This window comes from Colwellia sp. SU-HH01217 (assembly GCF_057543495.1).
Genome location: NZ_BAAJLX010000006.1, coordinates 1 through 57,671, shown reverse-complemented (window position 1 = coordinate 57,671; position 57,671 = coordinate 1). Strand labels below are relative to the sequence as shown.

The window sequence follows — 57,671 nt, the reverse complement described above, 5'->3', positions numbered from 1 at the left end:
AATGCTTGTTGAATAAGTAATTTTTTAGCGGGAGTAACGTTATTAATTATCGACATACCGATACCACGCAGTAGCTTAGGCGCCTCAAAACTTGGGCTAAATGCTTGTTTAATTGCTTCCATAGCAACAATCATTTCAGTTGCTTCGCTTTTACGCCATCTTGCGAATGCTTTAAGTGATTTCTCTTTATTATTTAAAGCACTAACATAATCGTCACCACCTTTATTAACTTTGCTCGTTAAAGTTTGCGCAAGTGCTGCTGCATCTAACAGTCCTAAATTAACACCTTGCCCAGCTAATGGATGAATGGTATGTGCTGCATCTCCTATTAAGACAACTTTATCTTTTACAAAATCATGAGCAAGTCGCATCATTAGCGGATAGGTAAAACGTTGACTAACTAAAGATACATTACCAAGTTTTCCATCGGCTGCAGCCGTTAACTCTTTAGCAAAATCATTGTCATTTAGCGCAGCTAATCGTTGTGCTTCATCAGGGGAGGTAGACCAAACAATTGAACATAAACTGTCGTCAAATAAAGGTAAAAAAGCCAAAGGGCCTGAAGGAAGAAATACTTGCCATGCGGTATTTTTATGTCCCCTTTCACACTTTACTGTTGCAACTAATGCATGATGGTCATAATCACGGAAAGTAAGCGGCATATTCATTTGTTTTCGCACCCATGAATTAGCACCATCTGCACCTACTACCAATTTAGCCGTAATCGGCATACCCGAATTAAAGCTTGCAAACACTTCTGAATCACCAATCCCAACATTATTTATTGCATGTTCTGTAAAGAAAGTAATACCGCTATCGGCTTGTGCTTTTTGCCAAAGCGCATGACGAATGACGTTATTTTCAATTATATGACCAAGGTGCCCTTCATTAGTATCGGTTTGATGACTTTGACGACCCAGATCAGAGCAATCGAAATCGAGTTTGCCGTAGCCATCTTTATCCCACACATGCATGTGTTGGTATGGCTGCAAACGCTGTGCTTGAATGAGTGGCCAAACCCCTAAATTAATAAAAATTTGTTCACTGGCTCCATTAATTGCGCTAACTCTTGCTTCAGGCTGCTCACTAAGTGGCATCAGTTCGCTTTGATCGGCAATAGCAACGTTTAATTGCCCTTGTTCGCGAAGCGCAAGAGCTAAAGTAAGTCCTACCATGCCCGCACCTACAATTAATACATCAAACTTTTGCATTGCATTCCTTTATTATTGTGATTCATTAACGTTTAACCGAATTCGTTAATAACCCATTGTTTTATTCACTAAGGCATTCTTTAGTGGTGTTAAATAGTTAACTACTTTCAAACCAACATTTCGACCAATAACAAGTGGCGGTAGTTGATTAGAAAATAATGTCACTAATGAGTCAGTTAAATTGATCACTTGTTTTTGATCTTTACTTCTGTTTTGTTGATATTGATTTAATAATGAGAAGTTACCGATATCCTGTGATTTTATCAACGCACTTTCAATTAAACCGGCTAATTGCTGCACATCTCTCACTCCTAAATTAAACCCTTGTCCTGCAATAGGATGAATTGTATGTGATGCATTACCAACCAGAGCCATTCGATGATAAATATGCGTATTCGCTTCTACTAAATTCAACGGGTAAACAGCACGCCTCCCCACTTGAGTAATCGCACCTAACCAGCTACCAAATGCTTGCTCTAGGGCAAGTTTAAAATCGGCATCGTTTAATGCTTGCATTTTTTCAGCAAGTTCAGGCGTAAGTGTCCACACTAAAGAGCAGCGATTATTCGACAGAGGCAACATAGCAATAGGGCCGTTTTCGGTAAATCGCTCATAAGCAACATTTTGGTGTTTATTAAGAGTAGCTACATTAGTGATTAGTGCACTTTGCCCGTAAGCCATCGTACGACTTTCTATATTGGCAAAGCTTCTACAAGGAGAATTAACGCCGTCGCAACCTAATAATAATGAGGTAACTACTGTCTCACCCGAGTTTAGCGCTAGGGTGGCTTGAGTTTGTTGCCATTGAATGTTTTCTATACTGTCGGGGGTAAACCAAGTAATGTTATTTTGTTGTGAAAGCTTTGAATGAAGTGCTTGCCCAATTAACGACATTTCAACGACATAACCTAGCGCTTCTACTTTGTGATTTTTAGCATCGAGCCTAGCTTTTCCATAATGTCCTCGATCTGAAATATGTATTTTTTCTATCGGCTGAGCATCTTTTTGCAACAATGACCAAACATTAAGCTGTTTTAAATAATTAGCTGTGCCATGAGATAAAGCGAGCACTCTATCATCAAAGCTCTTTGATTGACCTTGACTAATTTCATTTGCTTCAACAATAGCAATAGAGAGTTTTTCACCTTTAGCGTTACGTAAATGGCAAAGACTCAGTGCCATTAAACACCCCGATAAACCGCCGCCTGATATCACAATATCAAAGGTATTAGCTTGCTCGATGTTATTATCGGGTTTACTGTGCTCAATTGTCATGTGTATTTCTTATTGATTACCAATTGCATAGTTGGCTATAAAGTGTGACTTAAATCGTTAATTGCTCGCCATTAAGGCTTCAATATCAGCAACTGACTTTACTGCATTTACCGTTAAGTTTTCATGACCTTGATCAGTCACAGCAATATTATCTTCAATACGTACACCAATACCGCGCCATTTTTCATCAATACTGGTGTCAGTTAACGGAAAGTATAACCCTGGCTCAATGGTCATCACCATGCCGGTTTCAAAAGATCGTAATTGTTCGCGATTACTGTTCACTTGATAATCGCCAACATCATGCACATCAAGTCCTAACCAGTGCCCTAATCCATGAATAAAATACTTTTTACAAGCCCTTTCTTCAAGCAGGCGTGTTATATCTCCGGTAAGAATACCTAACTTATGTAATTCTTTTGTCAGAAAGTGACAAGTAAGGTCATTTAATTGCGCAAAATTAGCCTGCGGTTTTATCGCATTTATCGCTATATTTTGAGCCTCTAATACCAGCTGATAAATAATTTTTTGAGCATCGCTAAATTTACCATTTACAGGAAATGTACGCGTAATGTCGGCAGCATAGCCCGCAAGTTCACCACCTGCATCAATTAACACTAACTCGCCATTATTAAGTGCCTGATTATTATCGGTGTAATGTAATATATTAGCATTATCACCACTTGCCACTATAGTGCCGTAAGCAGGGTATCTTGCGCCATTGCTTGCAAATTCGTGTAAAATATCTGCTTCTAGTTGGTACTCAAATTTACCGCTAGTTGACGCTTTCATTGCTCGTTGATGTGCATGACCGCTTATAAGGTTAGCTTTACGCATAATTTCAAGCTCATTACTGCTTTTAATTAAGCGCATGTCATGTATCACCGAAGTGCAATCAACCAAATTTGTCGGTGCTTTGTTACCTTGTCTGCTGCCAGATTTAGTTATCGCTAACCATGAAAAAATGCGTTTATCAAACGCTGGTACATCACTATGACAAAACAATAACTTAGATTTATGATTAAGGTATTGTGGAATAAGTTCGTTTAGTTCACTAAGTGCAAAACATTGATCAAAACCATAATCAACGACCGCATTTTCAGGCCCTATACGTCGACCATGCCAGACTTCTTGTAAGGAATTTTTTTCGCGGCAAAATAGAATACTTTCAGCGCGACTATGCTGCTCGTCTTTTGTTGCTGGGTTAATTAACACCAGTACCGCATCAGGTTCATTAAAACCGGTAAGGTAGTAAAAATTTTTATTTTGGCAAAAAGGAAACTCAGTATCGTTGCTGCGTGTAACCTCGGTCGCGGCACTAAATAATGCGATACTATTTGGGGACATCGCATTAATAAAGCGCTCGCGCCTTTTTGTAAACTCGTCAACTGACAATAGCGTATGCTTCATTAGTGTAATGTTTCTTGTGATGGTTTAGTTTCTGGTGGTACACCTAGTTCAGTAAAACACAACAAGGATGAGATACGGACATATTCTGCAATTTCAAAATAGGCTTGCTCATTGTCTTCATCCTCATCCATGTCGTCTGATAAATTGGCGATTTCAGCAAAGTCGCTTAGGACTTCTTTAACATCTTCAGAGACAATTGCCGTGTCTTTTTGATGTAAACCAAAACCTAAATTAAAGCCTTGAACCCAAACACTGAGTGCATGCCCACGCTCTACGATAGAATCGTCATCATCAGGTAGCATTAATTGAAAGCTAAAAGAGTCGTCTAAAATATTGGCCCAAATATCGCTAAAAACCAATTTAACAATACTTTTAACTTTAGTAGGCAGTGTTTCACCGTTATTAAAAAGATCGGTAATCATCGCTATATAATCATGAGACTCGTATGGAAATCCGGCACAAATAAGCCCTGTTAAAACACCATGCAACTCTGAAGCGTGTACTGGTACGCTTTCAGTAGTAATAATGGCTTGAACAGAGGCGAAATCTAAGAGGTGTTCTTCAAGTGCTTTATCAGACATAAATTGATTCAAAAGTAAGACAAATATTGCTCGCTATCGTAACACTCACCTTAGTTTCATACTAGAGTGTGCGAAATAAAAACCTTGAAAAAACGAAGGATTTGAACATAGTTCCCTACGAAGGCTTGCATAGTAAAACTCGCACCGTTATAGTGTCTTTTCGCCGCTATTTTGCGGTAATTCATCAAATTATTACATCATTTAGTGTATTAGGAAGTAAAAGCACATGAGTCTGCAACATTTGGAAATTACTATTGCTGACAGAACGTTAAAAATTGCTTGTCCTGCTGGGCAAGAAAGTGCGTTACTTGCTGCCGCAGAAGAATTAAATGCTCGTATTCTAAAAGCAAACACGAGTACGATGATCACTAAACCCGAGCAGTCACTATTAATGACGGCATTAAATTTAAGTAACGATTTACTGACAACGCAAGAGCAATTAATGCGAGAACGTAAAGCCTACCAAAGTAAAATTAACTTGCTTAAATCGACTATTGAACGAGCCATGCTAGAAAACAAAGAAAAGCAAGCTTAACTCCCCTTCATTGTTTGATCATTTTTTAATTAAAAAGCTTAAATAAACAACGGTTAACCTTTGATTACAATAAAACACTTACATTCTCTGGCTAAGGTTAGCTATACTATAAATGTCTTCTGGGGTGTTTGTATGTTTTCTATGTCCCTGAGCCGATAAGTTTTATTTCAGGAAATCAACTACTGGCTATTGTGCAAGCTCGGCGCGTATCGAGAAGCCTACGGACAGAACGCGATTTCCGCCCTGAGCACACGGTGTTCAGGACTAAAGTTGACTGCGGCACCTTGGAAGCGTTCTATATTTTTCTAGTACAATCTCTAAGACAAGCGATTTCCGCGCATCACTATGAACCCACACGCTGTTCAGGACTAAAGTTGACTGCGGCACCTTGGAAGCGTTTTGTGTTTACTTACAATTAATCAACAGCTTGCGAAGTCAACAATTGTTAATCAATTTACACTTTAAATTGACTAATAATATGCTCTAGTTCAACCGTTTTACTATTAACTTTTTCAGCCGCTTTGGCATTATTTAACGCAATAACATTTAACTCTGAGGTTTGCTCTGAAATTTCCACCACTCTTTCACTAATTTCTGAACCAACAACACTTTGCTCTTCTGCTGCTGCCGCAATTTGAGTATTCACATCACTCATCGTGGTAATTAAATGTGCAATTTCAGTTAATGAGATAGAGGTATCTTTAATACTTGTTTCTACAATTTCACTGCGTTTTATATTTTCTGTCATTAATTGAACAGCCGATCGTGAACCACTTTGCAGCTTGTTGATCATCGCTTGAATTTCTTCCGTACTACCTTGTGTTTTACTCGCTAAATTACGCACTTCGTCAGCAACTACGGCGAACCCTCGACCTTGCTCTCCCGCTCGAGCAGCTTCAATAGCAGCATTTAAGGCAAGTAAATTGGTTTGTTCAGCTATGCTCTCAATAACCTGCAATACTGCACTAATGTTTTCAACATCTTCACCGACTTGAATAACCACACCACTTGCTGACTCTAGTTCGGTATTTAATAATGCCATTTCTTTACAGCTTTCTTCTACTTTAACTAACGCATCTTTACCATTATCGTTTGCTTGGTTTGCTGCCTGTGCTGCATCACCCGCATTATCAGAAACCTGTTGGGCGGTTTGCGACATTTCAGTTGTAGCCGTCGCAACTTGGCTTACTTCATTGTGCTGTTTGGCAACAACGCCTTCAATTTTATCTACCTCTTGGGTAAGTATTATACCTTCATCTTTCACACTTAATGAGACATCTTTAACGTTTAAAATTAAACCATGCAATGATTCTAAAAATGCATTTAAACTTGAAGATAAATGCCCCAACTCGTATTTATCTCTTACCGGTAAACGTTGAGTAAGATCGCCATTTCCTTTTGAAAGTTTTTCAATAGATTCTGTCACTTCGATTAACGGCGTTAATATTGATTTTACTAACACAACGCTAATAAACAGCAATCCAACGAAAATAAGTGCGGTTACAATAACCACAGACCAAAGTAATGATTGACCCGACTCAGTCGTTTGCTTTTCAAATACCGCAACTTGCTCTTCTATGCGATCGATGTATACGCCTGTCCCGATCATTAAATCCCATTTATCTAAATATATTGAGTAAGACAACTTGGGTAGTGCTTTTTCTCCACCTAGCCTGGGAAAGTGGTAAGCAACAAATTCATCGCCTTTACCTAAACCGTTAATTTTTCCTTTTTTAACTAAATCGTTTATTAGAAAGACACCATTTACGTCTTTAAATTGTTGATAACTTTTGCCTATGCTGGCATCAGACGATCCACTAAATACTCGCACAGAATTACCATCATAACCAAAAAGATAACCATCTTCGCCAAACTCCATCCGTTTAAGTAAATCAACAGCTTCTTCTGCATTTCCGTTTGATTCATAAATCGGTTTTATTGTGCCATAAGCAATTTCAACAATAGTTTTCAACTCTCGTTTACGCGTCTCTAACAACATATTTTCTGCCGTGGTGACTTCCTTTTCTACCAACGCACTGACTTTAATTTGTATCAGCGCAACCATCGCAAGAGTTAATAAAATCAGAGGCAGAAAAGACACCAAAAATAATCGGTTTTTAACTGAAATAGAATTGAACATAGTGAGCCTTTATCTCAAGGTGCATCCGTGATGGATACAGTAACTTCTTAATATTAGTAGGCAAATATTACTTTTTCAAGATTAGGGTTAGTTGATATAAAACGATGATAATTGTTACTGTAAATTACGATAAGTTAGGCTTATCACTACAATGATAAGGGCATAAAAAATAGGTAGCATCTTACTACTACCTATTAGGGCGTGTTTTAATTATCTCGTTAGTTAAACTGTACGATTGACTCTAGCTACTAACAATAATGCGCTAAAAAACAATAACCAAGTACTAGGCTCAGGGATTGATGCAGTAACAAGTGCTGTCGTTTGAGCTGAGCTATCAACAATTAAAGGAGCAAAGAAGTCAGAAAAACTCACATTGCTCAATGAAAAACTATCCTCTCCTTCTGCAGTTGCAGTTATCTCAAAGCTAGCTAATAAAAAATCAGCGGTCGAAAAAGCTGCAAAATCAAGAAACGAAATAGCTAAACCATTTGCATTTACGCTCGTTTCGAAAACTAAAGGTAAAACGGCTGTTACATCTGACGTTAGTGAACCTTCTTGATAGTTAAAAATATTGTTATTAAAGTTAAAATCTAAATCAAAGGCATCAAAGGCATTAAAATCGCTCGCCATTAAGTTAACTGTAATTGATTCTCCAACATTAACTTGGTTGTCGGATAACTCTATTGAAATCAAACCAGCGTTCGCATTAAAGCCAAATAGAAGGCTGATTATTAATATAAATTTGTTCATGTTAAATCCTATGTTTTTTAAAACTGATTAAAAATTTAAAATAGAGATCATGCAGCCTGCATGATCTCAAATCGTTATAAGCTAAGCGGCACAACGTGCTTTTGTACATATTGTCATCATAAAACGAACATCAAGAATATCGACAACACCATCGTTATTTAAATCAAAAGCGATATCAATAGGGAGTCGAGTTTGGACTGCCAGTGTCAACGCTCTTACATCATTGATATCAACATCGCCATCTAAATCCCAATCACCTTTAAGAGCTGATGCCATTAAATTAACTCTAATGACAACAGGATCATGATCAGAAGCGCGATAAGCATCGTTGTTATAAAGACTAATGACTTTCTCCTCGGTTTTATATTCTGTGTTGTAATCTAAAATAACTGGCTCATCAGAATTGATGTGCCATTGTGTTAAATCGATCACCTGTTCAGTTAAAGAGGTAGACGCTAGTGCATGATCTAACGTACCCGTTTCGCCTTGATAGCTATACGAGTAGGTAAAATCGCCATCAAATTTTGATGTTAAATTGGTATAACCTGCTCCTTTAATCGTAGTGATAGGATCTTCTTTGTTATAAGCATTTAAATCGCCGATGATTAAAATGTCTTCATCATCAATACCTGTAGGATATTGCGTTAACCAATCCACTGTCGCTTGGGCAGCTTGTACTCGACGCAAGTTATAACACCCTTGCCCATCTTGTTGATCTTCATTGTCAACACCACCACTTGCTGAACACCCTTTAGATCGAAAGTGATTAATGGCAACAGTGAGCTTTTCATCATTATCGATTAATGCAAACGACTGAGCCATTGGTGGACGGTTATGGTATTCAAATGGAAATTGAGTGAGGTATGCCGTCGTGCCAACTTCAGTTACTTTTTGATTATTGTAAATCATCGCGACTTTAATTTGATCACCGCCTAAAAGTTCTATACCCGAAACTTCATCAGCAGGAACATGAGGATTAACAAAGCTGTAATTAACTCCACTAGGCGCAACAGCATTTAAGCCGTCAACTAAATCTTGAATAGCGCTGTGTTCGCCAAAACCGTCATTTTCCATTTCTAGCAAGCCAATAATATCGGCATTCATAGAAGTAATAGCTGTAATAATTTTATCACGTTGACGTGCAAACTCTTCCGCGTTATTTGCACCTCTTGATGTTGGATAACCACCACCTAAACCATCGCCATTAAAGTAATTAAGTACATTAAAACTAGCAATAGTTAAATTACCTTCACTAGTCAAATCTGGAGTTGCTGTCCTACTGTTAATGAAGTTAAAAACAGGTGGTTCGCTAGGAATAATTCGGTACAAACTAAAGCTGAAATCGATCACACCATTTAAGCTAGTTACTGTATCGCCAGCTCTTAAAGTATTAAGCGCTGTTAATCCGCCTGTCGGATAAACAATGTTCTCAGGATTCTGACCATTAACGCCATCATCTAGCGTGATTTTATTTAACATATTTTGTGCGGTTAAATTAGTCACTTCACTAGAGCCAGGAGAGTAAAGGTTAGTAGGCACATATAAACGACCATTTGATAATGTTACCTCACCATATCGTCCTAAATTATAATTATCCGTTACGGTTAGCGCTTCATTAATACTGACATACATGCCTTCTAAAGACTCTTGCGCGTCTATTGAATTAAAAGGTAGCGTTAAATTAACCGCATCAAATGTCGTTGTCCCACATTGCAATAAATCCTCAGTTGCTTCTATTTGAGTTTTACCGTAATACTCAGAAACTAAACCTAACACACGGACAATATCACCTTGTTCAGGTAAAACAGTGTTAGCATTATTGAGAACAAATACTCCTTCAGACGTTCCAGAATCACCATCTTGATCCATCACTTCTTCTTGAATAAAAAAGCCTGTGGAGTTTGGTAATACAAAAGTTACAACCCCTTCAACAATGTGGTTCTCATTAAGTAATGGGGATATATCATCACTGCCTTGTACCTGATGAATAAATGTCGCGGGATCAGCACATACTCCAATATTTGCTACTGGATCAGTTACATCTCCTTCAACTTCATGACTGCCGATATAGTCGAAAGTATTTCTACTAAAACCTAGCCATTGTAATTCTGGTGTAAAGTCGTCATCGATAACGGTATCTCCACGCGTTATAGAGGCCTTCCTTATTAAAGTATTGTCTTTAGTGCTCGTTAAACCTGTGCCCCATTCAGATCCAGGGTCTTCCCCTACTCGACCAAATGAATCAATTACCTCACCGTCTTTATATAAAACATAAGCATCATCACCATTATGGCTAATATTACCTGATAATTGGTTAGCCACATTAAGAATTTCACTGGCTGCACCACTATTGGCAATAACAAAGGTACCTTTTGCAGGAATAATTCCCTCAATGGCAAATAAAGTAGGTTCTGTACTACCGTTAGTAAAACGACCTAATTGGTAGTTACTTGCGGTTAAATCAATATCACTGACACCGGGATTATACAACTCAATGGCTTTGTTATAGCTGCTGCCCTCAATATATTCAGAGATAAATATTTCTGGGTTGATAATAGTGTGCAACCCTAAATCTGCAATGTTATCTTTGCCAGATCCCGTCCATTGGTTGGCAGGATCAAAGGTATCATCTATGACAACATCACCTGAAATCACTGAACTGTTACGTTGTAAGCTATTATCTTTAGTCGAAAAGGTCCCCGTCCCCCAATAAGAGCCCGGGTCTTCGCCCACACGGCCGAATGAATCAATGACTTCATCACCTTTATACAGTACGTAAGCATCATCGCCATTATGACTGAGAGAGCCAGTTTCCATGTTCGCTAATGCCTTAATTGCATCAGAAGCACGTACATTAGCAATAACAAAGGTGCTTTGTGCACCTATTGAACCTTCAAGAGTAATATAAGTAGCTGTTGTGCCACCATTACTAAAGCGCCCTAACTTGTAGTTATCAGCAGATAAGTCAATCGAGTTAGCCGTAGGATTAAATAACTCTAAAGCTTTATTGTTGCTGCTACCTTCAATGTACTCTGAAATAAAAATATCAGTTGTATTGCTACCAGTATCTCCTCCAGTATCACCACCTCCTGTGTCGCCGCCACCAGTATCTCCTCCACCAGTATCACCTCCTCCTGTATCTCCATCGCCAGCACAACTCTGTGCTTGGTATAAAATATCAACCCATTCAGGATGATCTATAAACGGGTTGCGATTGCCTTGAAATTCATAAATTCTGTTATTACGTGTTTGCTCAATTGCATCAACAGGATCAGCATTATGCCATTCAATTAACCGGCATAATCGACCAAGTGCTGCTTCACCAGTAGATGTTAATCTGTCTACGACTTGTAAATCTGGTGTGCTATCAAAGCCTTCATAACGCGTGTCCATATAAAAAATCATACGGGCAACATCACCTTTAACTACATTTCTTGGTTCAAAAGAGTCATTGTCCACTCGATTTTGCGGAGATTCTGTTAACGCATTATCACTGTTGTCAAAATCTAAGTTTCCTCTTGATGAGTTAACTGAAATATCTGTCGGTCGTAAGTGATGAATATCGGTGTAAGCTTCAAGACTAGAACTTGGGAAACCGTGACTTTTTGCCCAAACATGTTCCCTGTTCCAATTATCAGGATTAGAACTTTGACTGCCACTACCATTCGACATTTTAGGAATTGAAATACCACGATACAGCAATAATACATTCGCGTTGTTATTAGGATCTTCATCAGTTTGTGTTAATGCAGTCCAAACTTCAGAATAGGTTAAATTTTTATGGTTTTGGCTAATCGCATTGCTAATAGCGGTTTTAATTTCACCTACTGTATAGTTATTATTTATCGCCGTTAGCGCATTTTCATAGTAATTCTCATCATTAAAGCTACTAGCATCAGCGATTTTATCTAACGGAGGGCAATTGAAACAGGCATTACTAACATCACTTGCTTGCGCAATAGATACGAGAAAGTAAGCGCAAAAAGCGGGATATTTAAGTCTCATCATTATTCCTTTATGGTTAACTAACATTAATTTTTATTATTACGACTCATTGTTACTTTTTTATTAAATAAAAGAGGTTTTATTTAAAATTCTCGCACATAAAATGCACAAACCTAACTAATTAGTCAACAACTGGTGCGCAATAAATAATCAAAAACATCTTAAAAGATTACGCTGAATGATCATTATTTAAGGTAATAACTTTATAAAACGCCATTAAACCCATCTAACAACATAAAAACCCAACCAAACAGTCAAATTAAAATAAAATCAAAAACAACAATAAAGGAAATATTTAAACGAGAAGGAAAACACCCTCCTAATCTTAGAAAAGAAGGGCATTCACAAAGTATTATTTCGAGTGGATTAATTGTTCAATTTTGCTTTTTGAAAACCATGGATAAAGCACCGGCAGCACAAAAAGTGTGAGTAACGTTGCTGTAACCAAGCCGCCAACAATAACGCTAGCAAGTGGCCGTTGAATTTCAGCGCCAACCCCGTCTGACATTAACATAGGAATTAAACCTAATGCTGAAGTTATCGCGGTCATTAATACGGGGCGTAGACGTGATATTGCGCCATCAAAAATTGCTGATGAAGTAGCAATACCTTCTTTAACCAACTGATTAATACTTTCCACCATCACCACGCCATTTAATACGGCAACACCAAACAGGGTAATAAAACCAACAGAGCTAGGCACAGATAAATATTGGCCAGAAAGATATAGTGAAATAATACCGCCAATAATAGCTAATGGCACATTAACTAAAATAAGCATGGCTTGGCCAATCGAGCCAAAAGCAAAGTAAAGTAACAGCGCAATTAAAGCGAGCGATAACGGCACCACAACTAACAAGCGTTGCTGCGCGCGTTGCTGATTTTCAAACTGTCCACCAATAACAACCGAATAACCAGGAGGTAAAATAACACTTTCAGCGATGTTTGCTCTAATATCATCTACAACACTCCCCATATCACGACCTTGCACGTTGGCTTGAATAACCACTCTGCGCTGTACATCATCGCGACGAACTTGCGGGGGGCCTGACTCAAACTCAACACTAGCAATATCACCCAAACGTACCCATGCACCTGTAGGCGATTGCAGTCTCAGGTCGGCTATTATTTGTTGGTTATTTCGATACTTATCTTCAAGACGCACATAAATATCATAACGTTCATTTCCATTGATAACTTGCCCTGCGGTTACCCCACCGATACCGTCACTAACTACTGACATTAGATCCGCAACTGATAAGCCATAACGTGAAAGCTGTTGCCTTTTCGGTTTGATCACTAATTGTGCTTCCCCTGTAATTTGCTCTAGCGCAACGTCTTTCGCGCCAGTCACGTTTTTTATCACGGCTTCAATCTCTTGACCTTTACCTGCGAGTACCTCCAAGTCTTGACCAAATAACTTAATTGCTAGCTGTGCTTTTACGCCAGACAATAACTCATCAACACGTGTGGCGATAGGCTGAGAAAAGTTGAGCAACAATCCAGGGAAGTGTTCGAGCTTTTCCTCCATTAATACTTGTAGTTGGTATCGATTACTAGCAGACGTCCATTGTTCGACTGGTTTTAAGCCAATATATATTTCAATATTATTAACAGGCTCAGGATCACCACCAATTTCAGCGCGTCCAATTCGGCTCAATGCATACTCAACTTCTGGAAACTCCATTAACTTGCTTTCCAAAATAGGCGCGACTGTTAGCGCGGTATCTAAACTTGATGAAGGGGCTAAAGTTACACGTAAATTAATAGTTCCTTCTTCTAATTCAGGTACAAATTCAGTGCCTATTTGCGGAATAAGTAAAACTGAGCTGAGCACTAAGAAAAGAGAAATGGCTATCACAGCCCTTGTATGTTTCATTGCTACTTTTAAGCCAAAACGGTAAGCTTTCTCGAGTGGCCTTAAAATAAAACTGTCTCTTTGCTTTACTCTTTTTGTAAAAATAAAGGTCGCCAGCGCAGGCACAACGATCAAGGCAACTGCTATGGCAGAAACAACCGCTAAAATAATACTAATAGCCATAGGTTGGAAAAGTTTTGCTTCTACCCCTTCAAAGCTAAATAATGGCATGAAAACGACCACGATAATGGTAGCAGCAAAAAATATCGGACGAGCTACTTCTTTTCCTGCCTTTTTCAAGATTAAGGAAGTGGTTTTATCTCCATTATTTCTAAGGTTCCCTGTGTCTTTATCAATTAACTCTTGAGTGCGATTCAAGTGCTTAAACATATTTTCAACCATGACCACCGAGCCATCAACGAGCATACCAATTGCTACAGCAATGCCTCCTAACGACATTAAATTAGCTGAAATCCCCATTAATGCCATCAGCATAAGCGAAATGCCAATAGCGATAGGTATCGAAATTAACACTAAGAGAGTCGCGCCTAAATTCATCAAAAATAACGCTAAAACCAACGCAATAAAAATAAAAGCTAAGGCTAACGCCTGCACCACTGTATCAACAGCTTTAGTAATTAAACTCGCCTGATCGTAAAAAGGCTCAAAGCTTACTCCTGGTGGTAATGCTTGATTAATTAACATCGCTCGCTCATTAATCCCATCAATCGTTGCTTTAGTATTAGCCCCTAAACGCTTTAATACGATACCTGTAACAACTTCATTAAGCTGTACCACTTTCCCTTGATCATTCTTGCGTGTCATAGTCACAGCACCTTGGCGAATTTCACTGCCTAGACTCACTTTAGCAACATCATCAATAGTAATTACCGTCCCTTCAATGGTTTTAATAGGTACTTGTTTAATATCGAGTAAACCTTGTTCCCCACTAGCGAACCAACCCGTTCCTCGAACCACTAATTGCTCTTGTCCTCGGTTCATGTACCAACCGCCTGCATTGGCATTATTATTATCAAGTGCGTTAACTACATCATCTTGACTAACTTGATAGGATAATAATTTACTCGGTTTAATATTTACCTGATATTGCCTAACATTACCGCCAAACGACAAAACATCAGTAACACCATCTACAGGCATCAACAACAATTTAACCACCCAGTCGTTTAAACTTCTTAATGCCATCGCATCATAATCTGAACTTTTATCAGCCATCAATAAGTACTGAAAAACTTGTCCTAAACCTGATGTATTTGGTCCCATTTCTGGTGTCCCTACGCCTTGCGGAATAAGCTCTTTCGCCGCTTGTAATCGCTCAAACACTAATTGACGGGCAAAGTAAATATCGGTTGATTCTTTAAATACCACCGTCACACCAGAAAGACCTGTTTTTGAAATAGAACGGACTTGTTCAACATCAGGAAGCGCGTACATTACGGCTTCAATTGGGTAGGTAATCAGTTGTTCTACTTCTTGTGCTGCTAAGCCTGGCGCTTCGGTATTTATAGTAACTTGCACATTCGTCACATCTGGAAATGCATCCAAATTCAATTGAGGAATAGTGACAAATGCTACAGATAGTGTTGCGAACAGCGCTATAAACACCATAAACCGATGATTGATAGCAGTTTCAATTATCTTATTAAACATACGACTTCCCTCTGTTAATGGTTATGTGGATCGAAACCAGTTTTAGCGATTTCTGAAGCTACAAAAAATGCCCCACTCATAACCACTCTTGTATTAGCCGCAACACCATGAATTTGCCTAAAACTCCCAAAGGCTTGACCAACTTTAACTTCAACGGCTTTAAACTCCCCTGAGTGCTCTTCAACAAAAACAGTCCAACCACCATCAGCACTTCTCATTAATGCGCTTTCGGGTACTGCCATCACTGGCTCATGACTTTCATTCTGAAAATGAACATCGACAAACATGCCTGAGTGTAATGTATCATCGCTATTCTCAACGGCTAATCGCACGATACGTGTGCGCGTTACAGGATCAATTGTGTGAGCTTCTTGAATCACTTTAGCGGTGAAAAATTGATTGGCATATTCAACTTTTGCCATGGTTCCAACAGGTAAATTCATTTTTTTATTGGGGGAAATTTTTGCTTCAACCCATAAGTTTTTCTCGTCTGCTAACACCATAATGTTGTCGCCAGCGGCAACGCGTTGACCTTGTGAAAAGTCATCACTCAATACCACACCAGAGCGCTTCGCAACGAGTTGATATTCTCCTAAAACTGACTCATTTTTAGTGATCACTTCATCAATTGCTGTTTGTGTTAAACCAAGGGCACTTAAACGGCTAGATGTAGCATGAAAATTAACTTCACTTTTCAACCGTTGACTGTCACTAATTGAAGCTTGAGTAAGCTTATTTACACGTTGCCATTCGCTATAAGCTACTCGATAGTTGGCCTGCGCTTCGGCGACCGACTCGCTAAATAAAGTCACCAGCACTTGGTTTTTTTCAACATGCTCACCTAAAATAGCGTGACGGCTGACGACAACAGATTCTGTTCGAGGAGAAACAACATAACTGGTGTAACCATTCGCCTTTATTTCACCTGGCGCGTAAATTACACGGGGTAATATTTTAGCTTCAAGCCTTGTTACTTCAATGTTAGCTAACACCATTTGTTCAGGAGTAAATACGACCCCTTCGTTATGTTCTTTTCGAGTAGACTGTGTTTTATTTGCCAGTGAAGTTTGATCGGCAAAAGCAGTAGATATAATTGCAATATAAAAGGTTATTGCCAAAGTTAGTTTGGCACAAGTTAATGCACCGGCATTTAGTACGGAGTAAACATTCATAAAAATCTCTAAAATTTATTAATTTCAAAACACAACGTAACTAAACGAAAACTTAAAAATAAAATTAAAGATAAAGTAGTTAAGTAATAATCAAATATTATTGGCTTAGCTGAAGTTAATTTAAGTTAGACGTTTATGTACGCTGAAATAAAAAAGGAAATAAACTTAAGAGATTGGAGGGCGGTTCAATTGTTCACAGAAAAGGTTATCAGCAGCATCGAGATAAAAGTAATGATTAAAAACAGTAAATTCTACCGCTACTTCAGGACTTTTTTTACTACTGATCCACTGAGTATGAGCACCTTGGCAGTGTCCACAATGATGACAGTCATCTATTTTATGGGAATTGTTATTCGTATTATCAGTCTCAATGATGTTAGTAATATCATCTAAATCATGAGAGTGCACAACTTGAAGGTGTTGACTATTTATTTGATGCGTCTCTTGAGAGTCACTCACAGCTGCAAATGATTGCAAGATAATTGCAATTACTAATAAGAAGCTCAGCCCATTTAATTTCAAAATTATCATCTTCATTACGACACCAAAACTTATAGTAATTGATAGCCTTTAACGAGTCAATTTAGCTGGCACAAGAGTTTATATATTTGTCGGAATATAAACCTAATAAAAGGTAAATTTGCACTGTTCACTTTACTTTATATAGAAAACTCCCTATAAATGCAGCCATTAGCAAGAAACAAATTTTAAAAAAAGACATTACCATAGTGAAAGTTGCAGGAAATAATCGGCCAATTGGCATTTTTGACTCAGGGGTTGGTGGTTTATCAATTGCTAAAGCGATTGCGCATCAGTTACCCAATGAGCATTTAGTTTATGTGGCTGATAGCTTGTACAGTCCTTACGGGGAAAAACCTGTAGATTTCATTCAAGCTAGAGTCAATAAGATCAGTGATATTTTACTTTCCCAACAGGTTAAAGCACTTGTCATTGCCTGTAATACTGCAACTGTTAATGCCATTGATCAATTACGTGAAAGAATTCACCTTCCTATTATTGGCGTAGAGCCAGCAATAAAACCTGCAGCGCAGCAAAGTAAAACTAAAAACGTCGGCATTTTAGTAACCCAAGCCACAGCTGAAAACCAACGCTTTAAAAGTTTAATTAACCAACACAAAAATGACGCGCAAGTTCACATACAAGCATGTCCGGGCTTGGTTGAGTTAATTGAAGCAAATCAGATAAATAGCGAAGCGTGTAATATATTACTCAAACAATTCTTAACTTTATTACTCGCTAAAAATGTCGATACCTTAGTGTTAGGATGTACTCACTATCCTTTTCTCACTGAAAAAATACAGGGTATCGTGGGCTCTCATATGACACTGGTTGAATCAGCTATTCCCGTTTCCTTACAACTGACCCGCAAATTAAATGAACAAGGCTTATTAAATTCAAGTATTGAACCAAGTACTCATACCTTTTTAAGCTCGAACGCTAATGCTCAACAGGAAAAGCTGTTCAACTCATTATGGCAAAGCCCATTAACTCTTTTACCGTTACAAGAGTAAAATATGAAATCCCTTAAAAATATAATACGAATTTTAAAACTCGTAAGCCATACCTATGGCAAATGCGTTTTCGGCAATTTCTTTGTTAGGATTTGCCGATTTTGAATCGTCTATTTTAAATTCACTGTATAAATGAAACTCTTCAATCCAATGGTATTTAGCACCTACAATAATATATTTCTTATTAAATAAACCGTTAGAACCAAAATCTGCAGTTGAATTATCTTTTAAATAATTAAATCCCAACACTAGAGAAATATTATTATCAAATCGATAAGAGCTATGCATTTCAATTCCTGTCGACTTATTCATTACTTTACCGAGATCATTAATTTCATGGTTTTGCATAGCTGAATAAACCAGAGCAACTTGAAAGCCTTTAGCCCGTAAATGGCTATAAGTAATGTGTCCAGTAATTAAAATATCGTCAAGATTTGAAACAGCCACTATTGATGGTTTCGATAAGCTAATTTGAGCTTGATTGTAACCAAAGCCAAACCCTAATTGGTACGGCGCTTTATATAGTATGGAAAGGCCAAACGCGTCAGAAAAGTTAACAATGCTTTGTTCTTGTTCAGCGATTATATTATCAAGATCAATAATTTCTTCCGTCGCTTGGTATTGCAATCCTATTGATAGATTATTGAATTGCCAGTTGTATTGCATAGCTTGTTCTGCTCTACCTGTTCCAGATAAACCACCATCTGTGCCAAAATTATATACGCCCGCAGCTTCTGCACCAAAAACATCAAATACATCAGTAACACCTGTCACATTATATGTAACTCCCCACTGCTTACCTAAAGTTACACTGCCGTATTTTTTGTGTTCAACTCCGACATAACCTTGACGCAGCCAAATCGCGTCTTCAGCAACCCCCGTACTTGTTAATCCATTGTGATTAACAACCACATGATTATCGGTATTAGACACTTGCACGCCCCATTCCAGTTTCGCTAACGCTTTCCACCCTTCAGTCATTTGATGAGAAGTATTAAAAAGATACCTTGAAAACCCATCATTAATTTCACTAAACTCCTTATTTTTAACGAAGAATACCGATACATTGCCTTCAATATCAAAACGGGTCTTATCATTATTAAATACCTCAATCGCTTGGCTTGAAAAGCTTAACGAACTGAACAATAAAAAGCTGACCAGTGAACTTTTAGTGTTGAGCATGAGAATTCCTATAATTCTGTATTACTTTTTTACACCAAGTATTAATGACCAAGTGTTAATGAAAATAGCTTATTGATATTATTAACAATTACACGATTAACTTCAAAAAACAATTACGCTTGTCGATTTAATTTTAATCATAAATTCCATTTTCAATTAAGACGTTTAGCCATCTAGGCGTAAATAAAACTAGGAAATTTTTATTTAGCAAGGTAGAATTCATTATAGTTTTTATTTCTACCTATCGATGAAATGTTACTCAAAAAGACTCAATCGATAGCTAAGTGATTGTTATTAAATAAAATAGAGGTTTTATGTCTACACATTTTTTTACTTCTGAGTCAGTTTCTGAAGGCCATCCTGATAAAATTGCTGATCAAATTTCAGATGCAGTACTTGATGCGATTATCGCCAAAGACAAACATGCACGTGTGGCATGTGAGACTATGGTAAAAACAGGGGTAGCGATTATCTCAGGCGAAGTATCAACAACCGCTTGGGTAGACTTAGAAAAATTAACACGTGATGTTATTAGCAACATTGGTTACACCTCTTCAGATGTAGGTTTTGATGGTGAAACTTGTGGCATCATGAATTTAATCGGTCAACAATCACCAGAAATTGCTCAAGGTGTTGATCGAGTAAAACCTGAAGATCAAGGCGCGGGTGATCAAGGATTAATGTTTGGTTATGCTACAAACGAAACTGAAACCTTAATGCCAGCACCACTTTATTACTCGCATCGCTTAGTTGAACGCCAAGCAGAGGCGCGTAAATCAGGCATTTTACCTTGGTTACGACCAGATGCTAAATCACAGGTTACTTTTATTTATGAAGATAACAAACCCGTAGCGATAGACACGGTAGTATTGTCAACTCAACACAACCCAGAGATTAAACAAGAAGATCTGGTTGAAGCGGTGATGGAAAACATTATCAAGCATGTGCTTCCAGAAGAGTTACTAACACCTGACACTAAATACCACATTAATCCAACCGGTCGATTTGTTATTGGTGGCCCAGTTGGCGATTGTGGATTAACTGGACGTAAAATCATCGTTGACACTTATGGCGGTATGGCTCGTCATGGTGGTGGTGCTTTTTCAGGTAAAGATCCATCAAAAGTTGATCGAAGTGCAGCTTATGCTGGTCGTTATGTAGCAAAAAATATCGTTGCTGCTGGTTTAGCAGATCGTTGTGAAATTCAAATTTCTTATGCTATTGGCGTAGCTGAACCAACGTCAATATCAATTGATACCTTTGGCACAGGAAAAATATCACAAGAGAAACTCGTTGCGCTTGTGCGTGAACACTTTGATTTACGCCCGTATGGCATCACTAAAATGCTCGATTTGTTGCATCCTATGTACCAGCAAACAGCTGCTTACGGTCATTTTGGTCGCGAACCTTTTGAGATGACGGTAGGTGATGACACCTTTACTGCCTTTAGTTGGGAAAAAACCGATAAAGCAGACGATTTACGCCAAGCTGCTGAGTTATAATTTTCAGCTCAATTGCTAGCGACAAAAACCTCCTTTGGGAGGTTTTTTTATTTGTGCAATAAAGCGACTCAAGGATTGAATTCCTCTCTACCTGCCCTTATCTTCTGTATATCAAGAATTAAAAATAAACGAGCCTTAGGTATCTCAATGTCTAACCCCAGAATTTATCAAAATACCGAGTTTTCAATTGGGCAAACAATCGCCTTAAATGAAGATGCTTTTGGTCACACGGTAAGAGTGTTAAGACTTAAAAACAATGATGAAATTAAACTGTTTAATGGTTTAACACAGAACGGGCAAAATGGTGATTTTCAAGCTAAGCTAATTAATGTCAGTAAAAAACAAGCTGATGCACAAATTATTAGCTTTCAAGAAAAAAATGTTGAATCTCCGCTTAATATTCATCTTGGCCAAGGGATATCTCGCGGTGATCGTATGGACTTTACCCTGCAAAAATCTGTCGAGTTGGGTGTTAATACCATTACCCCTATTTTTACTGAACGTTGTGGTGTTAAACTCAATAAAGAACGGTTAGCAAAAAAGCACGAACAGTGGCAAAAAATAGTTATTAGCGCTTGCGAACAGTCAGGTCGTTCATTGGTGCCTAAGGTTAACGAGCCAATTAGTTTACAAGATTGGTTAGCACAACCAACTCAAGCATTGAAAATTAATCTTCACCCCAAGGCGACTCATTCAATTATGGGACTGCCAGTAACAAATACAATAGAGCAAGCTCGTGTTAGGTTATTAATAGGTCCTGAAGGTGGCTTATCAGACGATGAAATACTGCAAGCGAATCAAAGTGGCTTTACCGATGTGTTACTTGGCCCGCGAATATTACGAACAGAAACCGCCGCACTTACTGCGATTACCGCACTACAGTGTCGCTTTGGCGATTTAACTTAATTTATTGCAAACAATGCATACCGAACAGGATTAACAATGACAGCTAAACATAAAACCATCAAATTGGGTGTAGTAATGGATCCCATAGAAGACGTTAAGGTAAAAAAAGACTCTTCAATGGCAATGTTATTTGAAGCACAAAAACGCGGCTACGAGCTTTATTATATGGAAATGAAAGACTTATACCTTGAACAAGGTGTTTGTCGTGCAACAACCCAAAGAGTCTCCGTGTTTGATGATCCTAATCATTGGTATGAATTTGGCGAAACAAGTGATATTAAAGTCAGTGATTTAGATGTCGTTTTAATGCGTAAAGATCCTCCTTTTGATACAGAATTTATTTACGCTACCTACATGTTAGAGCGTGCAGAAGTTGAAGGTACGTTAATTGTTAATAAGCCGCAAAGCTTACGCGATTGCAATGAGAAACTGTTTACCGCTTGGTTTGCCGATTTAACACCAAAAACATTAGTCACGCGCAGTAGTCAACGCATTCGTGATTTTCACCAAAAAGAAAAAGACGTCATCATTAAACCGCTTGATGGCATGGGTGGAGCTTCTATTTTTAGAATGGGACCCAACGATGCCAATGTTGGGGTAATTATAGAAACGTTAACTGAACATGGTAGTCAATATGCTATGGTTCAAGAATACATGCCAGAAATCAAAGATGGCGATAAGCGCATTTTAATCGTCAATGGCGAACCAATGCCTTATTGCTTAGCGCGTATTCCTGCACAAGGTGAAACTCGTGGTAATTTAGCCGCAGGAGGTCGAGGTGAAGCACGTCCATTAAGCGCAAGTGACAAACGTATAGCTGAAACTATTGCACCAGAGCTTAAAAAGCGTGGTTTATATTTTGTTGGCCTAGATATTATTGGGGATAAAGTAACTGAAATTAATGTCACAAGCCCAACATGTATCAGAGAAATCGAAGCGGCTTTCCCTATTAACATTAGTGGCAAATTAATGGATGCTATTGAAGCGAACATCGCCTAGTACTAAATCAATCATTCAACATAATAATAAAAGGAATAAGTATGGATAGTTTAGAGAATCAATTACTCATTGCCATGCCTGCATTAGGCGATCCCTACTTTAACAAAACAGTTACCTATATTTGTGAGCACAATGAAGAAGGAGCAATGGGCTTAATAATTAATTTGCCTGTTAACCTTAATCTTAAAGAATTACTGTCTCAGCTTGATGATGAAAAAGAAAAATTAAGTAAAGACGGTGAAGAACACATTGAAGTTCAAAATGAGCATACTGACAAACTGCAACAGCGCGTGCTCTCAGGAGGACCTGTGTCTCAAGAAAGAGGCTTTGTATTACATAGCCCACAAAGTTGTTGGACAAGCTCGTTGTCGCTCAGTAATGACATTATGATCACCACCTCAAAAGATATTCTGCTTGCATTGGGCACTGCTGAAGCTCCTACCGATTATATGGTCACCCTAGGTTACGCTGGCTGGGGACCTGGGCAATTAGAAGAAGAGTTGAAAACAAATTCGTGGTTAACTACGCCAGCAGATAAAGACATTTTATTTAACACTCCCATTGAACAGCGTTGGAAAAAAGCAACTGAAAAACTGGGTATCGATATGGCGCACTTATCACCTGATATTGGGCATGCATAACCCCCGCTTATCAAGCGTTAACAATCACTAAATATGAATAATAGGAAAACTTGTGTCTAACACTATGGGTCAACGAACCATTATTGGTTTTGATTTTGGTAAAAAATATATTGGTGTCGCTGTTGGCCAAGAGATCACTGGAAGTGCTAGCCCTTTAGGTTCAATTAAAGCCAAAGATGGTATCCCTAATTGGGATAGCCTTGCTGCCTATTTAAAAGAATGGCAACCCGATTTTATCGTAGTGGGTTTACCACTCAATATGGACGGCAGCGAGCAACAACTCACCTTAGACGCGAAAAAATTTGGCAAGCGGGTCGCCGGAAGATACGGCTTAAAAGTAGAATTTCAAGATGAGCGATTAACTACAGCCGATGCTAAAGAAAGATTATTTTCGAAAGGGGGGTATAAAAATCTGAAAAAAGACAATATTGACGCTGAATCTGCCGCCTTAATTATCGAAAGCTTTTTTGAAGCTAGTTACTCATAAATTTCATCAAGGTTTCTAGGTTCAATGAATATTATTCTTATTATTGCTCCACTAGTGCTTGTTGCATTTATTGGCTTTTTGTCAACCAAAACTCAGTGGCTAGAGCGAACTCAACTTGATGCAATAACAAAGTTTACTTTTTATATCGCGATACCCGCTTTTTTATTTTATCAAATGTCACACGCTGACTTTTCTAAACACGTAACCCCTGCACTATTTGCCGCTTTTTATCTCCCTGTTTTACTATGCTATCTTTTAGGCGGGCTTGTTAATTATTACTTTCATCCATCCTTAAAAAAGCAAGCGTCAGGCTCTGCGGTGTTTGCACTTGGTGCTAGCTACTCTAATACAATTATCGTTGGCTTACCGATATTGCTAATGGTGGGTGGCGAACAAGTCATTGCCATTACTTTTTTAATTGTGACTTTTCACAGTGCTATGTTGTTTACCTTAACCAGTGCCATAAGTGCTAAAAACACCCAGTTTGATTGGGCGAGTTTTAGTAGGCAAATTTTCAGTAACCCCGTAGTAGTAAGTATACTTTTAGGGCTAATTGTTAATGTTAGCAATTGGTCTTTGCCCAAAGTTTTTAATGAGAGTTTACTCTTAATTGGCAAGCCAGCCATTCCTCTGGCATTGTTTATTTTAGGCGGCTCGTTGTCGTTTTATCAGGTGAAAAAAGAACTGACTTTCATTGCTATAGCCAGCGCGATAAAGCTGATAATACTGCCCTTTATAGTTTATTTTACAGCCCATTATTTATTTCACTTAAATGCAATAACCACTACTGTACTTGTAATATTAAGTGCATCTCCAACTGGAGTGAATGCTTACTTAATTGCTAAGCAACAGCAAAAACATCAAGAAACCGTCGCAGGAACTGTAGTCGTGAGTACGTTAATGTCAGTAGTAACAATTCCGTGCTGGTTATGGTGGTTAAATTAATTTTATTTAAGATAAAAAAAGCCATGAGGAGTAACTCCTCATGGCTGACATTTACCTATGACTAAACCGAGTTAGCGTATAAAATTAACGTGGTTCGTCAGGTTCAAGGCCTTCAATCGTTATACCACTTAATGCACCTGTACCGCCTTGCTCATTAGAGCGCAGTTTTATCATCAAGCGTAAATCATTTGGCGAATCAGCATGATGGAGTGCATCTGCATAGGTAATTAAACCTTGTTGATACAAATTAAATAATGCTTGATCGAAAGTTTGCATGCCAAGCTCTTTCGATTTTTCCATCACTTCTTTAATTCCACCAATTTCACCCTTTTTAATGAGTTCGGCAACATAAGGAGAATTAAGTAAAACTTCAATTGCAGCAATTCGATTTTGACCATCTTTCGTCGGAATTAATTGTTGAGCAACAATACCGCGAAGGTTTAACGCTAAATCAAATAACAATTTACCATGTTGCTCAGATGGCACTAAATGCATAATACGATCAATCGCTTGGTTTGCGTTATTCGCATGCAGTGTTGCAATACATAAATGTCCGGTTTCAGCAAATGAAAGTGCATGTTCCATGGTTTCTTGATTACGAATCTCACCAATAAGAATAACATCAGGCGCTTGTCGTAAAGAGCTTTTTAATGCAGCATCAAATGAATCTGTGTCTAAGCCAACCTCACGTTGTGTGATCATGCTTTTGCCATGTTCATGTACAAATTCTATTGGATCTTCAATGGTTAAAATATGACCATGTGAATTGTTATTACGATAGCCAATTAATGACGCCATTGACGTTGATTTACCCGTACCGGTACCACCGACAAAAAGAACTAAGCCACGCTTTGACATGACAATATCTTTTAATACTTGGGGCAATCCTAGTTGATCAGCATCAGGAATTTCAGTAACAATACGCCTTAGTACCATACCAGCCATGTCTCGCTGCCAAAAAGCAGATATACGAAACCGTCCAATGCCTTCAACAGAAATAGCGTAGTTACACTCTTTTTCTTCATCAAACTGGCGTCTTTGCTTGTTATTCATCGAAAAGTTAACTAAAGCTAACGACTGCTCAGGAGTTAAAATATCCGGTGCAATCGGCTGCAATTCACCATTTATTTTCGCACTCACTGGTAATTTAGCTGTAACAAACATATCTGATGCATCAGCTTTTACCATAGCGACTAATAAATCATTAAATTCCATTATCTACTCCGATTAAAAACTGCTGAATTGATTTTTATCTACCGCTTTTTCCATGGCATCTTGTTTTGAAATCATGCCTCGGTTGACCAAATTTTGTAAACATTGATCCATCGTTTGCATGCCATGTTGCATACCCGTTTGAATAGCAGAATACATTTGTGCAATTTTATCTTCACGGATTAAGTTACGAATAGCAGGAACACCGATCATAATTTCGTGGGCTGCGACACGTCCGCCACCCGTTTTTTTAATCAACGTTTGAGAAATTACCGCGCGTAATGACTCCGATAACATTGAACGCACCATCGATTTTTCTTCACCTGGGAATACATCAATAATACGGTCAATGGTTTTAGGTGCAGAAGTTGTATGCAGTGTACCAAAAACTAAGTGACCCGTTTCAGCAGCTGTCATCGCCAGTCGAATAGTTTCTAAATCACGCATCTCACCAACAAGAATAACATCGGGATCTTCACGTAATGCTGAACGTAGTGCGGCTTCAAAACTTAAAGTGTCACGATGAACTTCACGTTGGTTAATCAAACAAAGTTGATTTTCGTGCACGAATTCTATTGGATCCTCAATGGTTAAAATATGATCATTTTTTGACTTGTTAATATAATCAACCATTGCGGCTAAGGTAGTAGACTTACCAGAGCCTGTAGGACCTGTAACCAGCACTAAACCACGTGGAGTATCAGATATATCTCTAAATATTTCAGGGCAACCTAAATCTTCTAATGAAAGTATTTTACTAGGGATGGTACGAAATACCGCAGCAGGACCACGGTTTTGGTTAAAGGCATTTACCCTGAAACGAGCTAAATTAGGTACTTCAAACGAGAAATCGACCTCTAAATGTTCTTCATACTCTTTGCGTTGACGATCATTCATAATATCATAGACTAATGCATTAACATCTTTAGCATCAAAAGCAGGTATATTAAGTTTACGTACATCGCCATCAACACGGATTAATGGCGGACTCCCGGTTGATAAATGTAAATCGGATGCGTTGTTTTCTACGCTAAATGCTAATAGTTCGGTAATATCCATAAAAAACCTCTTACTCTAATTGTTGTAATAGCTAAATACGTTGGGAATTGAAATAATTTAAATGATAGACATAAAAGAAAATCTAGCCACCATTAAACAGCAAATTTTTCACGCCTGTCAACAAAGTAATCGCTCTACTGACGAGGTAGTTCTACTTGCTGTAAGTAAAACTAAACCCAGTAATTTAATTGAACAAGCTTATCAAGCTGGTCAACACGAATTTGGTGAAAGTTATGTTCAAGAGGCTGTTGAAAAAATAACGACACTCGCTCATTTATCGCAGTTAAGTTGGCATTTTATTGGCCCTATTCAGTCTAATAAAACCAAATTAATTGCGACGCACTTCTCTTGGGTTCATTCAGTCGATAGAATTAAAACAGCTAAACGCCTCAATGAACATAGGTCTGATCAAGATACCCCGCTAAACGTTTGTTTACAAGTCAATATTAGCGGTGAAGAAAGTAAATCGGGTGTTACCTTAGACGAACTTCCTTTACTTATTGATACTATTAGCCAATGTGAGCATTTAACGTTAAGAGGGTTGATGGCTATTCCTGAAAAAAATGCCGATAAGTCGAGCTATATAAAAATGTTTGAACTATTTAACCAAATGCAACACTCTCTCCCTAATATTGATACACTATCAATGGGCATGTCTAACGATTTAGCTCCCGCCATCGCAAACGGTTCAACTATGGTGAGAATTGGGTCGGCAATCTTTGGCGAGCGTCAGTAAATTCACAAAACAACTGAACAAAAGCTCGATAAACCGTCCTATTAATGAAAGAATTAACTAAACAAAGCAATCAATTAAGGTATCTAATGAAAAAAATTGCATTTATTGGCGCTGGCAACATGAACGCTAGCATTATCAATGGGCTAATCAAACAAGGTATTCGTGCTGAAAATATTATTGTTTCTAATCCTTCGCCTGAAAAAAGAATCGCATTAGAAAAAAGCCTGGGGATTAAGCAAACGGCAAGTAACATTGAAGCTGTTGATTTTGCAGATTTTATTGTTTTAGGTGTAAAACCTCATTTTATTAGTGATGTTTGTCAACAAGTAGCAAGCGAACTAGATTTATCACAAAAGTGTTTTCTTTCTGTAGCGGCGGGTTGCACCATTAAACAAATGAAAAATGCGTTAGGCGAAACAACGGCAATTATTCGCACCATGCCAAATACCCCTTCACAGTTAGGTTTAGGCATGACTGGCATGTTTGCTTGCGACAAAGTAACGACAGAGCAAGCGGAGTATGCAGGACAATTAATGCAAGCTGCTGGCGAAATAGTTTGGCTGGAAAATGAAGGTCAAATAGATCATATTACAAGTATTTCAGGCTCTGGCCCTGCTTATTTCTTCTTATTTATGGAAGCGATGGAGCAACAAGCAAAAGCTTACGGTTTCTCTGATGAAGTTAGTAGAAAGCTCGTTCAACAAACAGCATTAGGTGCTGCCAATATGGTGGTCAGCAATACTGATCTTGAAATTAGCGAACTTCGCTCCAATGTTACTTCTAAAGGCGGCACAACTCAGGCTGCCTTAACCACACTAATTGATGGCGGACTCACACCATTAGTTGGTAAAGCAGTTAAAGCTGCATTTATTCGTGCGCAAGAAATTGCTCAACAAAATTCATAACAGGATCTCTAATGGAAGCTCTAATTTATTTAATAAGGTTTGCGTTTGATGCACTACTAACCATTTTAATAATGCGTGTGTGGTTACAACTGGTTAAGGCCGATTTTTACAATCCACTCAGTCAATTTATTGTAAAAGTCAGTAATCCATTAGTGGTTCCTTTAAGAAGAGTAATTCCAGGTTTTGGCGGGGTTGATGTGGCAACACTGCTACTCGCCTTTATCGTTGCTACGGGTAAACTAACATTAATTACGCTAATTAGTGGTGGTCAGTTAGACTGGATAGCTTTACTGTATATTGGTTTAATAACGCTGCTTAAACAAATTGGCTTTTTAATTTTTATTATCATGTTAATTATGGCGTTAATGAGTTGGGTTGTTCAAGGATATAATCCAACACAAATGATTTTTCATCAGTTAACCGAGCCTTTTTTAAAGCCAATCAGAAATATAGTGCCGAGTATTGGTGGTCTAGACTTATCGGTATTAATCGCATTTTTGTTATTGAATGTATTAAATATATTTTTATCGAGCAATGTTCCTTACTGGGCGCAAATATAACCCTCAAATTTCCTTCAAGAAGTCTCCCCTTCTTGAAGGAAACCGCAAAACTATCATCTATACTAAAGACACTAACCATTAAAGTATTTTGGAGACTTTTATGAAAACCCAAGCTAACTATTACACTGTACTCCTGATGCTATTTACTGCCCTTATCGCTGTATTTTCAAGTAACTTAAAAGCTGAGAACATGAAAAAACTAGGCACAATGAATGTGCACTTCATGGCCATAGGTGCAACCTTTTTAACGCCAGAAGTCGCAAAAGCCTATCAAATTCAACGAAGTCGATATAATGGCTTAATTAATATTTCAGTACTTGATAATAGCCAGGCAAATACGCCAGCTAAAACAGTTTCTCTCAAAGGAACGGCACGAAATGATTTAGGCCAAATAAAGTCACTAGAATTTCAAGAAGTTAAAGAAGGCGATGCGATATATTATTTAGCACAAGTTAAATACACTGACGAAGAAACTTTCTACTTTGAAATTGATATAACCGATGGTAAAGAGCAACAGACTTTAACATTTAAACAAAAGTTTTACGTCGATTAAATCATCATGTTTACCCTTTAAACTCGTGGCTTTTATTGGCTGAGCCCTTCGGTTTAGGGTAAAATGTTGCAATTCATATAATATTTTCTATATAAGAGCCGTCATGCCAACCATCGTATTAGCCACAGGCAACCAAGGTAAAGTAAAAGAACTCGCGAGTCTGCTTGCCGACCATCAAATAAATATTGTCCCTCAAAGTGATTTTGATGTGCCCGAGGTTGCAGAAACTGGAACCACATTTGTTGAAAACGCCATAATAAAAGCGCGCCATGCAGCTAAAATTACTGGTATGCCCGCAATTGCTGATGATTCTGGACTTGCTGTTGACGCTTTAGGCGGTGCACCGGGAGTTTATTCAGCACGTTATGCGGGTGAAAATGCGAGTGACGATGACAATACGCAGAAACTATTAACAGCGTTAAGTGATATAGAAAACGACAAGCGAACAGCACGGTTTCATTGTGTTTTGGTATATATGCAAAGCAGTGACGATCCAACACCTCTTATTTGTCATGGCATTTGGGAAGGCAGCATTTGCCGCGAAAAACATGGCGAACAAGGCTTTGGTTATGATCCCGTTTTTTGGCAAGCAGACCAACAACTCACTTCAGCTCAACTGCCAAGAGCATTGAAAAACCAGTTAAGCCATCGGGGTCAAGCATTAGCACAATTAGTGCCTTTGCTATTAACAAAAACTGCTTCAAATGCTTCTTAGGTTCAAAGGAATATTGTGTTAATTAATCCTCCGCTTTCTCTCTATATTCATATACCTTGGTGTGTGCAAAAATGTCCCTATTGCGACTTTAACTCACACGCCTTAAAGCATGATATTCCTGAGCAAGCATACATTGAACAGCTAATTGTCGATTTAGACAGTGACATTCAACGTTTTGCTTTGTCTGATCGGCCACTGCACAGTATTTTTATTGGAGGTGGCACTCCTAGTTTATTGTCAGCGCCTGCTATTGAAAACTTACTCGAACAAGTATTACAACGGTTTAGCTATGATAATGATATTGAAATAACGTTAGAGGCTAACCCCGGCACAGTTGAAGCTGATAAATTTATTGGCTTTTTTAATGGCGGCGTATCAAGACTTTCTATTGGCATTCAAAGTTTTGAGTCTGACAAACTTATCAAGCTCGGCCGAATTCATGATAGTAACCAAGCACAAAAAGCAGCGCTTTTAGCACAAAAGTGCGGCGTAAAAAGCTTTAACTTAGATTTAATGCATGGTTTGCCCAATCAAAATATCGACAACGCATTAGATGACTTAAAAACCGCGATCAGTTTAAAGCCCACTCATATATCTTGGTATCAGTTGACTATAGAGCCAAACACCCCTTTTTATTCTAAACCACCAAAACTTCCTCAAGATGAAGTGTTGTGGGAAATTCAAGACAAAGGCATTGAACTGCTTGCTGAAGCAGGTTATGTACAATATGAAATTTCTGCATTTAGTCAACCAACCTATGAATGCCAACATAATTTAAATTACTGGCAATTTGGTGACTACCTAGGCATTGGCTGTGGCGCTCATGGCAAAATTACAGATGCGGCCAATAATCAAATATTTCGAACGATTAAGGTCAAACATCCTAAAGGTTATTTAGATACTGAACGTGAACATTTAGATCATCTCAATACAGTAAATCCCAATGAGTTACCGTTTGAATATATGATGAATCGCCTGCGATTACACTCCAGTTTTACTTTAACGGATTATCAGCAAGCAACAGGGCTATCGAAAGACACTGTCCTTCCGACTTTACAATTAGCCAAAGATAAACAACTAATGCAGCTTTTAATAAAAGAAGGTGAAGAGCACTGGCAAGTGAGTTTACTTGGACACCGTTATTTAAATGATTTGTTAGAGATGTTTTTATGAGCCAGATAACAAACCTTAGCTCCACAGAAAGTAATGCCACCTTAAAAGATATGTCACAAGAAGAACTTGACCATCACTTTATGGCGCGTGCATATCAATTAGCGCAACAAGCACAAAGCCATAACGAAATTCCAGTGGGTGCCGTAATAGTAGCGAACGGTCAAATAATTGCTGAGGGCTTTAACCAATCAATCATGCTAAATGATCCATCAGCCCATGCAGAAATGATCGCGATCCGCCAAGCAGGAGACGCTTTACAAAATTATCGATTAATCGACTGCACTTTATATGTCACATTGGAGCCATGTCCTATGTGTGCAGGTGTATTAGTGCATAGTCGGATAAAACGGTTAGTTTATGCCACAAAAGATGAAAAAACAGGAGCTGCTGGTAGTTTACTTAACTTGGTTAATCATCCAGGATTGAATCATCAAATAAACGTTTGTGAAGGTGTTATGGCAAATGAATGTAGTGCTTTACTGTCTGCTTTTTTTAAACGCAGAAGAGCTGAAAAAAAGGCCGCTAAAAAAGCTGAGAAAGAACAAAGTTCTTAGTCAGCATTTTTATCTTCATTTAGTGTTTGAATAAAAAACTCTTGGCGACGAGTCGCAATTTTATTATGTTGACGGGTTAATTGACGTTTACGTTGCGAACTTGATACTAATCTTTTAATTCTCATAATTTTACCTCTCATTAATAGTTAATTTATATAAGTATTAACTATCTTTATGACGGTTTAATGACAATAAATCAATAAAATTATTATCTATTTACCTTTAATTTGTAACAAGATTTAACTAACGAATTTAATTAGGGTTTTTCACTAAAAGTTTACTTTCAATTTCAGACTGTTGAAGTTCAGCAGGTAATGTTTTTTCTTTTCGCGCCCTGTCATCAAGAAACATTAAGCTTTCATAATAACGCCTAATACTTTCAACATACTTAACAGGTTCATCTCCACGCGCGTATCCGTATTTCGTCTTTTTGTAATATTTCTTTTGTTTCAGTAATGGCAAGCGAGATTTTACATCAAACCAACGATCGGGATCGCCTCCTTGTCGCTGAGTAATAATACGTGCATCATTTAAATGACCAAAGCCCACGTTATAAGAGGCTAAAGCAAACCATGTTCTATCAGGCTCAGGAATGCGTTCAGGCATTTTTTTAATCATACGTTTGAAATACTTCGCGCCCCCTATAATACTTTGCTCGGCATCTAATCGACTAGCGATGCCCATTTGTTTAGCTGTGACCAAGGTTAGCATCATCATACCGCGTACCCCTGTATAAGAGCGGGCATGAGGCTCCCAATGTGATTCTTGGTAACTAATTGCTGCGAGTAAACGCCAATCGATATCTTGACTGTGTTTTTCAAACATCGCTTGATATTTAGGTAATTTGTTTTCCACTGCTCTTAAGAAGAGCCGAGTATCAACATAGTCAAACTCTTCCACATGTCCGTAGTATTTATCATCTAATGCCAATAAAGTACCGTCATGGTGTACTTTACCAAAAAATTCAATTTGACTGGCTAATATTGAAGCGTCACTTTCTTTACTTACTACCCACGCTAATGGCGACGAATCTTTTATGGTGAAAGCTATGCTCAACTCAGGATAATAACGTCGACTCATTGCTAAGACATTACTATCAATTACAGTGTAATCCACCTCATCGTCAAGCACCTTCATTAATAACTCTTCGTTATCTAATTCCGTGGTTTCCTGCCAAGTAAGGTTAGGGTGAATAAGTTTGAGTTTTTCAAGGTTTTCCACATGACTCGAGCCCGATGTTACCATCAAGGTTCCGTTAAGATCGGCTAATTCTCGAGGCCACTCATTACCTTGTTTAAAAACGACTTTTTGGCTTATTAAGTGATAACTTGGTGAAAAGTTGAATTGTTTTAATCGTTTGTCTGTAACGGATAGTCCGGCGGCTAAGAAATCAACGTCACCGTTATTTAATTTAGGGAAAAGCTCTTCAAGGTTATAGCTCGGCACGATTTCTAAATCGACACCTAAATAATCGGCGTATTTTTTTGCCAACTCATACTCAAAACCTAATGGTCCTTCCGCTCCTAAATAATAACTATTGGGACCATATAAAGTGCCAACCTTAACGTAACCTCGTTCGAGGATGCGTTGCAAACTGGCTTTTTCTTTTGTTGGACCACAACCACTGAGCAGCAAAAGGCACATCACTAGCAAAGAAGTAATGTGAATAAAGCTTTGTTGTTTTTTAATGATATTTAAATTCATACTTGGGTATTGTGTCGTTAATTAGATTGTACATAAAGCTTTTTTTATTTGATTTTATAAACTCTCTCAATTGACGACTTTAACGCTTATCAAACGAGCTATTTTCAATTATAATACGCGCGATTTTTTTGCTACTTAATCCTCGCTCTATTAAAGCGCAAAACTAAGTTAAGTAGTTAGCCTAACCAACCAGTGGTGATACCGTTTATGACGATGTTGATGAATACCCTTCGCGGCGCTCCGGCTCTTTCAGACTTTAGAGTACAAAAACTATTAGCTCAATGTGCTGATTTACAATTACCGGTAACTGATATTTATGCCGAATATACTCATTTTGCTCACATTAGTTCGGCATTAAATGATGAAGAATCTCACGTGTTACAAAAACTACTCACCTATGGACCAACTATTGAAGAGCATGAGCCTGTTGGTCAATTCTTTTTAGTTACACCACGTCCTGGCACAATCTCTCCTTGGTCATCTAAATCAACAGATATTGCGCATAATTGTGGTTTAGAAAAAATTACTCGTTTAGAGCGCGGTATTGCTTACTACATTACAGCTAGTGAGTTAACTGAAGCACAAACGATACAACTTCATCACTTAATTTCAGATCGTATGATGGAAGCTGTTTTTACACAAATGGAACAAGCAACGTCATTGTTCGCAACAGCAGAGCCTGCTGAATTAACTTCGATTGATATTGAAAACGGCGGTAAAAATGCGCTTGTTCAAGCTAACATTGACCTTGGATTAGCATTAGCCGAAGATGAAGTTAACTACTTATTTGAAAACTTTACAAAATTAGGCCGTAATCCACACGACATAGAGTTATACATGTTTGCACAAGCAAACTCAGAACATTGTCGTCATAAAATTTTTAATGCCGATTGGACAATCGATGGTGTAAAACAGCCTAAGTCCTTATTTAAAATGATCCGCAATACCCACGAAGTCAATCCTGACTTTGTCTTAAGTGCTTATAAAGATAATGCTGCGGTAATGGTAGGTAACAAAGGCGGCCGTTTCTTCCCTCATCCACAAACGAATGTTTATGGTTATCACCATGAAGATATTCAAGTACTTATGAAGGTAGAAACCCATAACCATCCAACGGCTATTTCACCTTACCCTGGTGCTGCAACAGGTAGTGGCGGAGAAATTCGTGATGAAGGTGCAACAGGTATCGGCTCTAAACCGAAAGCAGGTTTAGTCGGTTTTTCTGTGTCAAACCTACGTATTCCTAACTTTGAACAACCTTGGGAAACTGATTTTGGCAAACCTGACCGTATTGTCAGTGCATTAGATATTATGCTAGAAGGTCCATTAGGCGGTGCAGCATTTAATAATGAATTTGGCCGTCCTGCTATTTTAGGTTATTTCCGTACTTACGAAGAGCAAGTTAATTCTTTTAACGGCAGTGAAGTACGTGGTTACCATAAACCGATTATGCTTGCTGGTGGTTTGGGTAATATTCGTGATGAGCATGTGCAAAAACGTGAAATTACTATTGGTGCTAACTTAATCGCGCTTGGCGGTCCTGCAATGAATATTGGATTAGGTGGTGGCGCAGCCTCTTCAATGGCTTCGGGACAGTCTGCTGAAAACTTAGATTTTGCTTCAGTTCAACGTGAAAACCCAGAAATGGAGCGCCGTTGTCAAGAAGTTATCGATAAATGTTGGCAATTAGGTGAACAAAACCCTATCGCTTTTATTCATGATGTTGGTGCTGGTGGTTTATCAAATGCATTCCCTGAATTAGTGTCTGACGGTGGCCGAGGTGGAGTATTTGAACTACGTAACGTACCTAATGACGAGCGCAGTATGGCTCCACATGAAATATGGTGTAACGAATCTCAAGAACGCTATGTTATTGCCGTATCTGACGAAAAACTTGCCACTTTCGAGCAAATTTGTCTGCGTGAGCGTGCCCCCTTTGCAGTTGTCGGTCGTGCAACAGAAGAAGAGCATTTAACAGTAACAGATAACCACTTTGCTGATGATGAAAAATTAGCAACACCTATTGATTTACCTTTAGATGTCTTATTAGGAAAAACGCCAAAAATATTTAAAGACGTGGCAACTAAAAAAGCTGATGGCGATATATTACCTTTGTCTGAAATTAAGTTAGCGGATGCAGCAGATCGAATTTTATCATTGCCAACAGTTGCCGAAAAAACCTTCTTAATTACTATAGGCGATCGCTCTGTTACCGGAATGGTTAATCGCGATCAAATGGTAGGTCCTTGGCAAGTTCCTGTGGCCGACTGTGGCGTTACAGCTTCAGCACTAGATTCGTACCATGGCGAAGCTATGTCGTTAGGTGAACGTACACCGGTTGCTTTATTAAACTTTGGTGCTTCTGCTCGATTAGCTGTTGCTGAGTCGTTAACTAACATTGCAGGAACCGATATTGGTGATTTAAATCGTATTAAGTTATCTGCTAACTGGATGTCGCCAGCAGGTCACCCAGGAGAAGATGCTGGTCTTTATGAAGCAGTTAAAGCTATCGGTGAAGAGCTTTGTCCTGCGCTAGGTTTAACCATTCCTGTTGGTAAAGATTCAATGTCAATGCGTACCCAATGGGACGAAAATGGCAAGCAAAAATCTGTTACCTCACCAATGTCATTAATCATTACCGCTTTTGGTGTTGTAGAAGATATTCGTAAAACAGTCACACCACAATTAAGAACGGATCAAGGCGATACTCGTATAATTGCAATCGACTTATCTAAAGGTAAACAACGCTTAGGTGGCTCTTGTTTAGCACAAGTTTATAAGAAACTTGGCAATGAAACCCCTGATGTAGATTGTCCAGAAACTCTTAAAGGCTTCTTTAATGCTATGCAGTCATTGGTTCGGGACGAGCAATTAATCGCTTATCATGATATTTCTGATGGCGGTTTATTTACAACGGTTGTTGAAATGGCATTTGCTGGTCATACAGGCGTGGATATTGACTTATCTAAGTTAACAACCGCTTCTGGCAATGATATTGACGTATTATTTAACGAAGAATTAGGCGCGGTTATTCAGGTTCGCGAAGGTGATGTTGATGCCGTACACGCTATTTTAGCTAAGCACAATGTTTTAGAATGTTGTACTGATATTGGCCGCATTAATAACGAAGATACAATTCGTTTTAGTCGTGATGGCAATGTTGTATTAGAGAACTCTCGTACTTACTATCGAACTACTTGGGCACAAACAACCTATAAAATGCAATCGTTGCGAGACAACCCATCTTGCGCACAGCAAGAGCATGACGTTAAGTTCGATACCGAAGATCCTGGATTAAATGCTGAGCTTACCTTTGATATTAACGAAGATATTGTCGCTAAGTTAATTGCTCAAGATGCTCTTAAAGGAACAAATCCTAAAATTGCTATTTTGCGTGAACAAGGCGTTAACTCTCATGTTGAAATGGCTGCTGCATTTGACCGCGCCGGCTTTATCGCAATTGATGTTCATATGTCTGATATTTTATCAGGCCGAACTGATCTTGCTCACTTTAATGGTTTAGTCGCTTGTGGAGGTTTCTCATACGGTGACGTACTAGGTGCTGGTGAAGGCTGGGCAAAATCAATTTTATTTAACAAAAATGCAAAAGCGATGTTCAAAACATTTTTTGAACGCAGCGACACTTTCACTTTAGGTGTATGTAATGGCTGTCAAATGCTTTCTAATTTGAAAGAAATAATTCCTGGTGCTGATGCTTGGCCTCATTTTGTACAAAATAAGTCTGAACGTTTTGAAGCAAGATTCTCATTAGTAGAAATTCAAGAAAGCCCATCAGTATTGTTCAAAGGAATGGCTGGCTCTCGTATGCCTATCGCTGTATCTCATGGCGAAGGTCATGCAGAGTTTAGCTCTGAAGAAGCTATTGGTGTTGCTAACGATTCTGGAACTGTGTCAATGCGTTATGTCGATAACTACGGACAAGTTACTGAAACCTACCCCGCTAATCCTAATGGCTCGCCTGATGGTATTACGTCACTGACAACGACCGATGGTCGTGTCACTATAATGATGCCGCACCCTGAACGCGTATTTAGAACGGTGGCTAATTCATGGCACCCTGATGAATGGCAAGAAGATTCTCCATGGGTAAGAATGTTCCGTAATGCACGTGCATTTATTGGTTAACCTTTGTTGAAGGTAAAATAAAATCAAGAAAGCGCCGTTTGGCGCTTTTTTTATGCGCCAATTTCTTTAGCTAAAAGGTAACTGTTTATTGTTAATTTATTTAGTATAGTTATAGTTAATCGCGCAACTACGCGCTAATAATAGTTAAGCACTAGCTATTATTAACAATCGCTAAGATCAACTTGTTAATAAATTAACACTGATTAGGACTCTAAATGAAAGAACATGACGCTTCACCACTGACCGATTATATAGAGTATGCCCCTGAAGATATGCTAAATCGCTCCGCTGACTTTTATCACAATATTAAACGCCGTCATAGTATTAGAAAGTTCAGTGATAAAGCCGTTGATAAACAAGTTATAGAAAATTGCTTAAAAGCCGCAGGAACAGCCCCAAGTGGTGCAAATCATCAACCTTGGCATTTTGTAGCGGTTAATAGTTTAGCGGTAAAGCAACAAATAAGAAAACAAGCAGAGATGCATGAACAAGGGTTTTATAATGGTAGGGCTGGAGAAGAGTGGCTAGATGCACTAAAAGCATTAGGTACTGATGCTGAAAAACCTTATTTAGAACATGCACCTTGGTTAATTGCTATTTTTAGTCAAAAAAAAGGCGGTATTTCCATTGAAGATCAAAATCAAAATTACTATGTCCATGAATCGGTAGGCATCGCCACCGGCTTTTTGATTAATGCGCTACATTCATCAGGTTTAGTCACTTTAACTCACACCCCCAAACCTATGTCATTTTTAAATAAAGTTTGTGGTCGTGGTGATAATGATCGAGCATATATGCTACTAGTGGTTGGTTATCCAGCTGAAGATGCGACGATTCCAACTCATGCTCAGGTTAAAAAGCCATTGCAAGATATTGCCACATTTATTGAATAAAGCTCACAAAATAAAATCTAATTGAATATCAGTACAACCTTTATCACAAGCAATATGTGATGACTTGTTTTCACTCGCCGATTCAGCGTTTACAGGTAAGTTAAGCTGTAGTGCTTGTTTGCACTGAGGGCACAAAACTTGTTGCCCTGAAGTGAGCTTTTTTATCATCTGCTTCTGCTGAGCAAAAGAATGTTTACTTTTCTCTTGAAGGGCTGAAAGTTTAGTTAAATCAATCATGCAATACTAAAATAGATAGAGAAAAATTAATAAGGCAGTTTGCTTGAACTTAAGCAATACCAACCATCAAACTGCCCTTTTAAAGGCTCAGCACTTGCTTCTAACAAGCCTTGATAAGCAGCAATGTTTTCATGAGATGGCACAATTTCAGGGTAAGCTGTAATTTCCCAAGGTAATTCGTCATTGTTTTGAAATGGGCAAAACGATAATTTTTGATTATTTTCAAGTAACAATTGACCAAATTTTAGCGCAAGCTCTTCGGTTGGAAACAGTACTGAAAACTCTATCTCTCTTAATGTAGAAAGATCATCACCAGCTTCTTGCATTTTCCATAATGCATCACCAATATTATCTTGTGGGAATAAGGTTAAATCTCGTGACATGGTTCTCTCTCGTTTTGCTGAATCTAAAGTAATCGCTATTTTTGCTTGGTCATTCTATCCTTGAGGTATAAATAAATCGAGCCTTATTTAGAACTCTTGACCTAACTAGCAGCTAATTTGTTAAACTATAACGACTTTCATTTGCCGCATAATAAATACTGATTAATATTTTGACTAAATTTGAGCATCATATCACTATAACAACTGATAATAGCACTGCGATATCTGTATTATCCGAGCACTGTGAGTTAAGTGTTACCAGCATTAAACAGGCGATAAATAAAGGCGCGTTATGGTTAACTAGACGTAAGAAAACGCAACGTTTTCGTCGTATAAAAAAAACACTACAGTTAAATGATGAATTACATTTTTATTATGACCAAGCAGTATTATCGCAAATCCCTATTAGCGCAAAGCTAATCAGTGATAATTCAGACTACAGCGTTTGGTACAAGCCTTACGGTATGTTATCGCAAGGCACTAAATGGAGCGATCATTGCTCCATTACTCGCTATGTTCAACAGAATTTAAGCCCAGAACGTCCTGTTTATATTGTTCACCGATTAGATAGAGCTGCTACAGGCTTAATTATTGTTGCCCATACAAAAGCAGCAGTAAAAGCGTTAACGGCAATGTTTGAAAAACGCGATAGTCAACTAGAAAAGCATTATCAAATAATTGTACATGGTGATCATTCAACTCATGCTCAACCAGAGGTTATTACCGCTGAAATAGCAGGAAAAAAAGCACAAAGTCAGTTTAATTTACTCCGTTACGATAAAACCAATAATCTCTCGTTAATTGCCGTAAAAATTGACAGTGGTAGGAAACACCAAATTAGATTACATGCAGCTAGTGTTGGTTTGCCCGTTGTAGGTGACCGACTGCATGGCGATAAAACAAGACACTACCCAGAAACACTTCACTTACAACTTTCAGCGGTTAGTTTAAGTTTTTGTTGTCCACTTTCTGGCGAAGTTAAACACTATCAATTACCTTGCGAGCTAATGCCAACTATAGAAAAGGTTACTGTGCAATTAACACAATAACCTTTTTTACATATCGTCTGTTAAGCGCAGTAAGTAAAGTCTTCATCTGCCATTAAATTTAATGCGTCACCAACTAACTCACTTTTTTCGAAATCAGATAAAAGTGCAAAACCTATTTTACGCTGCTCTAATGTTAAAGCATGATAAGGTACTCTAAAGTTAGCAGCAACTGCCTCAGTCATCATCATAGCAGTATTTATTGCAATAGGATTAGGCTCACAAAATAACCATTTCATCAAGTTTTGTAACCGATCATTCAAGGTAGGATCGTTATTGTCCATTAACAAGCGCATTAACTCTGGGATAATATTAGACGTAACTGAAATAACACCATGAGAGCCAAGTTCGTGACGACCGACAAAACTTTCATCATCATTACCAGACCAACAAGCAATACCTTTCTTTTCATAATAAGCAATTCGCTCATTTCCTGCACATTCTTTTACACCAATAAAGTTTGGATTAGTAGATAAAGGTTCAATAACTTCTGGTGTTAAGTCTTGACCTGTTCTACCAGGTACATTGTATATAAAAGCAGGACCTACTGATAATACTCGTTGAAAATGATCAGCAACACCAGCGAATGAAGTTCGCCCGTAATATGGGTTAATTTGTAATGCTGCATCCATTCCTGTAGCAAAACCATTTTCTGTCGCTTTAATCGCTTCACGCGTATTATTACTGCCGGTGTTACCGACAATTAATAAATCGTTACTAAAACGATGTGCGCTATGGGCAATCAACATTAAATGCTCTTCCCAACTAAATAAATGCCCTTCACCAGTGGTGCCACCAACAATAATTCCATCTACTCCTGCTGCTATTTGACGTTCAACTAAACGATCATAGCTATCAAGATCTATTTCACCTTTACTAGTAAAAGGCGTTTTTATTGCGGTAATTAAACTTGCGGCTTTAATACGGTTCATTACATTCTCTAAATGGGTAAGTGAGTTGAAAGTTAAACTGAAATCCCTCAGTTAACAGTGGGCAATATTACCAACAACTCGACGCATGATAAACACTTCATTTGTTACTAAATGCTGATATTCAAAAGTTTGGCTAGTTAACTTTACAACACGATAAGCATGATAATTATCACTAAGGGTGAGATCTGCGCTATACAGTTCGTTATCCACTACTTCACTTTTTGTGATAGTAAAGTGAACATCGCCCACCAATCCCCAATCGCCAAGCTCAACACTTTGCTCCAACACAGCACCGTTTACATCCAGCGTTGAAAAAGTAAATTCATAACTTCCGTCTACAAGCAGTTGTGCATATTCACTGATTTGTTGACCTTGCTCGCCAATTTCAAGACGATACCACTGGCCTACTAATTGTTCTCTTGAGTAATTCATATCAGACTTAGTTAATGGTTATTCACTTGGGTTAGCAGCTTTTGATTAAATGCTTATTAAAGATTAAGACTTTAATGCTGCATTAATAAAAGCACTAATATCGCTTACTTGTTCAGCACAAACGCTATGTGGCATAGGGTAATTTTTATACTGACACTGATATTTTTTGTCAGTAAGCAATTTGTTGGCATTTTGTCCTAATGCTTCAGGAACAACAGGATCTTGAGTACCATGCATGATCATAATTGGTAGGTTTGCATTATTATTATCAAAAGTAATGGTGTTTGCAGTCGCAAAATAAGTCGACATTGCAAGTAAACCCGCCAAAGGCTTTTTATAGGATAATGCCGCCTGATAAACTACTGCGCCACCTTGAGAAAAGCCGGCAAGGATAATGCGCTCGCTAGGTATACCACGCGCAATCTCTTGCTCTACTAATGCAATAACTTCATCTGCAGATTGTTCAAGTTGCTTTGTATCTACTTTACGATCAATACTCATATCAAGAATATCGTACCAAGCAGGCATCACCATGCCACCATTAACGGTAACAGGGATTTTAGGTGCATTGGGAAAAATAAATCGAATAGCTAAACTAGGATCTAACATTAACTGAGGTACTATCGCCTCAAAGTCGCGACCATCAGCTCCTAAGCCATGCAACCAAATAATCGCTGCAGTAGGCTCTTTTGCTGTTAAAACTTCAATACAAGATAATGACATAATTTGTCCTTTACTCTTTATTCACCAACAAATTTGTAGATGATAAAAAAACGGCTTAAAAAATTTAAGCCGTGAGTATATCTTGATTTAAAGTAAATTTGCACAATTGCAAAACGGATTGGTTAAAAACTAAAGACTCTTTATTTTAATACTACCATTAACACTTTCTAATGAGATTTCTGCTTGGCCTGTACCAACTTTTCCTTCGAGTTTATTACCTATAAAACTTTTTTTATTCTGCAAACCAAAATCATTCTTAATACTGCCATGAGATGTTTCGGCTTCAATTGATGCATTTAAATCGCTTGGTAAAGTTAACTTTATACTGCCATTAACAGTTTCAATATCGATATCTTTAAAGTTAGATGCAAGTGCTTGATAGACCACCTTGATACTGCCGTTTACTGAGGATATTTCACTGTCGCTCATCAAACCTGTCGCTTTAACTGAGCCATTAACAAGTTCTACATCAATATCACCGTGCACATCTTCAATTATTAAAGATCCATTAACCAAATCAATTGATGAAAGATTAATGTCACTTGGCACCATAATTTGGTATGTCACCTGACCGGAATTATTATTGTTTTTGTCAAAAAAAGATTTATCTTTATACCGTGTTTTAACTTTTATTTCGTTGCCTTTTTGCTGCATTTCAACAGTTATACGCTCTCTTTCTTCCTGTGAATCAGCTTTTATTGTGGCATTAACTTGGACCTGTTGTTTACTCCAACTAATAATTTCAACTTTGCCATTAACGTTATCTAAACTAAGTTCGCTATTAGCATTTACATCAAAAGACTTTTCAATAGTATCAACAACATCCGCATTTACAGAGAGTGTTAATACGCTAAAAATCGTGCCAATGCCTATTGTTTTTAATAGTGTAGTTTTCATGGTATTCCTTTTTTTTAAGTTTTTTCATAAAAATATTTTACAAGTTTAGATGACATCGCAAGTAAAAAGGTTTAAAAGCATATCAATTAATTTTTATTATAAAGTCCTACTCTATTTATGAAAGCACTCAACGTACAATTATTAATGACAGGTAACGAGTTAATGACCGGTGATATTGTTGATAGTAATTCAGCAATGATTGCGCAAAACTTCAAGGAACTAGGGTTAGCTATCAGCCGAAAAGTAACAGTACCTGACGACTTAACTATGCTAAGCGAGGAAATCAAAGCTCTTACTGAAAAAGCCGATATTTTGATTGTTAATGGTGGCTTAGGGCCAACAGTAGACGATTTAACCGCTCAGGCATTAGCATTAACGGTTGATAAACCACTTTGTGAGCATCCTAAAGCGTTGGCACATATTAAATCATGGTGTACTCAACGAGGTGTGCCATTAAATAAGCCTAATTTAAAGCAAGCTATTTTACCTCAAGACTGCGATATCATTTCTAATAGGAAAGGAAGTGCTGTTGGTTTTCAGCTTACTTTCCAAAACTGTATAGTTTTTTGTACTCCTGGTGTCCCTCACGAACTAAGAACGATGCTTAATGAACAGATTTTACCTCAAGTTAAACCACTCGCTCCAAAAGGATTAGCTTTAGCAGTTGAACGATTACAAATTTTTGGGTTAGGAGAGTCAACAATACAAAAGCTTATTGATGATCAATTACCCGATTGGCCTAAAGGTATTGAATTAGGCTTCAGAGCTGGACACCCTTTACTAGAGGTAAAGCTCACAACCGCAACAGCCAAAGCAGATCACTTGAAACAAGAATACTTACCTAAGCTGTATAATGTTTTGGGCGATCATATTCTAGGAAAAGTAGAGCTGTCACCTAAAAGTATTGCAGAATATGTTGTTGACTTATTGATAAAAAACAATCAAAAAATCACTTTGGCTGAGTCCTGCACTGGTGGCTTAATTGCTAGTTTACTGACGCAGGTCTCAGGTGCTTCTCAAGTATTTGAAGCAGGGTTTGTCACTTATTCTAATGGCATAAAATCTAAGATTCTCAAAGTAAACCAACAAGACTTATCTGCCAATGATGCAGTTAGTCAACAAACCGTAATTGCTATGGCGCAAGGGGCACTTGAGCAATCAGCAGCAGACTACACTATTGCTGTTTCAGGCATAGCAGGTCCTAATGGTGGCTCAAAAGAAAAACCCGTAGGAACGGTTTGGCTTGCTTGGGGGAAAAAAGGTCACATTAAAACTCAATGTTTACTTATTCCCTACCCCCGCCAATACTTTCAACAATACGTTGCGGCAATAGGGTTAGACTTAATACGTCGTTTTATATTAAACACATCACAAGTCCCTCATTATATTACTGAACGAGCCGTAAAATAATGGCTATCAGACAGCAGATGTTTTTCTCGCTAATTTTGCTTATTTATTGCTTAATAAAAAAAAAATTTATATATTTAAATAAGAAAATAAGTAGCTTAACTAGAAATACGTAGCTTGATTGCGTAATTTAACAACAATGATATATTGTTTAGCGGTTAACTTTTTCTCAATAGCATTGTTATTTAATGACTAAAAAAAACAAAACTGCATTAATAACTATTATTATCAGCGAGACTTGGAGCCTATTTTGATTGAAAAAAATTTTATTGTTAGCGGCCGTAACACTATCATTCATAAGATAAAAAAATTCGATTTACTCATTGTCAATCCAACGTATGACACAGTGATTGTTAGTAGCCGAGGCATAGGTATTTATAAAGGGCCTATTCCTGCGAAGAAATCAATAGCTAAAAAAGCTTATCAAGAAGTTGTTGACCTATCAGCAAGTGATATTTTTGGTGAAGGAAAAATGTTACTGTTTGTGCAAGCGTTGGATAATCGTGAATATAAAATTGATTACAGTAAAGTCGGGACTCCTGCTTTTATCAAAGTCCACCAAGATAATTACATTTAATCACTTAAATAATTAGTGCCTGCAAAATGTCAGTTGAAGTAATAGTAGTATCAACGAGTATGAAACCATGACCACACTAACCTTAGTAAGTAATGCTAAAAATAATATAGATCTGGTTATCGAGCCAAAAAAAACAGGCGATGCGATTACTGACGCAACTATTGAAGCACTTATAGAAGACTCCGAATTCAAAGCACTGCACATTAACAAAGCTAATGTTAAAAATGCGGTAGCAGAGTTAAATGATGTATTAAAACCGTTACAAGCAGGTAAAACGGGCCGTGAAATTCGTTACCAAATTTTAGAGCGCCTCGATGCAAAGATTACCGTAACGATTGATAACGATGAAATGTCTGCCAGTGCAGAAATTACGACAGCCCTTGGTGGTAAACACCTAAGTGCTAAAGCTATTTTAAATGCTGCGCAAGAAGCTGGCGTTAAAAAAGGTTTCAGTAAAGAGGACCTGATAAAATTAGCGTTATTAGCTTCTAAAGAGCCTGCCGGTACTATCGTATCTTTGAAAATAGCTATGGGCCGTGAAGCAATTAACGGCAAAAATGCCAAAATTATACACTTAGTGCAAAGTGCGCAAGAACGTATTTTACGCCCTAAAGAGCAAGAGGATGGCAGCGTAGATATGCGCGACCTGGGTGATATTGTCTGTGTAAAAGTAGGTGATGCTCTTGCCCAAAAAATTCCTCTCACCCAAGGGAAGCAAGGTTACACAGTAACTGCAACTCCTCTTGAACCAGAACCTGGCGAAGATATCCCTTTTAATGCAGGGGAAGGTACTTCATTCAGTCCTAAAGACGATCATATATTATTATCGAAACTCGTTGGCTTACCTAAAATTATTGAAAATGGTATGGAAGTTGATGAGGTTTATAAAATTAAAAATGTGGATGTCGGCTCCGGCAATATCGAATTTCAAGGGAGTGTAATTATTGAAGGTGATGTCTGTGAAGGCATGAAAGTTATTGCTAGTGGTGACATTACTGTTGCTGGTTTTGTTGAATCAGCAATATTACAGGCAGGTGGAGATATTACCATTCAAGGTGGCATTATCGGTCATAAACAAGATGTTGAAAACACCAAAGTGACCGACTTAAAAATGAGCGCGAATATTTCAACACAAGGAAACCTATACGCGAAATATTGTCAATATGCAGATGTTTCTTGTAGTAAAGATGTCAGAATTGAAAATCAATTAATGCATAGCATTTTCGATGTCGGTGGTCGGCTTTGGTTAGGCAGTGAAGAACAAGCTAATGGTAAAATAATCGGCGGCTATAGTAAAATAGGCACTTCAGTACACGCAGGTATTGTTGGCGCAACAGCTGGCAGTAATACCATTATTAATTTTGAAGCTCGAATGTTAGTGTTTAAAGAGTTGATACTTGATATTGAAACCCGTCTAAAAGTGGACTCAGATAAAACGAATGAACTTAAAGTAGCGACTAATAAGCTCAAAAGTCTTCCTAAAGAGAAAGCCAACCCTGAGATGCTAGCAAAAGTTGTCGCAACTTATCGTCATCATGCCGCTTGCATGGCTAAGGCACTGGAAGAAAAACAAGAAGTAGAAGATAAACTACAAGAGTATATGACAAGTGTGTACATCGAGGCGACAGAGAAGTTGTATCACGGAGTAGAGTTTATCATTGGTGACTTCAATGATAGATCACGACGTGAGTATGGCCCTAGCAGAATGTGTTATAGAGAACGTAAAATTCATATTGACCCCATTGTAAATACTTAATAACTTTTGCGCTTTATTAATAATCACTTTAATAAAAACTTCTACTGTCTTGGAGAATGTTCTTGAATATACTCAAGCCTTTACTGTTACTTACTTGTTTAGTCAGCAACACTGCATTGGCAAAACAATGTTCTGTCAATTTTAATTATGGCATTGTTATCGATCCTAATCATATTCGTATGCTCGATGAGGGAATAACCTATCTGCAAATCAATAATGACAAACAACTTTTTATTAATGGCAGAGAGATTCAGTTAACACTTAAGCAGCAAACATTAATTAATGATTATGCTTTAGGGATCCGTACTCAAATACCTGAAATTGTCTCCATTGCACTAGAAGGTGTTGATATCGGTCTTAAAGCGGTTAATAAAGTTATCGGCGGACTAACGGGTGAAAATAGTGCTTCGCACCAGAAAATACAACAACGCTTCGATGAAATAAAAATGCGAATTTTTATGCGCTTTAATCACAGCGATCAAAATTACTACCTTGCCCGACAAGACTTCGACAACTTTGACGAGCTTTTTAGCGGAGAATTTGAACAGGCACTAGAAGAAATTATTACAGACTCTGTTGGGACTATTTTAATGGCTGTTGGGGAAGCGATGATCACAACCGACAACAATGAACTAAACATTGAACAAAATACCCAAGATATTGAGCAACGAATGGAAAATATGGGGAAAGAGTTAGAGCTAGAAGTGGTAAACCAAACCAATGCTTTAGAAAATAAAGCCGATAAGTTTTGCCAAAGCCTTATAGAGCTCAATAAAATTGAAGAACAACTACAACAAACAATTCGTGAATTAGAAACCTTTAATTTATTAGAAACTCCTACTAACACAAGCAATAAAAAAAACCTGCAAAAGCAGGTTTTTTAAATACATATTAAACGAATATACGTTTTTACATGTTAGGGTAGTTAGGTCCACCAGTACCTTCAGGTGTAACCCAAGTGATGTTCTGACTTGGATCTTTAATATCACAGGTTTTACAATGAATGCAGTTTTGAGCATTTATGACAAATTTATCACCCTCTTCTGCTTCTTCAACTTCGTATACGCCTGCAGGACAATACCTTTGAGCTGGCTCATCAAATTTAACTAAATTAACAGTAATAGGGATAGTATTATCTGCCAACTTTAAATGACAAGGTTGCTCTTCTTCATGATTAGTATTAGATAAAAATACAGAACTTAACTTATCAAAACTTAATTTATTGTCAGGTTTAGGATAATTAATCACCGCAGCTTCTGATGCTAATTTCAACTGCTCATGATCTAAAGAATCATCTTTAAAATTAAATGGCAATTTACCACCAAAGATATTTTGATCAATCATGTTGTAAGCACCACCTATCATAGTACCAAACTTATGCATTGCAGGGCCAAAATTACGGGTATTATAAAGCTCTTCATATAACCATGAATTTTTATAATTTTCAGTGAAAGCGGTTAAGTCTTTTCCGCCATCTTTAAGCTGCGTTTCACTCATTAATGCTTCACAGATAGTTTCAGCAGCTAACATACCTGACTTCATTGCCGTGTGATTACCTTTGATTTTCGCAAAGTTAATAGTACCTGCATCACAACCGACTAATAAAGCACCTGGCATCGTCATCTTAGGTAGCGAATTAAAACCACCTTTTGCCATTGCTCTTGCCCCATAAGAAACACGTTTACCACCCTCTAGGTATTGACTGATTTTAGGATGGTGTTTATAACGCTGAAATTCATCAAATGGACTTAAATGTGGATTGCTATAATTTAAATCTACAATTAAACCAACAAATACTTGATTATTCTCTGCATGATAAAGGTAGCCACCACCATTAGTATCGCTGTCTAATGGCCAACCAGCGGTATGAACAACTAAACCTTCTTGGTGTTTTTCAGGCGCTATATCCCAAATTTCTTTAAAACCAAGACCATAGTGTTGTGGAGATTTATCAGCATCTAAATTAAATTTAGCAATCAGCTCTTTACCTAAATGACCACGACAGCCCTCAGCGAAAACGGTATATTTAGCGCGAAGTTCCATTCCTGGCATAAAACCATCTTTTTGGTTACCTTGAGCATCAAGCCCCATATCACCTGTAATAATACCGCCAACACTACCGTCATCATTATAAATAATTTCTTGGGCGGGGAAGCCAGGAAATATTTCAACGCCCATTTGCTCAGCCTGCTCTGCCAGCCAACGACAAACATTACCCATACTCACAATGTAATTATCGTCATTATGCATGGTTTTGGGCACTGAAAAGTTAGGTAATTTAATCCCGTTACTTTCACTATTTAATAAATAAATATCATCTCCGGTAACTTTCGTTGTTAACGGCGCGCCTTTTTCCTGCCAATCAGGAAATAACTCATTAAGAGCACGGGGTTCAAAAACTGCACCAGAGAGAATATGAGCACCAACCTCAGAGCCTTTTTCAACTACACAGATCATAAGCTCTTGCTCTTTCTCTTGTGCTAATTGCATTAATCGACAAGCAGTTGCTAAGCCAGAAGGACCAGCGCCAACGATTACTACATCAAATTCCATCGATTCGCGTTCCATGATTTCTCCCATTAGTTATTTTATTTCTTAATTTTAACTTAATTAAAACGTGCGTTTGATTTTCAAACACCTGTTTGATAATATCAACCCATTATAGATATTTTGCAAGTAAATACTATCTTGTAATAAACAATTTACGAATAAAGATTGTTTTAATAGATATTGATGACGATTTTATAACATATTACGTTGACGTACACGTAACCTATAACGTAATCTTTTGAGTTAATACTCAAATTTAAAAATACAGCTTACCTAAGGGTAATCTTTTTAACGGTTTACATTCAAATAACTAAGTTTCAAGCAAGTGTAATTATTACCGCCTACACTACTTAATAGGTAATACACTTAATTATAGAATAAACAACCATAACAAGCACAATCAGAGGCAACGATGAAAGTATTAGTACCCATCAAACGCGTTATTGACTACAACGTCAAAGTACGTGTTAAACCAGATAATTCAAATGTTGATCTTGCTAACGTTAAAATGGCAATCAACCCGTTTTGTGAAATAGCTGTAGAAGAAGCTATTCGTTTAAAAGAAGCCGGAGTTGCAACAGAAGTTGTTGCTGTATCAATTGGCACTAAAGCATGTCAGGAACAACTCCGTACTGCTTTAGCTTTAGGTGCAGACCGTGCTATTCAAATTGAAACTGATTTAGAGCTTGATTCAATTAACATCGCAAAACTACTTCAAAAAGTAGTTGAAGAAGAACAGCCTCAATTAGTAATTTTAGGTAAGCAGGCTATCGATAGTGATAATAACCAAACGGGACAAATGTTAGGTGCACTAACAAATATGCCACAAGGTACTTTTGCATCAATTGTAAAAGTTGAAGGTGATAAAGTTAATGTAACTCGCGAAATAGACGGCGGATTACAAACTGTTGCACTTAACCTACCTGCTATTGTAACTACAGATTTACGCTTAAATGAGCCCCGTTACGCATCATTACCTAATATCATGAAAGCAAAACGTAAGCCTTTAGATGTTAAGTCTGCTGCTGATTTTGGCATTGATTTAGCACCTCGTACTAAATTAGTAAAAGTGACTCCTCCTGCAGAACGTCAAGCGGGCATCATTGTTGAAACCATTGATGATTTAGTTGAAAAGTTAAAAAATGAAGCGAAGGTGATCTCATGAGCATTTTAGTATTTGCAGAACATGACAACAAAAGTTTAAAAGCTGATACTTTAAAAACAGTTGCAGCAGCACAAGCCATCGGTGGTGATATTCATTTGTTAGTTGCAGGACAAAACTGTCAAGATGTTGCTAACGAAGCAGCCAAAGTTAACGGTGTAAGTAAAGTTTTCGTAGCAGATAATGCTGCTTACGAGCACCAATTAGCTGAAAATGTCAGTTTACTTGTTACTGAATTAGCAGCCGACTACGAGCATATTTTAGCTACAGCCTTAACCACAGGTAAAAACTTTATGCCTCGCGTTGCAGCCTTGTTAGATGTCACACAAATTTCTGACATTATTGGTGTAGAAAGTAACGATACATTTATTCGTCCAATATATGCAGGTAACGCGATTGCAACAGTACAGTCTTTAGATAGTAAAAAGGTAATAACTGTACGTACAACAGGTTTCGATGCAGTAGCAACTGACGGAAACGCTGAAATAGTTGCGTTAGATTCAGCAACTGACGCAGGTAACTCAAGCCATGTTAGCGATGAATTAACAGTTTCAGCTCGTCCTGATTTAGGTGCAGCGGGCGTTGTTATTTCTGGCGGCCGAGGCATGCAAAATGGCGATAACTTCAAACTACTTGAAGGTATTGCAGATAAATTAGGTGCAGCAATTGGCGCATCACGCGCAGCAGTAGATGCTGGCTTTGTTCCTAACGATATGCAAGTTGGTCAAACAGGTAAGATTGTTGCTCCAGACTTATACATTGCTGTTGGTATCAGTGGTGCAATTCAACATCTTGCTGGTATGAAAGATTCCAAAGTAATCGTTGCGATTAACAAAGACCCTGAAGCTCCTATCTTCCAAGTTGCTGATTACGGTATTGTTGCTGATTTATTTGATGCTCTACCTGAATTAGAAAGTAAATTATAATCTTTCTTTACTAATGTAGGGTGTATTGAACCTTATAATGCTTGGTATTATTAATACCAACAGAGCATAACTTGTAAGATCAACACGCCCTAGTATAATAAAGCCACTCTTGTAGTGGTTTTATTTTGCAAAAAATTTAGTATTAGGTATTAACATATGAAAACTTCTTTCTCTAGTTTAAGCGATCTTGCGAGTGCGCTTGGACACACCCCACCCGACGAAGAAAACAAAAGTAACCACCAAGAGTCAGCTCGAAAAAATAATGAACCACTTGTTTACTCAACAGACGGTGGCCGTATTAAGCAAACAAAACCTTCTGAACTTATCACTGCGAGCGATGGTTTCGCCCGGGTTAAACGAGAAACGAAAGGTAGAAAAGGGAAAGGCGTAATAATAATCAGTGGTTTGGCACTTAGCAGTGCAGATCTAAAAAAAATGGCCAGTAAACTTAAAAAGTCTTGTGGTGCTGGTGGTAGCGTTGTTGGTGAAACAATTGAGATCCAAGGTGATAAACGTGAAAAAATTAAAGCCGCACTTGAAAAGGACGGCTATAAAGTCAAATTTACTGGTGGCTAATTAACCTGAACTCGGTTTAAGAGATGGTTAACAGTTTGAAAAATAGGTAAATAATTATTTTACTCCACTCTAGCTTGATCGTTTTTCTTAATTCAAGGCAAATTTCGCGTCAATAGTTGGCCTATTGCAAGAAATTTAACGAAGAAGTAAGGAAAAATAGCTGCTAGAGAAATATTTGTTAAGCCGAGTTCAGGTTAATTAAGCTAGTTCACTTAACAATACCATGCTCCTTAAGCTTCATTGCTATTTTATTGTGAGAAACATTTAAACGATTTGCGAGTTTTCGAGTCGTGGGGTAAATAGGATAAAGACGGCTTAATAAATTACGCTCAAACCTCGCTTGCATTGTTGCCCAGTTTTCAGAGTCGTTAACATTTTGTTCCACACTGCTATTACTTGATTGAATAACATCTGTTGATCTAGCACTTTTAATTACTCCACTATTCTCAACTGTATTTCTGTTAAATTGAGATAAAGCAGTCACAAGATCTGAATGTTCAATCAGCAATTTGGTATCAAGAGCAACCACTCTAAAAAGAATATTCTGTAATTGCCTAATATTGCCAGGCCAATGGTAATCTAATAAAGAGTTAAGCGCTTGCTCTGTTATTTTAGGTATCGATTGATTGACTTGCTTTGCTGCATTTTCAATAAAGTATTCCGTCAACAAGGGGATATCTTCTACTCGCTCTCTTAATGGTGGTAAGTCTAGGTTTAATACATTTAAACGGTAAAAAAGATCTTCTCTAAAAAGTTTTTTCTCCAATAATGATGTAAAGTCTTGATGACTAGCACTTATTATTCTGACGTTTGCTATTAGCTCTTTGGTTCCGCCAACTCGTCTGTATTTAAAATCTTCTAAAAACCGTAATAACTTTGCTTGCAAATAAACCGACATTTCAGCGACTTCATCTAAAAATATTGTGCCTCCATTTGCTAGTTCAAATAAACCAGGTTTCCCCCCTTTTTGCGCTCCAGTAAAAGCACCTGACGCATAACCAAACAATTCACTTTCAAGTAGGTGTTCTGAGATAGTGGCACAATTTATTGCTAAAAAAGGTGATTTTGCACGACCACTAGCACTATGTAATGCACGCGCAATTAATTCTTTTCCTGTACCTGTTTCACCACTGATTAAAACCGGTAACTCTAACTCAGCAAAACGAAGAGTTTGAGCTATGAGCACTCGCATTTTTGCAGACTGGCCAATAATGCTATCAATCTCTTGCTCTTGCTGAGTTTGCATTAATGATATTTGCCGCCCAATTGTTTTCATTGTACGTAAAATAATAACTGCGCCACTAATTTTAGTTTCGTTAGTAGGCCTGCCACAATCTATAGAGCCTGAAAATATAGGGCTAACATCTGCGACATAAGATTGATCGGCAAATGTTAAAGAACAGGTGATTGGCTTATTGGTAAGGAGTGTCTTGTAATCTTGTTCGATAAAGTTATTTAGAGAAAGTCCTTCAATTGTTTTAATTCCATCAAAAAATAATGCTTGAGCCGACTGGTTAGTAGCAAGAATTATCCCATTATCATCTATATCCAAAATCGGATCGGGTATTCTATCTAGCAAAGCTTGTAAGTGATTTTCACGACGTTCTGTTGGTAGTAATTCGATAACTTGACAGTTAATGACTCCTTCCACATTTTTGAGTATTCGATTAATTTCTTTACTTGAAATCCCCTCTTGTTTTATGTGGATATAACTAAAACAAGGTACCACTTCAATAGCGATCACATCCCAAGATAAATTGGCAAAAACTGACAATATTTCTTGGCTGATGCCTAGTCTATTTTCTGATTCAATCTCTAATTTCATAATGTCTACAATTCATTTCTGTACCAAAATTATGACACCGTACTATAAAAAGTACAAATAAAATATCATATCCCAGGCTGCAGCTTAGTAAAATTAACGGTTAGTTATAAACCAAATCAATTGCTGTAATAATTTTATGACAACAATCATATCTTAGCCTACAATTAACAGTTAAACAATTGATTTATATAAAATAAATAATATTGGCCAACAAATTGCTATCTAAAAATTGCTATTTGATTGAAATAGAATTAAAACATTTTTCAAGGATTACCATGAGCGTAAGCAAACATATCGAAACTCAAGCAATTCATGCTGGCCGAATTAACGATGACCAATTTGGCTCCTTAGCGACCCCTTTATACCAAACATCAACATTTATATTTAAAGACGCTCAAGAAGGAGCAGAAAGATTTGCAGGTGAAGCTGAAGGCTATATTTATACCCGTTTAGGTAATCCCACGACTAGACAGCTAGAGATGCGAGTTGCAGCTATGGAAGAAATGGAAGACGCTGCAGCAACAGCCACAGGTATGGGCGCAGTGTCAGGCGCGTTATTAGCAAACCTTGAGTGCGGCGATCATATTATTTCATCAAGAGCTATTTATGGTTGCTCTTTTGCTCTTATTAACCACCAATTAAAGAAGTTTGGTATTGAAGTTAGTTTTGTTGATATGACAGATCCAACAAATATCGAACAAGCCATACAAGAAAATACAAAAGTTATATTTTTAGAAACACCAATTAACCCAAACCTTGTGGTATTAGATATTGAGGCTATTGCAAATATTGCAAAAAAACATCAAATACTGTCAATTGTCGATAATACTTTCTTAACGCCGGTATTACAAAAGCCTGGTAAGTTCGGCATTGATATTGTCGTTCATAGTGCAACTAAGTATTTGAACGGCCACGGCGATGTAGTGGCAGGCATTATTTGTAGTTCACAAGAACATATAATGAATATTAAAATGACTTCATTAAAAGATATAGGCGCAACAATTAGCCCACATGATGCTTGGTTAATATTACGCGGAATTAAAACATTACCCATTAGAATGGAACGTCATTGTAACAATGCACAAACAATAGCGGAGTACTTAGAAGCGCATGAAGCGGTCGAACATGTCTACTACCCTGGTTTAAAGAGCCATCCAGGACATAAGTTTGTGGGAAAACAAATGAAAGCTGCTGGCGGTGTTATTGCCTTTGAAATAAAGTCTGATTTGTCAGGAGGATCTGAGTTTATTAACCGCATGCGTTTATTTTCAATTGCTGTTAGCTTAGGTGATGCAGAGTCATTAATTCAACACCCTGCTTCTATGACTCATTCCCCTTACACACAGGAAGAAAGACTTGAAGCTGGCATTAGTGATAGTTTAATTAGAATATCTGTAGGTTTAGAGAATGTCGATGATTTGATTGAGGATTTAGAGCAGTCGTTAGCTATTGTCACACATAAAAACAAACACCTGAGTGTTGCTTAAACTCTCCTGACAACTGAAAATCGCTAATAGCTTAAATTAATAACAAAAGTAGTAGTTGAATATTATGACCGAAGATAAAACATTAATCACTCGGTCATATTAGATTTAAGTAAGCTGTCCTATGCTGTTAAGTTGGGGCAGAATTCTATTTTTAATTACTGCGACTTCATCTAAGCTATATGGCGTTGACGCTTGCTGTCCCCATATAGGCTTTGGCCAACAAGGATCGTCTTTATACCGTACAACATGATGCATGTGTAATTGTGGAACAACATTACCCAATGCGGCAACATTTAACTTATCACCTTTAAACTCATTCATTAATAATTCACTTAACAAACTAGATTCATTTAACAATTGTTGTTGATCTTGCCATTCCATTTGATAAATATCACTAATACCAGCTTTTCTTGGAACTAAAATAAACCAAGGGTAAGCACGATCATTACAAAGAAGAACTGAGCACAAAGGTAAGTCAGCTAGCACTATACAGTCTTTTTCAAGTTGAGCATGTAAGCTAAAATTTAAATTCATTATAATCTCAATATTATTTAACGTTTATTTTTTCTGCCGCGCCCACGAGCAGCTTTTTTAGCTTCTCTAGCAGCAACTTTTTTAGCTTCTTGTTCTAAAAAGTAAACTTCTTCACTAGCAACCATAGTTGGATTTTCAAAGGTAATTGGTCCTAATGTTTTATCCCTTATTTCATTAATCAATATTGCTGACGCTTTATGAAAATCGACTATCCCACCACTTTTGACACAACCCCGTCTTTTCCCAATAGCTTCTATTAAGGCAACTTCTTCTTTGGGTAATTCTGTTAATTGATATCGCTCTAAGAGCCTTTGAGAGTAGTTCTCAAGCAAATATTCAGCAGCAAAGCATGCAATATCTTCGTGATCAAATGCTGTGTCTTTGATCGCGCCTGATATTGCTAACCTATAGCCACTATTATCATTCAATATTTTAGGCCACAACATACCAGGAGTATCAAGCAAGTATAACCCTTCTTCTAGCTTGATCCGTTGTTGCCCTTTAGTGACTGCAGGCTCATTTCCTACTTTAGCTTTAGCTTTACCAACTAACGTATTAATTAACGTCGACTTACCAACATTTGGAATTCCCATTATTACAGCATTAATCTGTTTGCCATCTTCATCTTTATTAGGAACCAACGACTTAATTAATGATGGTATTGTTTTAGCAATTGCAGGATTGTCAGTCGTTAATGCTATCGCTTTTACGTTTTGCTGTGCGTCTAAATAATTAAGCCACTCTTGAGTTAATTGAGGATCGGCTAAATCACTCTTATTCAATATCTTAATAAGAGGCTTATCTCCTCGTATTTGAGTGATCATTGGGTTTTCGCTACTAAAAGGTAGTCGAGCATCACAAACTTCTATCACAACATCAATTTGTGGAAGAATTTCTTTTATTTCTTTTTGGGCTTTATGCATGTGCCCAGGAAACCAATTAATTGACATACGATATCTTTGGCAAGTTATTTGTAGGAATTTTAGCAATAAATTAATAAATGAACATTATAAATTTACAACAAGTGCATCTAAATCACTAAAATTGAGACATAAAAAAACCCGTAAACTAAGTTTACGGGTTTAAATAATGATGGTGGAGGGAGGTGGATTCGAACCACCGAAGGCGGAGCCGTCAGATTTACAGTCTGATCCCTTTGGCCACTCGGGAACCCCTCCAGGGGTCGAAAAAATGATCTTAATCATTATC

At 37.8% G+C, this 57,671-nt stretch carries 51 protein-coding genes, 1 tRNA gene and 1 other RNA gene (1 of these 53 running past the window's edge); 27 read left to right on the top strand and 26 right to left on the bottom strand.

The window, feature by feature from the left end; genetic code table 11:
• The 4 genes in view from AC27G3_RS09455 to AC27G3_RS09440 are tightly spaced (at most 57 nt apart) and all read right to left on the bottom strand, a layout consistent with a single transcriptional unit that may run on beyond the window.
• Window positions 1-1,211: the 5' portion of an FAD-dependent monooxygenase gene (locus tag AC27G3_RS09455; protein ID WP_487120972.1), read on the bottom strand. 46 nt of this gene lie to the left of the window's left edge; only the first 1,211 of its 1,257 coding nucleotides appear in the window; the start codon lies at window positions 1,209-1,211; the stop codon falls past the left edge of the window.
• A 45-nt stretch (window positions 1,212-1,256) separates the two neighbouring features.
• Window positions 1,257-2,486, bottom strand: a complete 1,230-nt coding sequence (ubiH, locus tag AC27G3_RS09450) for a 2-octaprenyl-6-methoxyphenyl hydroxylase (RefSeq protein WP_487120970.1) — start codon at window positions 2,484-2,486, stop codon at window positions 1,257-1,259.
• A 57-nt stretch (window positions 2,487-2,543) separates the two neighbouring features.
• Window positions 2,544-3,896: a Xaa-Pro aminopeptidase gene (gene pepP / locus AC27G3_RS09445; protein ID WP_487120968.1), complete on the bottom strand. Its 1,353-nt coding sequence runs from the start codon at window positions 3,894-3,896 to the stop codon at window positions 2,544-2,546.
• On the bottom strand, window positions 3,896-4,477 hold the full coding sequence (locus AC27G3_RS09440) for a UPF0149 family protein (RefSeq protein ID WP_487120966.1): 582 nt from the start codon (window positions 4,475-4,477) through the stop codon (window positions 3,896-3,898). Before AC27G3_RS09440 ends, pepP begins: the two co-directional genes overlap by 1 nt.
• A 226-nt stretch (window positions 4,478-4,703) precedes the next feature.
• Here AC27G3_RS09440 and AC27G3_RS09435 point away from each other — a divergent pair, with 226 nt between their 5' ends.
• Window positions 4,704-5,012, top strand: a complete 309-nt coding sequence (locus tag AC27G3_RS09435; RefSeq protein ID WP_487120965.1) for a cell division protein ZapA — start codon at window positions 4,704-4,706, stop codon at window positions 5,010-5,012.
• A 113-nt stretch (window positions 5,013-5,125) separates the two neighbouring features.
• A non-coding RNA gene (gene ssrS / locus AC27G3_RS09430) (6S RNA) lies at window positions 5,126-5,307 on the top strand.
• 159 nt (window positions 5,308-5,466) lie between these two features.
• Here ssrS and AC27G3_RS09425 read toward each other — a convergent pair.
• The 6 genes from AC27G3_RS09425 to AC27G3_RS09400 form a co-directional block, all read right to left on the bottom strand.
• The gene (locus AC27G3_RS09425) at window positions 5,467-7,152 is read right to left on the bottom strand and encodes a methyl-accepting chemotaxis protein (RefSeq protein WP_487120964.1); all 1,686 of its coding nucleotides are present in this window, start codon (window positions 7,150-7,152) and stop codon (window positions 5,467-5,469) included.
• 222 nt (window positions 7,153-7,374) lie between these two features.
• A complete protein-coding gene (locus AC27G3_RS09420) occupies window positions 7,375-7,902 on the bottom strand; it encodes a PEP-CTERM sorting domain-containing protein (protein ID WP_487120962.1) in 528 nt (175 codons plus the stop codon).
• A gap of 81 nt (window positions 7,903-7,983) precedes the next feature.
• Window positions 7,984-11,910, bottom strand: a complete 3,927-nt coding sequence (locus AC27G3_RS09415; protein WP_487120960.1) for an ExeM/NucH family extracellular endonuclease — start codon at window positions 11,908-11,910, stop codon at window positions 7,984-7,986.
• A 349-nt stretch (window positions 11,911-12,259) separates the two neighbouring features.
• Window positions 12,260-15,436 (bottom strand): efflux RND transporter permease subunit, encoded by a 3,177-nt coding sequence (locus AC27G3_RS09410; protein WP_487120958.1) that lies wholly within the window; start codon window positions 15,434-15,436, stop codon window positions 12,260-12,262.
• A gap of 14 nt (window positions 15,437-15,450) precedes the next feature.
• On the bottom strand, window positions 15,451-16,608 hold the full coding sequence (locus AC27G3_RS09405) for an efflux RND transporter periplasmic adaptor subunit (protein WP_487120956.1): 1,158 nt from the start codon (window positions 16,606-16,608) through the stop codon (window positions 15,451-15,453).
• Between the two features lie 165 nt (window positions 16,609-16,773).
• Window positions 16,774-17,145: a DUF2946 domain-containing protein gene (locus AC27G3_RS09400; protein ID WP_487120954.1), complete on the bottom strand. Its 372-nt coding sequence runs from the start codon at window positions 17,143-17,145 to the stop codon at window positions 16,774-16,776.
• A gap of 191 nt (window positions 17,146-17,336) precedes the next feature.
• Between AC27G3_RS09400 and murI the strand changes: the two genes are divergently transcribed.
• Window positions 17,337-18,140 (top strand): glutamate racemase, encoded by an 804-nt coding sequence (gene murI / locus AC27G3_RS09395; protein ID WP_487120952.1) that lies wholly within the window; start codon window positions 17,337-17,339, stop codon window positions 18,138-18,140.
• Window positions 18,141-18,173: 33 nt separating this feature from the next.
• Here the strand turns inward: murI and AC27G3_RS09390 are convergent, their stop codons facing one another.
• Window positions 18,174-19,322 (bottom strand): porin, encoded by a 1,149-nt coding sequence (locus AC27G3_RS09390; RefSeq protein WP_487120950.1) that lies wholly within the window; start codon window positions 19,320-19,322, stop codon window positions 18,174-18,176.
• Between the two features lie 314 nt (window positions 19,323-19,636).
• Here AC27G3_RS09390 and metK point away from each other — a divergent pair, with 314 nt between their 5' ends.
• The 6 genes from metK (at window position 19,637) to AC27G3_RS09360 (ending at window position 24,802) form a co-directional block, all read left to right on the top strand.
• The gene (metK, locus tag AC27G3_RS09385) at window positions 19,637-20,824 is read left to right on the top strand and encodes a methionine adenosyltransferase (protein ID WP_487120948.1); all 1,188 of its coding nucleotides are present in this window, start codon (window positions 19,637-19,639) and stop codon (window positions 20,822-20,824) included.
• 147 nt (window positions 20,825-20,971) lie between these two features.
• A complete protein-coding gene (gene rsmE, locus AC27G3_RS09380) occupies window positions 20,972-21,730 on the top strand; it encodes a 16S rRNA (uracil(1498)-N(3))-methyltransferase (RefSeq protein WP_487120946.1) in 759 nt (252 codons plus the stop codon).
• Between the two features lie 36 nt (window positions 21,731-21,766).
• Complete coding sequence (gene gshB, locus AC27G3_RS09375) at window positions 21,767-22,729, top strand: glutathione synthase (RefSeq protein ID WP_487120944.1); 963 nt, start codon at window positions 21,767-21,769, stop codon at window positions 22,727-22,729.
• A gap of 41 nt (window positions 22,730-22,770) precedes the next feature.
• Window positions 22,771-23,370 carry a YqgE/AlgH family protein gene (locus tag AC27G3_RS09370; protein ID WP_487120943.1) on the top strand — a complete coding sequence of 200 codons (600 nt, stop codon included), beginning with the start codon at window positions 22,771-22,773 and terminating at the stop codon, window positions 23,368-23,370.
• Between the two features lie 64 nt (window positions 23,371-23,434).
• The gene (gene ruvX / locus AC27G3_RS09365; RefSeq protein ID WP_487121273.1) at window positions 23,435-23,857 is read left to right on the top strand and encodes a Holliday junction resolvase RuvX; all 423 of its coding nucleotides are present in this window, start codon (window positions 23,435-23,437) and stop codon (window positions 23,855-23,857) included.
• A gap of 24 nt (window positions 23,858-23,881) precedes the next feature.
• Window positions 23,882-24,802: an AEC family transporter gene (locus AC27G3_RS09360; RefSeq protein ID WP_487120942.1), complete on the top strand. Its 921-nt coding sequence runs from the start codon at window positions 23,882-23,884 to the stop codon at window positions 24,800-24,802.
• 84 nt (window positions 24,803-24,886) lie between these two features.
• Here AC27G3_RS09360 and AC27G3_RS09355 read toward each other — a convergent pair whose 3' ends face one another.
• Together AC27G3_RS09355 and AC27G3_RS09350 are read right to left on the bottom strand one after the other, a co-directional pair.
• Entirely contained in the window at window positions 24,887-26,017 is a 1,131-nt protein-coding gene (locus AC27G3_RS09355; RefSeq protein WP_487120941.1) for a PilT/PilU family type 4a pilus ATPase, read from the bottom strand.
• Window positions 26,018-26,029: 12 nt separating this feature from the next.
• Complete coding sequence (locus AC27G3_RS09350; RefSeq protein ID WP_487120940.1) at window positions 26,030-27,073, bottom strand: type IV pilus twitching motility protein PilT; 1,044 nt, start codon at window positions 27,071-27,073, stop codon at window positions 26,030-26,032.
• Between the two features lie 61 nt (window positions 27,074-27,134).
• On the opposite strand from AC27G3_RS09350, the gene AC27G3_RS09345 reads away from it, so the two are divergent.
• The 7 genes from AC27G3_RS09345 to tadA all read left to right on the top strand — a co-directional run bounded on the left by AC27G3_RS09345 (window position 27,135) and on the right by tadA (window position 32,269).
• Window positions 27,135-27,809 (top strand): YggS family pyridoxal phosphate-dependent enzyme, encoded by a 675-nt coding sequence (locus AC27G3_RS09345; protein ID WP_487120938.1) that lies wholly within the window; start codon window positions 27,135-27,137, stop codon window positions 27,807-27,809.
• 86 nt (window positions 27,810-27,895) lie between these two features.
• Complete coding sequence (gene proC, locus AC27G3_RS09340; RefSeq protein WP_487120936.1) at window positions 27,896-28,714, top strand: pyrroline-5-carboxylate reductase; 819 nt, start codon at window positions 27,896-27,898, stop codon at window positions 28,712-28,714.
• 11 nt (window positions 28,715-28,725) lie between these two features.
• Window positions 28,726-29,274, top strand: coding sequence for a YggT family protein (locus AC27G3_RS09335; RefSeq protein WP_487120934.1), 549 nt, complete (start codon window positions 28,726-28,728; stop codon window positions 29,272-29,274).
• A 100-nt stretch (window positions 29,275-29,374) separates the two neighbouring features.
• Window positions 29,375-29,827, top strand: a complete 453-nt coding sequence (locus AC27G3_RS09330; protein ID WP_487120932.1) for a DUF4426 domain-containing protein — start codon at window positions 29,375-29,377, stop codon at window positions 29,825-29,827.
• Window positions 29,828-29,930: 103 nt separating this feature from the next.
• Window positions 29,931-30,542 (top strand): XTP/dITP diphosphatase, encoded by a 612-nt coding sequence (locus tag AC27G3_RS09325; RefSeq protein WP_487120930.1) that lies wholly within the window; start codon window positions 29,931-29,933, stop codon window positions 30,540-30,542.
• A gap of 12 nt (window positions 30,543-30,554) precedes the next feature.
• Window positions 30,555-31,715, top strand: coding sequence for a radical SAM family heme chaperone HemW (gene hemW / locus AC27G3_RS09320; RefSeq protein ID WP_487121271.1), 1,161 nt, complete (start codon window positions 30,555-30,557; stop codon window positions 31,713-31,715).
• 50 nt (window positions 31,716-31,765) lie between these two features.
• Entirely contained in the window at window positions 31,766-32,269 is a 504-nt protein-coding gene (gene tadA, locus AC27G3_RS09315) for a tRNA adenosine(34) deaminase TadA (protein ID WP_487121269.1), read from the top strand.
• Here the strand turns inward: tadA and AC27G3_RS09310 are convergent.
• Window positions 32,266-32,394 carry a hypothetical protein gene (locus tag AC27G3_RS09310; protein WP_487120928.1) on the bottom strand — a complete coding sequence of 43 codons (129 nt, stop codon included), beginning with the start codon at window positions 32,392-32,394 and terminating at the stop codon, window positions 32,266-32,268. The two genes, tadA and AC27G3_RS09310, sit on opposite strands and share 4 nt — an antisense overlap.
• A gap of 127 nt (window positions 32,395-32,521) precedes the next feature.
• The gene (mltF, locus tag AC27G3_RS09305; protein WP_487120927.1) at window positions 32,522-33,973 is read right to left on the bottom strand and encodes a membrane-bound lytic murein transglycosylase MltF; all 1,452 of its coding nucleotides are present in this window, start codon (window positions 33,971-33,973) and stop codon (window positions 32,522-32,524) included.
• 219 nt (window positions 33,974-34,192) lie between these two features.
• Between mltF and purL the strand changes: the two genes are divergently transcribed.
• Together purL and AC27G3_RS09295 are read left to right on the top strand one after the other, a co-directional pair.
• Window positions 34,193-38,119: a phosphoribosylformylglycinamidine synthase gene (purL, locus tag AC27G3_RS09300; protein ID WP_487121267.1), complete on the top strand. Its 3,927-nt coding sequence runs from the start codon at window positions 34,193-34,195 to the stop codon at window positions 38,117-38,119.
• Window positions 38,120-38,334: 215 nt separating this feature from the next.
• Window positions 38,335-39,012 (top strand): nitroreductase family protein, encoded by a 678-nt coding sequence (locus AC27G3_RS09295; protein ID WP_487120925.1) that lies wholly within the window; start codon window positions 38,335-38,337, stop codon window positions 39,010-39,012.
• A gap of 3 nt (window positions 39,013-39,015) precedes the next feature.
• Here the strand turns inward: AC27G3_RS09295 and AC27G3_RS09290 are convergent, their stop codons facing one another.
• Complete coding sequence (locus tag AC27G3_RS09290) at window positions 39,016-39,249, bottom strand: hypothetical protein (RefSeq protein WP_487120923.1); 234 nt, start codon at window positions 39,247-39,249, stop codon at window positions 39,016-39,018.
• A gap of 26 nt (window positions 39,250-39,275) precedes the next feature.
• Window positions 39,276-39,632 (bottom strand): ribonuclease E inhibitor RraB, encoded by a 357-nt coding sequence (locus AC27G3_RS09285; protein WP_487120921.1) that lies wholly within the window; start codon window positions 39,630-39,632, stop codon window positions 39,276-39,278.
• A 170-nt stretch (window positions 39,633-39,802) separates the two neighbouring features.
• On the opposite strand from AC27G3_RS09285, the gene AC27G3_RS09280 reads away from it, so the two are divergent.
• On the top strand, window positions 39,803-40,681 hold the full coding sequence (locus tag AC27G3_RS09280; RefSeq protein WP_487120919.1) for an RluA family pseudouridine synthase: 879 nt from the start codon (window positions 39,803-39,805) through the stop codon (window positions 40,679-40,681).
• A 20-nt stretch (window positions 40,682-40,701) separates the two neighbouring features.
• Here the strand turns inward: AC27G3_RS09280 and dapA are convergent, their stop codons facing one another.
• The 4 genes from dapA to AC27G3_RS09260 all read right to left on the bottom strand — a co-directional run bounded on the left by dapA (window position 40,702) and on the right by AC27G3_RS09260 (window position 43,662).
• The gene (gene dapA / locus AC27G3_RS09275; protein ID WP_487120917.1) at window positions 40,702-41,610 is read right to left on the bottom strand and encodes a 4-hydroxy-tetrahydrodipicolinate synthase; all 909 of its coding nucleotides are present in this window, start codon (window positions 41,608-41,610) and stop codon (window positions 40,702-40,704) included.
• A gap of 51 nt (window positions 41,611-41,661) precedes the next feature.
• Window positions 41,662-42,042 carry a hypothetical protein gene (locus tag AC27G3_RS09270; RefSeq protein WP_487120915.1) on the bottom strand — a complete coding sequence of 127 codons (381 nt, stop codon included), beginning with the start codon at window positions 42,040-42,042 and terminating at the stop codon, window positions 41,662-41,664.
• 63 nt (window positions 42,043-42,105) lie between these two features.
• Entirely contained in the window at window positions 42,106-42,765 is a 660-nt protein-coding gene (locus AC27G3_RS09265; RefSeq protein ID WP_487120913.1) for an alpha/beta hydrolase, read from the bottom strand.
• Between the two features lie 129 nt (window positions 42,766-42,894).
• Window positions 42,895-43,662: a DUF4097 family beta strand repeat-containing protein gene (locus AC27G3_RS09260; RefSeq protein ID WP_487120912.1), complete on the bottom strand. Its 768-nt coding sequence runs from the start codon at window positions 43,660-43,662 to the stop codon at window positions 42,895-42,897.
• Window positions 43,663-43,779: 117 nt separating this feature from the next.
• Here AC27G3_RS09260 and AC27G3_RS09255 point away from each other — a divergent pair, with 117 nt between their 5' ends.
• The 4 genes from AC27G3_RS09255 to AC27G3_RS09240 all read left to right on the top strand — a co-directional run bounded on the left by AC27G3_RS09255 (window position 43,780) and on the right by AC27G3_RS09240 (window position 48,286).
• Complete coding sequence (locus AC27G3_RS09255; protein WP_487120910.1) at window positions 43,780-45,072, top strand: CinA family nicotinamide mononucleotide deamidase-related protein; 1,293 nt, start codon at window positions 43,780-43,782, stop codon at window positions 45,070-45,072.
• Window positions 45,073-45,319: 247 nt separating this feature from the next.
• On the top strand, window positions 45,320-45,646 hold the full coding sequence (locus AC27G3_RS09250) for a hypothetical protein (RefSeq protein ID WP_487120908.1): 327 nt from the start codon (window positions 45,320-45,322) through the stop codon (window positions 45,644-45,646).
• 67 nt (window positions 45,647-45,713) lie between these two features.
• Window positions 45,714-47,402: a flagellar assembly protein A gene (locus AC27G3_RS09245; protein ID WP_487120906.1), complete on the top strand. Its 1,689-nt coding sequence runs from the start codon at window positions 45,714-45,716 to the stop codon at window positions 47,400-47,402.
• Window positions 47,403-47,464: 62 nt separating this feature from the next.
• Complete coding sequence (locus AC27G3_RS09240) at window positions 47,465-48,286, top strand: DUF2884 family protein (RefSeq protein WP_487120904.1); 822 nt, start codon at window positions 47,465-47,467, stop codon at window positions 48,284-48,286.
• Between the two features lie 25 nt (window positions 48,287-48,311).
• On the opposite strand, the gene AC27G3_RS09235 is transcribed toward AC27G3_RS09240, so the two are convergent.
• Window positions 48,312-49,970 (bottom strand): electron transfer flavoprotein-ubiquinone oxidoreductase, encoded by a 1,659-nt coding sequence (locus AC27G3_RS09235; protein ID WP_487120902.1) that lies wholly within the window; start codon window positions 49,968-49,970, stop codon window positions 48,312-48,314.
• A gap of 394 nt (window positions 49,971-50,364) precedes the next feature.
• Between AC27G3_RS09235 and AC27G3_RS09230 the strand changes: the two genes are divergently transcribed.
• The 3 genes from AC27G3_RS09230 (at window position 50,365) to AC27G3_RS09220 (ending at window position 52,616) form a co-directional block, all read left to right on the top strand.
• Window positions 50,365-51,117 carry an electron transfer flavoprotein subunit beta/FixA family protein gene (locus AC27G3_RS09230; protein WP_487120900.1) on the top strand — a complete coding sequence of 251 codons (753 nt, stop codon included), beginning with the start codon at window positions 50,365-50,367 and terminating at the stop codon, window positions 51,115-51,117.
• Window positions 51,114-52,040: an electron transfer flavoprotein subunit alpha/FixB family protein gene (locus tag AC27G3_RS09225; protein WP_487120898.1), complete on the top strand. Its 927-nt coding sequence runs from the start codon at window positions 51,114-51,116 to the stop codon at window positions 52,038-52,040. The genes AC27G3_RS09230 and AC27G3_RS09225 overlap by 4 nt, the downstream gene beginning before the upstream one ends.
• A 297-nt stretch (window positions 52,041-52,337) precedes the next feature.
• A complete protein-coding gene (locus AC27G3_RS09220; protein ID WP_487121265.1) occupies window positions 52,338-52,616 on the top strand; it encodes a stress response translation initiation inhibitor YciH in 279 nt (92 codons plus the stop codon).
• Window positions 52,617-52,824: 208 nt separating this feature from the next.
• Here the strand turns inward: AC27G3_RS09220 and AC27G3_RS09215 are convergent, their stop codons facing one another.
• Complete coding sequence (locus tag AC27G3_RS09215; RefSeq protein ID WP_487120896.1) at window positions 52,825-54,441, bottom strand: sigma 54-interacting transcriptional regulator; 1,617 nt, start codon at window positions 54,439-54,441, stop codon at window positions 52,825-52,827.
• A 275-nt stretch (window positions 54,442-54,716) separates the two neighbouring features.
• On the opposite strand from AC27G3_RS09215, the gene megL reads away from it, so the two are divergent.
• Window positions 54,717-55,928, top strand: a complete 1,212-nt coding sequence (gene megL / locus AC27G3_RS09210) for a methionine gamma-lyase (protein WP_487120894.1) — start codon at window positions 54,717-54,719, stop codon at window positions 55,926-55,928.
• Between the two features lie 105 nt (window positions 55,929-56,033).
• Here megL and AC27G3_RS09205 read toward each other — a convergent pair whose 3' ends face one another.
• From AC27G3_RS09205 to AC27G3_RS09195, 3 genes are all read right to left on the bottom strand, one after another.
• Entirely contained in the window at window positions 56,034-56,465 is a 432-nt protein-coding gene (locus AC27G3_RS09205; protein WP_487121264.1) for an HIT domain-containing protein, read from the bottom strand.
• 14 nt (window positions 56,466-56,479) lie between these two features.
• Window positions 56,480-57,412 carry a ribosome biogenesis GTPase YlqF gene (ylqF, locus tag AC27G3_RS09200; RefSeq protein ID WP_487120892.1) on the bottom strand — a complete coding sequence of 311 codons (933 nt, stop codon included), beginning with the start codon at window positions 57,410-57,412 and terminating at the stop codon, window positions 56,480-56,482.
• A gap of 143 nt (window positions 57,413-57,555) precedes the next feature.
• Window positions 57,556-57,640: transfer RNA gene (locus AC27G3_RS09195), tRNA-Tyr, on the bottom strand.
• Between the last annotated feature and the right edge of the window lie 31 nt (window positions 57,641-57,671).

What these genes read in the sequence shown, in the direction of transcription:
- ubiH (WP_487120970.1), bottom strand. Translation starts at nt 2,486, where the DNA reads ATGACAATTGAGCACAGTAAACCCGATAATAACATCGAGCAAGCTAAT.
- pepP (WP_487120968.1), bottom strand. Translation starts at nt 3,896, where the DNA reads ATGAAGCATACGCTATTGTCAGTTGACGAGTTTACAAAAAGGCGCGAG.
- AC27G3_RS09440 (WP_487120966.1), bottom strand. Translation starts at nt 4,477, where the DNA reads ATGTCTGATAAAGCACTTGAAGAACACCTCTTAGATTTCGCCTCTGTT.
- AC27G3_RS09435 (WP_487120965.1), top strand. Translation starts at nt 4,704, where the DNA reads ATGAGTCTGCAACATTTGGAAATTACTATTGCTGACAGAACGTTAAAA.
- AC27G3_RS09425 (WP_487120964.1), bottom strand. Translation starts at nt 7,152, where the DNA reads ATGTTCAATTCTATTTCAGTTAAAAACCGATTATTTTTGGTGTCTTTT.
- AC27G3_RS09420 (WP_487120962.1), bottom strand. Translation starts at nt 7,902, where the DNA reads ATGAACAAATTTATATTAATAATCAGCCTTCTATTTGGCTTTAATGCG.
- AC27G3_RS09415 (WP_487120960.1), bottom strand. Translation starts at nt 11,910, where the DNA reads ATGATGAGACTTAAATATCCCGCTTTTTGCGCTTACTTTCTCGTATCT.
- AC27G3_RS09410 (WP_487120958.1), bottom strand. Translation starts at nt 15,436, where the DNA reads ATGTTTAATAAGATAATTGAAACTGCTATCAATCATCGGTTTATGGTG.
- AC27G3_RS09405 (WP_487120956.1), bottom strand. Translation starts at nt 16,608, where the DNA reads ATGAATGTTTACTCCGTACTAAATGCCGGTGCATTAACTTGTGCCAAA.
- AC27G3_RS09400 (WP_487120954.1), bottom strand. Translation starts at nt 17,145, where the DNA reads ATGAAGATGATAATTTTGAAATTAAATGGGCTGAGCTTCTTATTAGTA.
- AC27G3_RS09390 (WP_487120950.1), bottom strand. Translation starts at nt 19,322, where the DNA reads ATGCTCAACACTAAAAGTTCACTGGTCAGCTTTTTATTGTTCAGTTCG.
- metK (WP_487120948.1), top strand. Translation starts at nt 19,637, where the DNA reads ATGTCTACACATTTTTTTACTTCTGAGTCAGTTTCTGAAGGCCATCCT.
- rsmE (WP_487120946.1), top strand. Translation starts at nt 20,972, where the DNA reads ATGTCTAACCCCAGAATTTATCAAAATACCGAGTTTTCAATTGGGCAA.
- gshB (WP_487120944.1), top strand. Translation starts at nt 21,767, where the DNA reads ATGACAGCTAAACATAAAACCATCAAATTGGGTGTAGTAATGGATCCC.
- AC27G3_RS09370 (WP_487120943.1), top strand. Translation starts at nt 22,771, where the DNA reads ATGGATAGTTTAGAGAATCAATTACTCATTGCCATGCCTGCATTAGGC.
- ruvX (WP_487121273.1), top strand. Translation starts at nt 23,435, where the DNA reads ATGGGTCAACGAACCATTATTGGTTTTGATTTTGGTAAAAAATATATT.
- AC27G3_RS09360 (WP_487120942.1), top strand. Translation starts at nt 23,882, where the DNA reads ATGAATATTATTCTTATTATTGCTCCACTAGTGCTTGTTGCATTTATT.
- AC27G3_RS09355 (WP_487120941.1), bottom strand. Translation starts at nt 26,017, where the DNA reads ATGGAATTTAATGATTTATTAGTCGCTATGGTAAAAGCTGATGCATCA.
- AC27G3_RS09350 (WP_487120940.1), bottom strand. Translation starts at nt 27,073, where the DNA reads ATGGATATTACCGAACTATTAGCATTTAGCGTAGAAAACAACGCATCC.
- AC27G3_RS09345 (WP_487120938.1), top strand. Translation starts at nt 27,135, where the DNA reads ATGATAGACATAAAAGAAAATCTAGCCACCATTAAACAGCAAATTTTT.
- proC (WP_487120936.1), top strand. Translation starts at nt 27,896, where the DNA reads ATGAAAAAAATTGCATTTATTGGCGCTGGCAACATGAACGCTAGCATT.
- AC27G3_RS09335 (WP_487120934.1), top strand. Translation starts at nt 28,726, where the DNA reads ATGGAAGCTCTAATTTATTTAATAAGGTTTGCGTTTGATGCACTACTA.
- AC27G3_RS09330 (WP_487120932.1), top strand. Translation starts at nt 29,375, where the DNA reads ATGAAAACCCAAGCTAACTATTACACTGTACTCCTGATGCTATTTACT.
- AC27G3_RS09325 (WP_487120930.1), top strand. Translation starts at nt 29,931, where the DNA reads ATGCCAACCATCGTATTAGCCACAGGCAACCAAGGTAAAGTAAAAGAA.
- tadA (WP_487121269.1), top strand. Translation starts at nt 31,766, where the DNA reads ATGTCACAAGAAGAACTTGACCATCACTTTATGGCGCGTGCATATCAA.
- AC27G3_RS09310 (WP_487120928.1), bottom strand. Translation starts at nt 32,394, where the DNA reads ATGAGAATTAAAAGATTAGTATCAAGTTCGCAACGTAAACGTCAATTA.
- mltF (WP_487120927.1), bottom strand. Translation starts at nt 33,973, where the DNA reads ATGAATTTAAATATCATTAAAAAACAACAAAGCTTTATTCACATTACT.
- purL (WP_487121267.1), top strand. Translation starts at nt 34,193, where the DNA reads ATGAATACCCTTCGCGGCGCTCCGGCTCTTTCAGACTTTAGAGTACAA.
- AC27G3_RS09295 (WP_487120925.1), top strand. Translation starts at nt 38,335, where the DNA reads ATGAAAGAACATGACGCTTCACCACTGACCGATTATATAGAGTATGCC.
- AC27G3_RS09290 (WP_487120923.1), bottom strand. Translation starts at nt 39,249, where the DNA reads ATGATTGATTTAACTAAACTTTCAGCCCTTCAAGAGAAAAGTAAACAT.
- AC27G3_RS09285 (WP_487120921.1), bottom strand. Translation starts at nt 39,632, where the DNA reads ATGTCACGAGATTTAACCTTATTCCCACAAGATAATATTGGTGATGCA.
- dapA (WP_487120917.1), bottom strand. Translation starts at nt 41,610, where the DNA reads ATGAACCGTATTAAAGCCGCAAGTTTAATTACCGCAATAAAAACGCCT.
- AC27G3_RS09270 (WP_487120915.1), bottom strand. Translation starts at nt 42,042, where the DNA reads ATGAATTACTCAAGAGAACAATTAGTAGGCCAGTGGTATCGTCTTGAA.
- AC27G3_RS09265 (WP_487120913.1), bottom strand. Translation starts at nt 42,765, where the DNA reads ATGTCATTATCTTGTATTGAAGTTTTAACAGCAAAAGAGCCTACTGCA.
- AC27G3_RS09260 (WP_487120912.1), bottom strand. Translation starts at nt 43,662, where the DNA reads ATGAAAACTACACTATTAAAAACAATAGGCATTGGCACGATTTTTAGC.
- AC27G3_RS09255 (WP_487120910.1), top strand. Translation starts at nt 43,780, where the DNA reads ATGAAAGCACTCAACGTACAATTATTAATGACAGGTAACGAGTTAATG.
- AC27G3_RS09245 (WP_487120906.1), top strand. Translation starts at nt 45,714, where the DNA reads ATGACCACACTAACCTTAGTAAGTAATGCTAAAAATAATATAGATCTG.
- AC27G3_RS09235 (WP_487120902.1), bottom strand. Translation starts at nt 49,970, where the DNA reads ATGGAACGCGAATCGATGGAATTTGATGTAGTAATCGTTGGCGCTGGT.
- AC27G3_RS09230 (WP_487120900.1), top strand. Translation starts at nt 50,365, where the DNA reads ATGAAAGTATTAGTACCCATCAAACGCGTTATTGACTACAACGTCAAA.
- AC27G3_RS09225 (WP_487120898.1), top strand. Translation starts at nt 51,114, where the DNA reads ATGAGCATTTTAGTATTTGCAGAACATGACAACAAAAGTTTAAAAGCT.
- AC27G3_RS09215 (WP_487120896.1), bottom strand. Translation starts at nt 54,441, where the DNA reads ATGAAATTAGAGATTGAATCAGAAAATAGACTAGGCATCAGCCAAGAA.
- megL (WP_487120894.1), top strand. Translation starts at nt 54,717, where the DNA reads ATGAGCGTAAGCAAACATATCGAAACTCAAGCAATTCATGCTGGCCGA.
- ylqF (WP_487120892.1), bottom strand. Translation starts at nt 57,412, where the DNA reads ATGTCAATTAATTGGTTTCCTGGGCACATGCATAAAGCCCAAAAAGAA.